56 protein-coding genes and 1 pseudogene (1 of these 57 only partly in view) are annotated in these 54,871 nt (G+C 68.3%); 37 read left to right on the forward strand and 20 right to left on the reverse strand.

The genetic code is table 11. The annotated features are described in order from the left end of the window. Positions 1-98: 98 nt before the first annotated feature. The 3 genes from ACFQEV_RS19385 to ACFQEV_RS19395 all read right to left on the reverse strand — a co-directional run bounded on the left by ACFQEV_RS19385 (position 99) and on the right by ACFQEV_RS19395 (position 4,914). Complete coding sequence (locus tag ACFQEV_RS19385; RefSeq protein WP_379699627.1) at positions 99-266, reverse strand: hypothetical protein; 168 nt, start codon at positions 264-266, stop codon at positions 99-101. Positions 267-327: 61 nt separating this feature from the next. Next, positions 328-2,433, reverse strand: a complete 2,106-nt coding sequence (gene ligA / locus ACFQEV_RS19390) for an NAD-dependent DNA ligase LigA (protein ID WP_379699630.1) — start codon at positions 2,431-2,433, stop codon at positions 328-330. A gap of 66 nt (positions 2,434-2,499) precedes the next feature. Beyond that, positions 2,500-4,914, reverse strand: a complete 2,415-nt coding sequence (locus tag ACFQEV_RS19395) for a HEAT repeat domain-containing protein (protein ID WP_379699632.1) — start codon at positions 4,912-4,914, stop codon at positions 2,500-2,502. Between the two features lie 102 nt (positions 4,915-5,016). Between ACFQEV_RS19395 and ACFQEV_RS19400 the strand changes: the two genes are divergently transcribed. The 11 genes from ACFQEV_RS19400 (at position 5,017) to ACFQEV_RS19450 (ending at position 15,102) form a co-directional block, all read left to right on the forward strand. Next, positions 5,017-6,306 (forward strand): O-acetylhomoserine aminocarboxypropyltransferase/cysteine synthase family protein, encoded by a 1,290-nt coding sequence (locus ACFQEV_RS19400; protein ID WP_379699634.1) that lies wholly within the window; start codon positions 5,017-5,019, stop codon positions 6,304-6,306. A gap of 7 nt (positions 6,307-6,313) precedes the next feature. After that, the gene (metX, locus tag ACFQEV_RS19405; RefSeq protein ID WP_379699637.1) at positions 6,314-7,549 is read left to right on the forward strand and encodes a homoserine O-acetyltransferase MetX; all 1,236 of its coding nucleotides are present in this window, start codon (positions 6,314-6,316) and stop codon (positions 7,547-7,549) included. A gap of 153 nt (positions 7,550-7,702) precedes the next feature. Then, positions 7,703-8,053, forward strand: a complete 351-nt coding sequence (locus ACFQEV_RS19410) for a hypothetical protein (RefSeq protein WP_379699640.1) — start codon at positions 7,703-7,705, stop codon at positions 8,051-8,053. Between the two features lie 86 nt (positions 8,054-8,139). Next, the gene (locus ACFQEV_RS19415; RefSeq protein WP_379699643.1) at positions 8,140-9,447 is read left to right on the forward strand and encodes an O-acetylhomoserine aminocarboxypropyltransferase/cysteine synthase family protein; all 1,308 of its coding nucleotides are present in this window, start codon (positions 8,140-8,142) and stop codon (positions 9,445-9,447) included. 101 nt (positions 9,448-9,548) lie between these two features. Continuing rightward, positions 9,549-10,706, forward strand: coding sequence for an inorganic phosphate transporter (locus ACFQEV_RS19420; protein WP_379699646.1), 1,158 nt, complete (start codon positions 9,549-9,551; stop codon positions 10,704-10,706). 113 nt (positions 10,707-10,819) lie between these two features. Beyond that, entirely contained in the window at positions 10,820-11,209 is a 390-nt protein-coding gene (fer, locus tag ACFQEV_RS19425; RefSeq protein WP_379699648.1) for a ferredoxin Fer, read from the forward strand. 171 nt (positions 11,210-11,380) lie between these two features. Continuing rightward, positions 11,381-12,427, forward strand: a complete 1,047-nt coding sequence (locus ACFQEV_RS19430; protein ID WP_379699650.1) for an A24 family peptidase — start codon at positions 11,381-11,383, stop codon at positions 12,425-12,427. Positions 12,428-12,547: 120 nt separating this feature from the next. Continuing rightward, the gene (hisI, locus tag ACFQEV_RS19435) at positions 12,548-12,919 is read left to right on the forward strand and encodes a phosphoribosyl-AMP cyclohydrolase (protein ID WP_379699652.1); all 372 of its coding nucleotides are present in this window, start codon (positions 12,548-12,550) and stop codon (positions 12,917-12,919) included. Positions 12,920-12,929: 10 nt separating this feature from the next. Next, positions 12,930-14,096 carry a DUF7118 family protein gene (locus tag ACFQEV_RS19440; protein WP_379699654.1) on the forward strand — a complete coding sequence of 389 codons (1,167 nt, stop codon included), beginning with the start codon at positions 12,930-12,932 and terminating at the stop codon, positions 14,094-14,096. Between the two features lie 3 nt (positions 14,097-14,099). Next, a complete protein-coding gene (locus ACFQEV_RS19445) occupies positions 14,100-14,348 on the forward strand; it encodes a hypothetical protein (RefSeq protein ID WP_379699656.1) in 249 nt (82 codons plus the stop codon). A gap of 181 nt (positions 14,349-14,529) precedes the next feature. Continuing rightward, on the forward strand, positions 14,530-15,102 hold the full coding sequence (locus ACFQEV_RS19450) for a putative glycolipid-binding domain-containing protein (protein ID WP_379699659.1): 573 nt from the start codon (positions 14,530-14,532) through the stop codon (positions 15,100-15,102). A 182-nt stretch (positions 15,103-15,284) separates the two neighbouring features. Here ACFQEV_RS19450 and glmM read toward each other — a convergent pair whose 3' ends face one another. Beyond that, complete coding sequence (gene glmM / locus ACFQEV_RS19455) at positions 15,285-16,652, reverse strand: phosphoglucosamine mutase (RefSeq protein WP_379699662.1); 1,368 nt, start codon at positions 16,650-16,652, stop codon at positions 15,285-15,287. A 213-nt stretch (positions 16,653-16,865) separates the two neighbouring features. Here glmM and hisA point away from each other — a divergent pair, with 213 nt between their 5' ends. Next, the gene (gene hisA / locus ACFQEV_RS19460) at positions 16,866-17,606 is read left to right on the forward strand and encodes a 1-(5-phosphoribosyl)-5-[(5-phosphoribosylamino)methylideneamino]imidazole-4-carboxamide isomerase (protein WP_379699665.1); all 741 of its coding nucleotides are present in this window, start codon (positions 16,866-16,868) and stop codon (positions 17,604-17,606) included. On the opposite strand, the gene ACFQEV_RS19465 is transcribed toward hisA, so the two are convergent. Beyond that, positions 17,549-17,818: a hypothetical protein gene (locus tag ACFQEV_RS19465; RefSeq protein WP_379699668.1), complete on the reverse strand. Its 270-nt coding sequence runs from the start codon at positions 17,816-17,818 to the stop codon at positions 17,549-17,551. The two genes, hisA and ACFQEV_RS19465, sit on opposite strands and share 58 nt — an antisense overlap. Before the next feature lie 109 nt (positions 17,819-17,927). Beyond that, positions 17,928-18,134 (reverse strand): hypothetical protein, encoded by a 207-nt coding sequence (locus ACFQEV_RS19470; RefSeq protein WP_379699671.1) that lies wholly within the window; start codon positions 18,132-18,134, stop codon positions 17,928-17,930. A 190-nt stretch (positions 18,135-18,324) separates the two neighbouring features. Between ACFQEV_RS19470 and hisB the strand changes: the two genes are divergently transcribed. Continuing rightward, a complete protein-coding gene (gene hisB / locus ACFQEV_RS19475; protein ID WP_379699673.1) occupies positions 18,325-18,924 on the forward strand; it encodes an imidazoleglycerol-phosphate dehydratase HisB in 600 nt (199 codons plus the stop codon). Positions 18,925-18,945: 21 nt separating this feature from the next. Here hisB and ACFQEV_RS19480 read toward each other — a convergent pair whose 3' ends face one another. Beyond that, positions 18,946-19,650 (reverse strand): hypothetical protein, encoded by a 705-nt coding sequence (locus tag ACFQEV_RS19480; RefSeq protein WP_379699963.1) that lies wholly within the window; start codon positions 19,648-19,650, stop codon positions 18,946-18,948. 110 nt (positions 19,651-19,760) lie between these two features. Here ACFQEV_RS19480 and ACFQEV_RS19485 point away from each other — a divergent pair, with 110 nt between their 5' ends. Further along, a complete protein-coding gene (locus ACFQEV_RS19485) occupies positions 19,761-20,264 on the forward strand; it encodes an amino acid-binding protein (protein WP_379699675.1) in 504 nt (167 codons plus the stop codon). 53 nt (positions 20,265-20,317) lie between these two features. Here the strand turns inward: ACFQEV_RS19485 and ACFQEV_RS19490 are convergent, their stop codons facing one another. Further along, positions 20,318-20,623, reverse strand: coding sequence for a hypothetical protein (locus ACFQEV_RS19490; protein ID WP_379699678.1), 306 nt, complete (start codon positions 20,621-20,623; stop codon positions 20,318-20,320). A 104-nt stretch (positions 20,624-20,727) separates the two neighbouring features. On the opposite strand from ACFQEV_RS19490, the pseudogene ACFQEV_RS19495 reads away from it, so the two are divergent. Both ACFQEV_RS19495 and ACFQEV_RS19500 read left to right on the forward strand, forming a co-directional pair. Then, positions 20,728-21,340: pseudogene (locus tag ACFQEV_RS19495) on the forward strand (IMPACT family protein). 64 nt (positions 21,341-21,404) lie between these two features. After that, positions 21,405-22,541: an NAD(P)/FAD-dependent oxidoreductase gene (locus tag ACFQEV_RS19500; RefSeq protein ID WP_379699680.1), complete on the forward strand. Its 1,137-nt coding sequence runs from the start codon at positions 21,405-21,407 to the stop codon at positions 22,539-22,541. Positions 22,542-22,545: 4 nt separating this feature from the next. On the opposite strand, the gene ACFQEV_RS19505 is transcribed toward ACFQEV_RS19500, so the two are convergent. Genes ACFQEV_RS19505 through ACFQEV_RS19515 form a run of 3 tightly spaced genes read right to left on the reverse strand, consistent with a single transcriptional unit; the run spans position 22,546 to position 27,046 of the window. Then, the gene (locus ACFQEV_RS19505) at positions 22,546-25,476 is read right to left on the reverse strand and encodes a TRAP transporter permease (RefSeq protein WP_379699682.1); all 2,931 of its coding nucleotides are present in this window, start codon (positions 25,474-25,476) and stop codon (positions 22,546-22,548) included. Next, positions 25,473-25,973, reverse strand: a complete 501-nt coding sequence (locus ACFQEV_RS19510; RefSeq protein WP_379699684.1) for a DUF1850 domain-containing protein — start codon at positions 25,971-25,973, stop codon at positions 25,473-25,475. The genes ACFQEV_RS19505 and ACFQEV_RS19510 overlap by 4 nt, the downstream gene beginning before the upstream one ends. A 32-nt stretch (positions 25,974-26,005) precedes the next feature. Then, positions 26,006-27,046, reverse strand: coding sequence for a TAXI family TRAP transporter solute-binding subunit (locus tag ACFQEV_RS19515; RefSeq protein ID WP_379699686.1), 1,041 nt, complete (start codon positions 27,044-27,046; stop codon positions 26,006-26,008). A 164-nt stretch (positions 27,047-27,210) separates the two neighbouring features. On the opposite strand from ACFQEV_RS19515, the gene ACFQEV_RS19520 reads away from it, so the two are divergent. Then, positions 27,211-29,319, forward strand: a complete 2,109-nt coding sequence (locus ACFQEV_RS19520) for a S9 family peptidase (protein ID WP_379699688.1) — start codon at positions 27,211-27,213, stop codon at positions 29,317-29,319. Between the two features lie 159 nt (positions 29,320-29,478). Here ACFQEV_RS19520 and thiD read toward each other — a convergent pair whose 3' ends face one another. Next, a complete protein-coding gene (gene thiD, locus ACFQEV_RS19525; RefSeq protein WP_379699691.1) occupies positions 29,479-30,846 on the reverse strand; it encodes a bifunctional hydroxymethylpyrimidine kinase/phosphomethylpyrimidine kinase in 1,368 nt (455 codons plus the stop codon). A gap of 137 nt (positions 30,847-30,983) precedes the next feature. Here thiD and tenA point away from each other — a divergent pair, with 137 nt between their 5' ends. The 3 genes from tenA to ACFQEV_RS19540 all read left to right on the forward strand — a co-directional run bounded on the left by tenA (position 30,984) and on the right by ACFQEV_RS19540 (position 34,741). Further along, a complete protein-coding gene (gene tenA / locus ACFQEV_RS19530) occupies positions 30,984-31,649 on the forward strand; it encodes a thiaminase II (protein ID WP_379699694.1) in 666 nt (221 codons plus the stop codon). A 107-nt stretch (positions 31,650-31,756) separates the two neighbouring features. Further along, complete coding sequence (locus ACFQEV_RS19535; RefSeq protein ID WP_379699696.1) at positions 31,757-33,292, forward strand: sodium:solute symporter family transporter; 1,536 nt, start codon at positions 31,757-31,759, stop codon at positions 33,290-33,292. A 72-nt stretch (positions 33,293-33,364) separates the two neighbouring features. After that, positions 33,365-34,741: a divalent metal cation transporter gene (locus ACFQEV_RS19540; RefSeq protein ID WP_379699698.1), complete on the forward strand. Its 1,377-nt coding sequence runs from the start codon at positions 33,365-33,367 to the stop codon at positions 34,739-34,741. Between the two features lie 287 nt (positions 34,742-35,028). On the opposite strand, the gene ACFQEV_RS19545 is transcribed toward ACFQEV_RS19540, so the two are convergent. From ACFQEV_RS19545 to ACFQEV_RS19555, 3 genes are all read right to left on the reverse strand, one after another. Beyond that, entirely contained in the window at positions 35,029-35,247 is a 219-nt protein-coding gene (locus ACFQEV_RS19545; protein ID WP_379699701.1) for a DUF7569 family protein, read from the reverse strand. A 91-nt stretch (positions 35,248-35,338) separates the two neighbouring features. After that, a complete protein-coding gene (gene upp, locus ACFQEV_RS19550) occupies positions 35,339-36,019 on the reverse strand; it encodes a uracil phosphoribosyltransferase (protein WP_379699703.1) in 681 nt (226 codons plus the stop codon). Between the two features lie 116 nt (positions 36,020-36,135). Continuing rightward, a complete protein-coding gene (locus ACFQEV_RS19555; protein WP_379699706.1) occupies positions 36,136-36,318 on the reverse strand; it encodes a hypothetical protein in 183 nt (60 codons plus the stop codon). A gap of 60 nt (positions 36,319-36,378) precedes the next feature. Here ACFQEV_RS19555 and ACFQEV_RS19560 point away from each other — a divergent pair, with 60 nt between their 5' ends. Next, on the forward strand, positions 36,379-36,693 hold the full coding sequence (locus tag ACFQEV_RS19560) for a hypothetical protein (protein ID WP_379699708.1): 315 nt from the start codon (positions 36,379-36,381) through the stop codon (positions 36,691-36,693). Between the two features lie 20 nt (positions 36,694-36,713). Further along, a complete protein-coding gene (locus ACFQEV_RS19565) occupies positions 36,714-37,121 on the forward strand; it encodes an SRPBCC family protein (RefSeq protein ID WP_379699711.1) in 408 nt (135 codons plus the stop codon). Positions 37,122-37,150: 29 nt separating this feature from the next. On the opposite strand, the gene ACFQEV_RS19570 is transcribed toward ACFQEV_RS19565, so the two are convergent. Continuing rightward, positions 37,151-38,464 carry a CobW family GTP-binding protein gene (locus tag ACFQEV_RS19570; protein ID WP_379699965.1) on the reverse strand — a complete coding sequence of 438 codons (1,314 nt, stop codon included), beginning with the start codon at positions 38,462-38,464 and terminating at the stop codon, positions 37,151-37,153. A 104-nt stretch (positions 38,465-38,568) separates the two neighbouring features. On the opposite strand from ACFQEV_RS19570, the gene ACFQEV_RS19575 reads away from it, so the two are divergent. The 3 genes from ACFQEV_RS19575 (at position 38,569) to ACFQEV_RS19585 (ending at position 41,809) form a co-directional block, all read left to right on the forward strand. After that, positions 38,569-38,865 carry a DUF7990 family protein gene (locus tag ACFQEV_RS19575; protein WP_379699713.1) on the forward strand — a complete coding sequence of 99 codons (297 nt, stop codon included), beginning with the start codon at positions 38,569-38,571 and terminating at the stop codon, positions 38,863-38,865. A 1-nt stretch (position 38,866) separates the two neighbouring features. Next, positions 38,867-39,835: an ArsA family ATPase gene (locus ACFQEV_RS19580; RefSeq protein WP_379699715.1), complete on the forward strand. Its 969-nt coding sequence runs from the start codon at positions 38,867-38,869 to the stop codon at positions 39,833-39,835. Positions 39,836-39,970: 135 nt separating this feature from the next. Then, complete coding sequence (locus tag ACFQEV_RS19585) at positions 39,971-41,809, forward strand: carbon starvation CstA family protein (RefSeq protein WP_379699717.1); 1,839 nt, start codon at positions 39,971-39,973, stop codon at positions 41,807-41,809. A gap of 119 nt (positions 41,810-41,928) precedes the next feature. On the opposite strand, the gene ACFQEV_RS19590 is transcribed toward ACFQEV_RS19585, so the two are convergent. Together ACFQEV_RS19590 and ACFQEV_RS19595 are read right to left on the reverse strand one after the other, a co-directional pair. Then, positions 41,929-42,639: a DUF8052 family protein gene (locus ACFQEV_RS19590; RefSeq protein ID WP_379699720.1), complete on the reverse strand. Its 711-nt coding sequence runs from the start codon at positions 42,637-42,639 to the stop codon at positions 41,929-41,931. After that, a complete protein-coding gene (locus tag ACFQEV_RS19595; protein WP_379699723.1) occupies positions 42,636-43,013 on the reverse strand; it encodes a cupin domain-containing protein in 378 nt (125 codons plus the stop codon). The genes ACFQEV_RS19590 and ACFQEV_RS19595 overlap by 4 nt, the downstream gene beginning before the upstream one ends. A 97-nt stretch (positions 43,014-43,110) precedes the next feature. Between ACFQEV_RS19595 and ACFQEV_RS19600 the strand changes: the two genes are divergently transcribed. The 6 genes from ACFQEV_RS19600 (at position 43,111) to ACFQEV_RS19625 (ending at position 46,639) form a co-directional block, all read left to right on the forward strand. Next, positions 43,111-43,350 carry a DUF8007 family protein gene (locus ACFQEV_RS19600; protein ID WP_465261220.1) on the forward strand — a complete coding sequence of 80 codons (240 nt, stop codon included), beginning with the start codon at positions 43,111-43,113 and terminating at the stop codon, positions 43,348-43,350. A gap of 92 nt (positions 43,351-43,442) precedes the next feature. Continuing rightward, the gene (locus ACFQEV_RS19605; protein ID WP_379699727.1) at positions 43,443-44,132 is read left to right on the forward strand and encodes a DUF5828 family protein; all 690 of its coding nucleotides are present in this window, start codon (positions 43,443-43,445) and stop codon (positions 44,130-44,132) included. A gap of 200 nt (positions 44,133-44,332) precedes the next feature. Next, complete coding sequence (locus tag ACFQEV_RS19610; RefSeq protein WP_379699729.1) at positions 44,333-44,572, forward strand: hypothetical protein; 240 nt, start codon at positions 44,333-44,335, stop codon at positions 44,570-44,572. A gap of 125 nt (positions 44,573-44,697) precedes the next feature. Continuing rightward, positions 44,698-45,000 (forward strand): DUF7344 domain-containing protein, encoded by a 303-nt coding sequence (locus ACFQEV_RS19615; protein ID WP_379699732.1) that lies wholly within the window; start codon positions 44,698-44,700, stop codon positions 44,998-45,000. Between the two features lie 281 nt (positions 45,001-45,281). Further along, positions 45,282-46,115, forward strand: a complete 834-nt coding sequence (locus tag ACFQEV_RS19620; protein WP_379699735.1) for a TrmB family transcriptional regulator — start codon at positions 45,282-45,284, stop codon at positions 46,113-46,115. A 149-nt stretch (positions 46,116-46,264) separates the two neighbouring features. Next, positions 46,265-46,639, forward strand: a complete 375-nt coding sequence (locus ACFQEV_RS19625; RefSeq protein ID WP_092538540.1) for a helix-turn-helix domain-containing protein — start codon at positions 46,265-46,267, stop codon at positions 46,637-46,639. A 70-nt stretch (positions 46,640-46,709) separates the two neighbouring features. Here ACFQEV_RS19625 and ACFQEV_RS19630 read toward each other — a convergent pair whose 3' ends face one another. After that, on the reverse strand, positions 46,710-47,315 hold the full coding sequence (locus tag ACFQEV_RS19630) for a methyltransferase family protein (protein WP_379699738.1): 606 nt from the start codon (positions 47,313-47,315) through the stop codon (positions 46,710-46,712). 90 nt (positions 47,316-47,405) lie between these two features. Here ACFQEV_RS19630 and ACFQEV_RS19635 point away from each other — a divergent pair, with 90 nt between their 5' ends. The 3 genes from ACFQEV_RS19635 to ACFQEV_RS19645 all read left to right on the forward strand — a co-directional run bounded on the left by ACFQEV_RS19635 (position 47,406) and on the right by ACFQEV_RS19645 (position 50,059). Next, positions 47,406-48,092: a helix-turn-helix domain-containing protein gene (locus ACFQEV_RS19635; protein ID WP_379699740.1), complete on the forward strand. Its 687-nt coding sequence runs from the start codon at positions 47,406-47,408 to the stop codon at positions 48,090-48,092. Positions 48,093-48,193: 101 nt separating this feature from the next. After that, positions 48,194-49,450, forward strand: coding sequence for a threonine synthase (thrC, locus tag ACFQEV_RS19640; RefSeq protein WP_379699742.1), 1,257 nt, complete (start codon positions 48,194-48,196; stop codon positions 49,448-49,450). A gap of 123 nt (positions 49,451-49,573) precedes the next feature. Then, positions 49,574-50,059 (forward strand): hypothetical protein, encoded by a 486-nt coding sequence (locus ACFQEV_RS19645; RefSeq protein WP_379699744.1) that lies wholly within the window; start codon positions 49,574-49,576, stop codon positions 50,057-50,059. Positions 50,060-50,378: 319 nt separating this feature from the next. Here the strand turns inward: ACFQEV_RS19645 and serA are convergent, their stop codons facing one another. After that, complete coding sequence (serA, locus tag ACFQEV_RS19650; protein WP_379699746.1) at positions 50,379-51,971, reverse strand: phosphoglycerate dehydrogenase; 1,593 nt, start codon at positions 51,969-51,971, stop codon at positions 50,379-50,381. Positions 51,972-52,158: 187 nt separating this feature from the next. Here serA and serB point away from each other — a divergent pair, with 187 nt between their 5' ends. From serB to ACFQEV_RS19665, 3 genes are all read left to right on the forward strand, one after another. Next, on the forward strand, positions 52,159-52,806 hold the full coding sequence (gene serB / locus ACFQEV_RS19655) for a phosphoserine phosphatase SerB (RefSeq protein ID WP_379699748.1): 648 nt from the start codon (positions 52,159-52,161) through the stop codon (positions 52,804-52,806). Positions 52,807-53,054: 248 nt separating this feature from the next. Continuing rightward, positions 53,055-53,339 (forward strand): hypothetical protein, encoded by a 285-nt coding sequence (locus ACFQEV_RS19660; RefSeq protein WP_379699750.1) that lies wholly within the window; start codon positions 53,055-53,057, stop codon positions 53,337-53,339. A 2-nt stretch (positions 53,340-53,341) separates the two neighbouring features. Next, positions 53,342-54,871 carry the 5' portion of a methyl-accepting chemotaxis protein gene (locus ACFQEV_RS19665; RefSeq protein WP_379699752.1) on the forward strand. It continues 3 nt past the right edge of the window, so 1,530 of the gene's 1,533 nt are visible here — the first part of the coding sequence; its start codon is at positions 53,342-53,344; its stop codon lies off the right edge, out of view.

Consider the following 54,871-nt stretch of genomic DNA (forward strand, 5'->3'; position numbering starts at 1 on the left):
CCGCTCGCTTCGTCTTCGGACGACCCCCGAGTTGTCCGAACGGCGGGCGAGACGGCCTTGCCGTCTCGCTTCGCTCGCGGATGCTCGGTACGGGACGATTATCTCTCAGACGTCCATCCGATGTAGGTGATTCCGACGCCCAACAGCACCACCAGAAACCCGATCTCGTAGTGTATGAATTGGGCGGCTCCGAGGCCGAGAACGCTTACGTGAGTACCCGCGACCATGCGCTTCAGGTCCATCGACTCCGCTTCGTAGGAGGGCACGTCATCTGTCCGGTCAATCTCCACATCTATCTACCGCAGACACGCTCCGCGGCGAGTCGCCTCACTCCGGCGGATAGTCGATACCGCGTTCGTCCAAGAACGCCGCGAACCCATCCTCGTCGAGTTCGGGCACGCCGTTCTCCTCGGCGTCGTCTCGCTTCGTCCGTCCCGCGCCCTCGCCGACGACGAGGTAGTCCGTGTTGCCCGACACCGTCGTCGTCGCCGTCGCGCCGTGGCGTTCGACCAGTTCCTGCGCCTCGTCCCTCGTCACCGACAGCGACCCGGTGAAGACGAAGGTGAGTCCGTCGAGTTCGTCGCCGCCGGAGTCGGCCGCCCGCGCCTCCGGTTCGACGCCCTCCTCGCGGAGTGCCTCGACGGCCCGCCGGTTCCGGTCGTTCCCGAAGAACTCTCGAATTCGCTCGGCGACGGCCGGCCCCACGTCGTCCACCGCCCGGAGTTCCTCCTCGCTCGCGTCCATCACGGCGTCTAACCGTCCGAACTCGCGGGCGAGGTTCCGCGCCGTCGCCTCGCCCACCTCGGGGACGCCGAGGGCGGTGAGGAAGTTCGAGAGCGTCGGGTTTCGGGTGTCGTCTATCTCCGAGACGAGGTTCTCCGCGCTCTTCTGCCCCCAGCCGTCGAGTTCCGCGAGCTCGTCCGGTTCGAGGCGGTAGAGGTCGGCCAGTTCCGAGACGAGGCCCGTCTCCACGAGCTGTTCGACGCGTTCCTCGCCGAGTCCGTCGATGTCCAACGCGCCTCTGCTCCCGTAGTGGCCGACGGCGCGGACGAGTTGTGCGCCGCATTCGAGTCCGCCGGTGCAGTAGGCTATCGGGCCGTCGCGTTCGACCGGACTGCCGCAGACGGGGCACTCCTCGGGGAACTCGTAGGTGCCGTCGGCGCGTTTCTCCACGACTTCGGCCACGTCCGGAATCACGTCGCCCGCGCGCTTGATGCGCACCTCGTCGCCGACGTTCACGCCGAGGCGGGCTATCTCCTCGGGGTTGTGAAGCGACGCGCGCGAGACGGTGACGCCGCCGACGTCCACCGGGTCCAACAGGGCGACGGGCGTGAGACGACCCGTCCGGCCCACCTGCACCACCACGTCGGTGATCGTCGTCACCTCCGACCGGGCGGGGAACTTGTAGGCGAACGCCCACCGGACGGCGCGGTTCGTCTCGCCCAGTCGCTTCCGTTTCCCGCGGGCGTCCACCTTGATGACCGTCCCGTCTATCTCGTAGTTCAGGTCCTCGCGTTCCGCCAGCAACGCGTCCCGGTACTCGATCGCGCCCTCGATGTCGTCGGCGCGTTCGACGCGTTCGTTCGTCGGGAGGCCCCACGCGTTGAGGCGATCCAGCGTCTCCCACTGCGTGTCGGGCGCGTCCGTCGCGTCGAGAACGTCGTAGAAGAACACCGCGAGCGGTCGTTCGGCGGCGACGGACGGGTCGAGTTGGCGAAGCGTCCCCGCGGCGGCGTTCCGCGGGTTGGCGAACGGTTCCTTCCCCCTCTCGACGCGTTCGCGGTTGTGCTCGCGGAAGGCGTCCCGCGGCATGTACACCTCGCCGCGGACGGCGAGGAACTCCGGGTGGTCGCCGCGGAGTTTCAGCGGCACCGACCGGATGGTCCGGACCTGTCGGGACACGTCGTCGCCGCGGACGCCGTCGCCGCGGGTGGCCGCGCGTTCGAACTCGCCGTCGCGGTAGACGACTTCCAGGGATAGACCGTCGAACTTCGGTTCGCAGACGTAGTTCGCCTCGCCCACCTCGTCGCGGACCCGGCGGTCGAACTCGCGGACGTCCTCGGCTTCGACCGACTGGTCGATGGAGAGCATCGGCGCGACGTGTTCGACCGTCTCCAGTTCGTCCAGCGGTTCCCCGCCGACGCGCCCGGTCGGACTCGCCTCGTCGTCGAAGCCGAACGCCGCTTCGAGGTCCTGCAGGCGGGCGAACAGTTTATCGTACGTCCGGTCCGCGACGAGGGGGTCCGCCTCGACGTAGTAGCGGTAGTCGTGTTCGCGCACGGCGTCGCGCAGGAGAGACACCTCTCTCTCGGCCTCCTCGCAGGAGAGTTCCTCGACCGGTTCGAAGTCGGTGTCGGGTTCGACGAGGTACGGGTTGCCCGCGTCGGCGTACGCCGTCTCGAACTCCGCGTCGCCGGGCGACTGCTCGCTCATCGTTCGCCGGTGTGCGCGCCGGGGGGTAAAATCCACCGCCGGGCGGCGAGAGCGGCGGCGAACCCCTCACTCCAGCTTCGCCCGCGCGTGTTCGCGGACGGCCTCGTGCGGGTCGTTCGCCGCCGTCTCGCGGAGGAGTCGGCGCGCCTCCGGGCCGCCGACGCGTCCGAGCGCCGTCACCGCCGCCCGTCGGAGCGCCGTGTCGTCGTCCGCCAGCACCGACGCCATCGCCTCGGCGACGCGCGCCGGTTCCTCGCCGAGGCGGCCGAGGGCGTCGATGGCCTCGCGGCGGACGTCCGCGTTCGGGTCCGACGTCGCCCGGTCGGAGAGGGGCGACACCGCGGCGGCCGTCCCCAGTTGCGCGCTGGCGAGGCACGCCCGCCGCCGGACGCTCGGGTCGTCGTCGTCGAGTGCGGTCACCACCGTCGGAATCGCCCGCGGGTCGCGGATTCGGCCGAGGGCCGCGACGACGTTCCACCGGAGTTCGGACTCGTCGTCGTATGCGTCGCAGAGGGGGCCGACGGCCCGCGGGTGCGCCTGCGCGCCGAGTGCCTCTATCACCCACGACCGGACGGCGGAGACGGGGTCGTCCAGTCGCTCGATGAGCGCTCCGACCACGCGTTCGCGCGTCGCATCGGACAACTCCTCGCCGTCGCGGAACTCGTCCGCGCGCGCGCCGAGTTCGGCGAACGCCCCCGCGGCCTCCTGCCTGACGAGGGGGGAGTCGTCGCTCAACCGGCGGAGAAGCGCGGGGACGGCCCGTTCGTCGTCGGCCCAGCGAACGACGGAGATCGCCTCGCGGGCCACCGACGGGTCGGGGTCGTCCACCGCTTCGAGGACGAGTTCGTGGGCGCGTTCCCCGTTCGTGACGCGGAGGACGCGCACCACGGTCTCTCTGACTGCGGGGTCGTCGCCGGTCCTGAGCAGGTGCGCGAAGCGATCCATCGCCGCCGTCGGGTCCACGTCCCGCGCCGCCCGGACCATGGCGTACCGCGTCGTCTCGTCGCTTTCGTCCGTCGCGGCCCCGAGGAGGGGATCCAACGCCTCCGGGTCGCCGACGGTGGCGAGGGCCGTCGCGGCGGCCCGCCGAACCGCGTCGTCGTCGTCCGCGAGTTCTCCGACGAGGGCATCCACCGCCCGCGGGTCGGCGAGAACGTCCAACGCCCGGACGACGGCCCGGCGGTCCCGGGCGGAGAGGTCGCCGTCCAGCGTCTCGACCAGGATCGGAACGGCGGTCCGGACGCCGCGGCGCGCCAGTTCGGTCGCCGCCTCGGCGCGGCGGTCGGCGTCGGCCAACGCCTCGCGGAGTCGCTCCTCGGACCAGTCGCAGACCGAGGGGCCGACCACCGCGTCGAGGCCGCGAAGCTCCGTCCGCCCGGTGCGGACGGCGAGTCTGTCGCCGACGGCGACCCGTCCGGCCGGCGTCCGGCGGGCGGACGGCGTCTCCCCGCGGGCGTCGAGTTCGCTCGGGTCGAACGCCACGGTTCCCTCGCCCACGTCGAGGAGGGCGCGCCCGTCGGAGACGGCGACCACCTCGCCGCGGAAGCGCGTTCCGCGCCCGTCGAACGCCTCCGAACCGGGGTCGATTCCGACGGCGTCGCCCTCGCCGACCGATTCGACCGAGGGGTCGGAGAGCCAGATCCGGGCGACGGCGCGCGATTCGCGTTCCGCCGCCTCGGCCCGGCCGTCCGGGTCGGAGACGCCGACGCGCGCGCCGCCGGCCGTGACGACGGTTCGCCGTCGCTCCGCCTCCCGACCGGCGGCGGCCGAAACGCCGCCGGACTCCGCCCCCCGCGCGACCGACCGTCGCTCGGCGGCGTCGTCGGACTCCGTTCCGGAGGCCGACGGGTCCCGGTCGCCAACCGCGTCGAGGAGGCGGACCGGGAGGCCCCACTCGTCGAACTCCGCGGCCGCGAGTTGGAGCGACCGCATCTCGGCGCGGAGGCCGGCGACGCTCTCGGTGAGTTCCGGGTTCGTCTCGACCACCGCGGTACAGAACGTCTCGACGGTCGAGAGCACCTCCTCGACGAGTGCGCGCCGGTCGGCGACGACGCGTTCGGAGCGGTTCGGTTCGGTGCCGTCCGATTCGGCGTCGCCCGATTCGGCGTCGTCGTCTCCGTCGTCCGCGCCCTCCGAGTCGGGCGTCGTCCCGTCGGGGAAGGTCAACTCCGGGCCCTCCGACTCCGGGGCGGACGCGAACCACGTCGCAACGCCGTCGCCCGCGGGTTCGAAGTGGAACTCGAACCGTTCCTCGAAGAACTCCACGACCGCCGCCTCGCCGTCGAGGACGCTCGACACCGCCGCGAGCAGTTGGTCGAGGTGCCACCGGAGGTGGTCCCTCCCCTGACCGACCTCTCGTCCCCCGACGACGAGGCGGACGTCAGCCGGCGGGTCCGCGTCTCCGCCGCGGATGCGGTCGTACACCGTGGCATCGTACGCGACGCTGACGCGCACGTCCGTCTCACCCAACCCCTTCGACATGCATCTGAGACGACGGTAGTCCGGAAAAAGCACTTCGGTGCGGCCGCCCCGGAATGCCGTAACCGCCGGTTATAAGATGCCGCGGGAATATGCGTGAGATACATGAACGACGGTTTCCACACCCGGAGCCTGCACGCCGGGCAGGAACCGGACTCGGCGACCGGCGCCCGCGCCCCGCCCCTCTATCAGACCACGTCGTACGCCTTCGAGGACGCGGACCGCGCCGCGGACCTGTACGCCCTCGACGCCGAGGGCGACGTCTACTCCCGCATCTCGAACCCGACGACGCGAGTTCTCGAAGACAGGTTGGCGGCGTTGGAGGCGGGCGTCGGCGCAGTCGCCACCGCGTCCGGGATGGCAGCGCTCGACGCCGCGACGAGCATCCTCGCCCGCGCGGGCGACAACATCGTCGCCAGCGCCGATATGTACGGCGGCACCTCCACGTACTTCACGAAGATGGCGACCCGACGCGGCGTGGACGTCCGCGTCGTGGACACCCTCGATTACGACGCCTACGCGGACGCCGTGGACGACGACACCGCGTTCGTCCACGTCGAGACCATCGCCAATCCCTCGCTGAAGACGCCCGACTTCGAGCGTCTGGCCGACATCGCACACGAGGCGAAAGCGCCCTTGGTCGTGGACAACACGTTCGCGACGCCGTACCTCTGCCGCCCCATCGAACACGGCGCGGACATCGTCTGGGAGTCCACGACGAAGTGGATTCACGGGTCCGGCACCACCGTCGGCGGTATCCTCGTGGACGGCGGCGCGTTCCCGTGGGAACACGCCGACTACGACGAACTCTCCGGCGAGAACCCCGCGTTCGGCATCGACTTCGTCGAACGGTTCGGCGACCGGGCGTTCGCCGTCGCCGCCCGCCAACGGTCGCTCCGAACGCTCGGAAACCAGCAGTCGCCGTTCGACGCGTGGCAGACGATTCAGGGGTTGGAGACCCTCCCGCTTCGGATGCAGCGACACTGCGAGAACGCCCGCGAGGTGGCGACGTTCCTCCGCGACTACGACGACGTGGCGTGGGTGTCGTACCCCGGCTTCGAGGACCACGAGACGCACGAGAACGCCTCGAAGTACTTCGGACAAGGGTACGGCGGCATGGTGACGTTCGGCCTCGAAGCCGGCTTCGAGGCGGCGAAGGGCACCTGCGAGAACGTCGAACTCGCCTCCTTCCTCGCCAACATCGGCGACGCGAAGACGCTCATCATCCACCCCGCCTCCACCACCCACGCGCAGTTGAGCGCCGAGGAACAACGCGCCGCGGGCGTCGGCCCCGACATGCTCCGCCTCTCGGTCGGCATCGAGGACGCGAGCGACGTCGTCGCGGACTTAGACGGGGCGATTCGCCGCGCGACGGAGGACGCCGCATCCGCATGAGGACACCATGAAGACCGACAGCGGAACCGTCGACGTGGGCCGGTTCGACTTCGAGTGCGGCGAGGAGATACCGAATCTCCGCGTCGCCTACGAGTCCTACGGCGAGTTCGACGGAGATAACGCGGTCCTCGTCTGTCACGCCCTCACCGGCAGTCAGAACGTCGCGGGCTACGGGTCCGAGACGACCGGACAGGCCCGCGCGTGGTGGAACGACATCGTCGGCCCGGGGAAGGCCGTCGACACGAACGACTACTTCGTCGTCTGCGCGAACGTCCCCGGGTCGTGTTACGGCACCTCCGGCCCGCCGAGCGAAGGACCGGACGGCGACCCGTACGGCACCGACTTCCCGCCCGTGACCGTCGGCGACTGGACGCGTTCCCAACGCCTCCTGTTGGACGAACTCGGCGTCGGTCGCCTGCACGCCGTCGTCGGCGGGAGCGTCGGCGGGATGAACGCCCTCGACTGGGCGAAGCGCTACCCGGACGACGTGCGCCGCGTCGCCGCCGTCGCCACCGCGCCGCGCTTGGACCCGCAGTGTCTCGCCCTCGACGCCATCGCCCGCCGCGCCATCACCACCGACCCCGACTGGAACGGCGGCGACTACTACGAGTCGGGCGAGGCGGACGGCGACGCCGACGGCGCGCCGGGGCCGAAGAACGGCCTCGCCCTCGCGCGGCAACTCGGGCACGTGATGTACCTCTCGAAGTCGTCGATGGAGCAGAAGTTCGGCCGCCGGGCGGCGGGACGGGACGCCACGCGCGACGCGTTCCCCGCCGACCCCGCGGCTTCCTTCTTCCCCTATCGCGACGTGGAGTCGTACCTCGACTATCAGGCCGAGAAGTTCGTCGGCCGCTTCGACGCCAACTCCTACCTGTATCTCACCCGCGCGATGGACGACTACGACCTCTCGGAGGGGTACGAGGACGACACGCGCGCCGTCGCCGCATACGAGGGCGAGACCCTCCTGATGTCGTTCACCGGCGACTGGCACTTCACCACCGAGCAGTCTGAGGCCCTCGCGGAGTCGTTCCGCGACGCCGACGTGCCCGTCGCCCACCACGTCGTCGAGTCCGACCACGGCCACGACGCCTTCCTCGTGGAACCCGAGAAGGTCGGCCCGCCACTCCGCGACTTCCTCGATACGGGCGTCGAGGGCCGAGCGATTCACGACACCGACGACGACGAGGAGATAGACGACGGGTCGCAGTTCGCGCCCGTCCACAACAGCCTGTTTTCGGGATGACGCCCTCCCTTCCGCGCCTCGTCGGCCTCCTCGGATTCGCGTTCGTCGCCGTCGTCGTCCTCCTCGCGGCGGCGTTGGCGCCCCCGAAGACCGACTGACGCCGCTTCCCCGCCGACCCGAAGGAATTTGTCCGTCTCGGACGACGACTCGGGTATGCCTCTGCTCCGATTCGCCGGCCGAATCGCGGCGCTTCTAGCCGCGATTCCGGCGTACTACGTCGCGTACCTCCTGCTCACGGAAACCGTCGCCGTCGGCGCCGTCACCGCCGTCGGTGCCGCGTCCCTCGTCGTCGCCCTCGGCGCGACGTACGTCGCCCTCATCCCGGACGGACTGGGCGCGCGAACCATCGGCGTCTCGTTCGGCGGCCTCCTCGCCGTCGTCGCCATCGTCGTCCTCTCGACGCCGCTTCTGGCCCTGACGCCGCTCGCCGGACTCGCCGTCGGCGCCGTCGCCCTCGTTCTCCTCTTCGCGGGCGCGTCCGTCGCCGACGCGCACGCGGTCTGAACTTTCTTCTCCGTCCGCCTCCGAGCCACCGGCGTATTTTGTGAGAACGTGGGTGTTTACCACACGCCCGGACGAACCGGGCGGGTATGTCCGACGAGAACGACGAGGAGAGACCGCTCGGATTCGACACGCGAAGCCTGCACGCCGGGCAGGAACCCGACCCGGCGACGGGCGCGCGCGCACCGCCCATCTACCAGACCACCTCGTACGTCTTCGAGGACGCCGACGACGCGGCCAGCCAGTTCGCCCTGGAGAAGGAGGGGTACATCTACTCGCGGTTGATGAACCCGACGCTCGCCACGTTGCAGGAGCGTCTGGCCTCCCTCGAAGGCGGCGTCGGCGCGGCGGCGACGGCGTCCGGGATGGCGGCGTTCGACTTAGCGAACTTCCTTCTGGCGTCGGCGGGCGACAACGTCGTCTCCGCCTCGTCGCTGTACGGCGGGACGTACACGTACCTGACCCACACCGTCGAACGCCGCGGCGTGACGACGAAGTTCGTCGATACGCTCGACTACGACGCCTACGAGGAGGCCATCGACGACGACACCGCGTACGTCCACCTCGAAACCATCGGCAACCCCGCCCTCGTGACGCCGGACATCGAGCGAATCGCCGACATCGCCCACGACAACGGCGTCCCCCTGTTCGTGGACAACACGTTCGCGACGCCGTACCTCTGCCGCCCCATCGAACATGGCGCAGACCTCGTGTGGAACTCCACGACGAAGTGGATTCACGGCGCGGGGACGACCGTCGGCGGCGTCCTCGTGGACGGCGGGTCGTTCCCGTGGGCCGACCACGCCGAGAAGTACCCCGAGATAGCGCAGGACAACCCCGCCTACCACGGCGTCAACTTCGCGGAGACGTTCGGCGACGCGGCGTTCACGTACGCCGCCATCGCCCGCGGCCTGCGCGACCTGGGCAACTCCCAATCGCCGTTCGACGCGTGGAACACCATCGAGAAACTGGAGTCGCTTCCGATGCGGATGGACCGCCACTGCGAGAACGCGATGGCCGTCGCGGAGTTCCTGGAGGACCACGACGCCGTCTCCTGGGTGAACTACCCCGGACTGGAGAGCCACGAGACCCACGAGGAGGCGTCGGAGTACTTAGACGGCGGCTACGGCGGCATGATAACGTTCGGGTTAGAGGCGGGGTACGAGGCGGCCAAGGAGACGGTGAACGACGTGGAACTCGCCTCCCTGTTGGCGAACGTCGGCGACGCGAAGACGCTCGTCATCCACCCCGCCTCGACGACGCACCAGCAACTCACCGAGGAGGAGCAAGCGGCCGCGGGCGTGACGCCCGACATGGTCCGCCTCTCGGTCGGCATCGAGGACGCAGACGACATCATCGCGGACTTAGCGCAGGCCATCGACTCCGCGACGAACTGAGTCGCGTCGGCGTCGAACCGAGCGGGGACCGACGCCCCGTCCGCGGGTTCGGTCCTCCGCAAACCGTCGGAATTTAACCGTCCGCTTTCGAGTAGGCGTACGTGGTCGAAGTACTCCTCGTTATCGGACTCGTAGTCGCCGCGTTCGTCGGATTCAACATCGGCGGTTCTTCGACCGGCGTCGCGTTCGGTCCGGCGGTCGGGAGCGACATCGTCTCGAAACTCGCCGCCGCGGCGTTGATGACCGGATTCGCTTTCCTCGGCGCGTGGACCGCCGGGCGAAACGTCATCCAGACCATGGGCGGTCAGATCGTCCCGGAGAGCCAGTTCACGCTGGCGGCGAGCGTCGCCGTCCTCTTCTTCGTCGGCCTCGCCCTCCTCATCTCGAACACCTTCGGCGTCCCCGCCTCCACGTCGATGACCGCCGTCGGCGCCATCGCCGGCCTCGGCGTCGCCACCGGCACGCTCAACGCGGAGGTCATGCTCGAGATCATCTCGTGGTGGATCGTCTCGCCGGTCATCGCCTTCTGGATCTGCGCCGTCGTCGGGCGGTACGTCTACCCGTACCTCGACGCGAGACTGAAACTCGACCGCTCGCCCGGACCGCTTCTGACGCTTGACCGCTCCGGGGCGGTCCCCCGCCCGACGTTCGGGCCGAACACCACGTCTAGAGAACTCGGGAGCATCGTCCTCGTCGTCGTCATCGCCTGCTACATGGCGTTCTCCGCGGGCGCGTCGAACGCCGCCAACGCCGTCGCGCCGTTGGTCGGTAACGGCGCCGTCGGCATCGACGCCGCCATCCTCCTCGCGTCGGGCGCTATCGGCCTCGGCGCGTTCACCATCGCCCGCCGGACGCTGGACACGGTCGGAAACGACCTGACCGAACTGCCGATTCTGGCGGCACTCGTCGTCGAGACGGTGTCGGCATCGCTCATCGCGTTCCTGTCGTGGCTGGGCATCCCCGCCAGCCTGGCCGTCTCCGCGACGATGTGTATCGTCGGCCTCGGGTGGGGGCGGGCGACTCGCTCCGTCACCATCGGCGAGGCCCTCGGCGGCAAGTCGCCGGGGATGTCCGTCAACGCACTCACCGCCGAGACGGACGAGAACGTCCCGGCCGTCGGCGAGGAGTCCGAGACCGACCTCGCGGGACGGAATCTATTCGATCCGGGGACGACCGGCCGGGTCATCTTCTTTTGGCTCCTCACCCCGTCGCTGTCGGCCGCGGCGTCGTACGCGCTGTTCGCGCTGACCTCGGTCTAATCATATTCGGTTGGACACGCTGGACGTGCGTCCGGTGACGGCGGCGGGGTTGTACCGTCGTTGGGCGGGAGGAACAGCAAAGTCTAATGGTGTGGGTTTCCAACCGTGGCGTGATGCCCACGGTAGAATACCTCAACTACGACGTACTCGATGACAACGGCTGGGACATGGACGACGACGACCTCTTCGAGAAGGCCTCCGACGCCGACCTCGGCGACGAGGACTACGGTACGCTCGACGTCAATCAGGGCGAGTACATCCTCGAAGCGGCCGAGGCGCAGGGCTACGACTGGCCCTTCTCGTGCCGCGCCGGCGCCTGCGCGAACTGCGCGGCCATCCTCTTCGAGGGAGAAATCGAGATGGACATGCAGCAGATTCTCTCGGACGAGGAGGTCTCCGAGAAGAACGTCCGCCTGACCTGCATCGGCTCCCCGGAGGCCGAAGAGGTCAAAATCGTCTACAACGCGAAGCATCTCGACTACCTCCAGAACCGCGTCATCTGAGGCGTTCACCCCGACACTTTCTTTCGGTCGTCGCGCGCGACGTGTCGCCGCAGAGGAGGTCCTCACCGCCGCCGTGGGTGTGACAATACCTATCATATACCCGTCTACCAGTCGTGTTTCTCGACTTTCAGGATACCAAAGCAATAACTCCCCCCGGTGCAGTTCGCCTGTATGTTCGCCACCGTACCCGACCTGCTCCGACTCCTCGTCATCCCGGCGTTGGGGTGGGCGGCTTGGCGCGACGTGGAGACGCGTCGAGTCCCGAGCGTCACGTGGTATCCGCTCGTCGCACTCGGCGTCGTCCTCCTCGCGTGGGACGCCCTCGGACACCTGTCGTTCGCGACGTTAGCCGACCGCCTGTTCTTCGTCCGCGTGGGCGTGAGCCTGCTGTTCGTCGCACCGCTCTCGTACGCATTCTGGTATCTCGGCGGGTTCGGCGGCGCAGACGCGAAGGCGCTCATCACCTTCTCGATACTGCTGCCGACGTTCCCGACGTACTACCTGCCCGGAATCGCGCTCCCCGCGGAGGCGACGACGCTCGGCGTGTTCTCGATGACCGTCCTCACGAACACGGTCATCTTCGCCCTCGGCTACCCGCTGGCGATGGCCGTCCGGAACGTCCTCGACGGCGACACGGAGGTTCCGCTCCTGTTCTTCGGGCGGCGTATCCCCACCGTCGACCTCTCGACGGCCCACGGCCGCCTGTTCGAGACGCCCGACGGCTACACCCGGAACGGACTCGACATCGACGCCCTCCGGATGTACCTTCGGTGGCGCGGGACGACGCTCGCGGCGCTCAGAGGCGACCCCGAGGGTCACCGCGACCCCGCCGGTATCTCCCGGACGCACGACCCCACCGACGGCGCAGTCGGCGCGGGCGTCGCCGCAGACGGGGGTACCGTCGCCGCCGCGGATACCGACTCAGACACTGACGCTGACGCCGACTCCGACACCGACGCTGACGCTGACGCCGCGACGACTATCCTCGACGCCGAGGACGAGTGGGGCGCGGAGGCGTTCCTCGACTCCATCGAGGGGTCGGCGTACGGCACGACGCCCGAGAAACTCCGCGAGGGCCTCGACGTCGTGACGACGGCCGACGAGGTGTGGATTTCGCCCGGCATCCCGTTCCTCGTCCCGATGTTCTTCGGCACCGTCGTCGCGTTCGCCTACGGCGACGTGCTGTTCGGCGCCGTCGGTGCGCTCGGACTCGTCTGAGGCGTCGTTTTCTCTCTTCGGGGTACAACGCCGGCGTCCGCTTCGGCCGGCGGACGGCGGCCGACTGACGCCTCGGTCGGTACAAAAGACATATCGGCCGGCACCGCATGGTTCGACGCGATGACCGAGGACGTGGAGGTGGAGTTCGGCGAGGACGGACTCGTCCCCGCAGTCGCACAGGACGCCGACTCCGGGGAGGTGCTGATGCTCGCGTACGTCTCGCCCGAAGCCCTCGAACGGACGCGCGAGACGGGGCGGGCGCACTACTACTCCCGGAGTCGGGACGAACTGTGGGAGAAGGGCGCGACGAGCGGACACACCCAGACCGTCGCGGAGGTGCGCGTCGACTGCGACGCCGACACGCTCCTGTACGTCGTCGAACAGACCGGCGGCGCGTGCCACACCGGCCACCGCTCGTGTTTCTACCGCACTATCGACGGCGAGACGGTCGGCGAACGCGTCTTCGACCCCGACGAGGTGTACGACGACTGACCGACAGACGATGACAGACGCCACAACGGCGGACGCCGGCGAGGACGGGGCGACCGACCCCGACGTCTCGGACCTCGTTCGGCGACTCCGCGAGGCGAGAGCGGCCGTGGACGACGTCGAGTCCGACATCGCGGACCACGGCGAGGACGCCGTGGACCGCGCGGTCGGCGCGTACCGACGAGCGACGACGCTCCTCGACGACTACGAGGACTCCGCGACCGGCACGGGCGACTTTCAGGCGTACGTGCGGTTCCAAGACGAGTTCCTCGGCCTCGTCGAGGACCTCCCCGAGGACGTGCCCGTCCGCGACGCGTTCGAGGCCGCCGCCGAACGCATGGACCGCAGGCGACTCCGCGCACGCGACTTCGACGGCGCGCGCGGTGACCTCGAACCGGCGGCCCGACTCGAAGGACTCCTCGAACGGCGCGCGGAGGCCCGCGAGGAACTGCAGGCGGCGCGCCGCGACGCCGCCCTCCGACTGAAGGAGTTAGACGAACGAGTCGACGAACTGGCCGATCTGGTCGCTCTCGGCGAGGCGGACTTGGACGCCCCCGTCGAACGCCTCGGAGAGCCCATCGAGGCGTACGCCGAGTCGGTCCGCGAGGAGTTTCAGACGTGGAAAGAGGAGGCCCCCGCCCGCGAAGTGCTCGACCTGCCGGCGACGGCGGAGTCGTACCCGTTGGTCGATTTCCAGTCGCCGCCGCGGGACGTCCTCGCGTACGTGCGCGAGAACCCCGGCGGCGACCACCCGATACCGAAACTGCTGGAGTACACCGGCTACTCCGGGTCGAAACTCGACCACTACGTCGACGACGCGGCGGCGCTTCAGACGTCCGTCGCCGTCCACCGGACGTACCTCGAACGACTCGGCGCGGACCCCCTCGTCGTCTCGTGGCCGCCGCCGCGGGCGGAGGTTCTCCGCCGCCGCGCCGACGAGATAATCTCGCTCCTCGATCGGTTCGCCTCCGAGGACACCGTCGTCACCCTGCGCCGCGTGCGGGACCTGACGTACCGCGAGGACTACGCCCGCCTCCGAACCGCCGCGCGCGCCCGCAGCGAAGTGACCGACGAGCAACTCTCCCGCCTCCGGTCGGGGGCCGTCGAGACGGAACTGGAAGCCGTCCGGGAGGCGCGCGCCCGCCTCGCGGCGGCCCTCGACGAGACGGACGAGGACTGACGCGTGGTCGTCGTCGCCGCCACCGCGTTCGTCGCGGGCGCAGTGTGTCTGTTCTACGCGACGAGAGCGCTGCGGACCCGCCGGGCGGCCGCGCGCCTCGACGTCGAAGAGGACCCCACGGCGTGGCTCTTACCCCCGGACGAACGCGAGGAGGCATCCGACGATCCGGTCGAGGACGTGTCGATAGAGCGCGGGGCCGTCCTCCTGTTTCTCGGCCTGCTCTGCTTTCTGTTCGGCATCATCAGCCTTTGAGGTCGCTTCCGGAGGTTCGACGAACCCCTCGATCGGGTGGTCGGTATCAGCGGTCGTGCTGGATAGAACGCGCGCGTGCAGCACGGTGGGTGGTTCGGATGGAACGGCACCACGCCGGTAGGTACAGAGAGCGTAGTGTCCAAAAAGATACGACTATTTGCGCCCGCAGCAGTATCCGGTTATGAACCGAGACGTATTCTGGTCACCGGCCGCAGGGGTCGGGATAGAATCTCTCCATCTCATCGAGGACTCAGCAGGTGTCGCTGCTGAGGGCGTCGTCGTCGGTTCGGTCGATGGTACGTCGTTTCGCGCCCGCTACGAAGTCGAGTGCGACCGCCGGTATCACACTCGGAGAGTGGACGTTACCACCCTCGGCCAGGAACCGGAATCGATGACACTTCGGGCCGATGGGGAAGGCCGATGGACCGATGGTCGAGGAGCGGAGGTATCGGCGCTACGTGGGTGCATCGACGTAGATATTTCGGCAACGCCGTTCAGCAACACACTCCCGATTCGACGTTTGGAACTCGGCCAGAACGAGTCAGCCGAGGTGCAGGTCGCATATATCTCGGTGCCCGAACTACGCGTCGAAGCCGCCTCTCAGAGGTACACCTGCCTCGATCCGATCGACGAGGACGGCGGACGGTATCGCTACGAAAGCGTATCCAGCGGCTTCACGGCCGAGTTACCGGTCGACTCGGACGGACTCGTCGTCGATTATCCGGGACTGTTCGACCGGGTCTCGCCGTCGTAACCGCCGATAATCTGCTCTGCGCTCGCAGGTACCGGCCTGCGGGACGCGGAGACCCGAATCGAACGCGTTCACCGTGCTGAGTGTCCCCCTCTCTCCGGTGCGCAGTTCCAATCCGTCTCTCACGGTTTCGACGGAGTCGAGAAAGAGAGAAAGAGACCGTATCGAGCGGGTTCGCAGTCTGTTCAGCGAACTGAGTTGAGAGCGATGCGAAGCGCGGCCTCCGCCCCGTCAGCGAGTTCTTGGGCGCGTCCGAGGTCACTGGACTCGGCGTAGACGCGCACTTTCGGTTCGGTTCCGGAGGGGCGGACCAATACCCACGCGTCGCCGTAGTCGAGGCGGTAGCCGTCGGTGGTGTTCGGCGTTGCCTCGGAGTTCTCGGCGTACTCGCGGGCGGCGTCGAGCATCGCCTCCAGTTCCGCCTCCGTCTCGTACTCCAGGTTCACGCGGACGTTGTGGTAGTCTTCGTACGGCGCGGCGAGTTCGCTGGCGGGGGTGTCGGCGACGAGTTCGAGGAACTTCGCGCCGACGAACGCGCCGTCGCGGACGAGGCGGAAGTTCGGGAAGAATATCCCCCCGTTGCCCTCGCCCGCGATGGGGACCGACTCCCCGCGCGCCCACAGTTCGCGGATGCGCGTGATGATGTTCGTCGCGCCGATGGGCGTCAGTTCGAGGTCCGCGCCCACCTCGTCGCAGACGTCCACGAGTCGTTGCGAGACGTTGACGGCGGCCACCGTCGTGTCGCCCTCCGATAAGTTCTCGGCGGCGAGGGCCGCCAGCGACGACTCGCCGGGGATGAACTCGCCGTTCTCGTCCACGAAGACGGCCCTGTCGGCGTCGCCGTCGTGGGCGATACCCACGTCGGCGTCGGCGGCATTCACGAGGCGACAGAGGTCCTCCAGTTCGCTCCCGACTGGTTCGGAGTTGCGGCCCGGGAAGGTGCCGTCCGGCGTGGCGTTGACCGTCACGACCTCGCAGCCGAGTTCGCGGAAGAACTCCGGGCTGGTGAGCGCGCCCGCGCCGTGGCCCGGGTCGAGGGCGACGGTCAGGTCCGCCTCGGCTATCTTCTCTCGGTCCACCGACGAGAGGAGGTCCTCGACGTACTCGCGGTTGGCCGACTCGACGGTTCGGACGTGGCCGACTTCGTCCCACGTCGCCGTCGAGAACTGCTCCGAGAGGATGTGGTTCTCGATGCGTTCGAGTTCGGCGACGGAGAGTTCGACGCCGTCGGACCCGACCAGCTTGATGCCGTTGTACTCCGGCGGATTGTGCGAGGCGGTGATGACGACGGCCGGCACCTCCTCGACTTCGCAGTAGCGGACGACGCCCGGCGTCGGGACGACGCCGAGCTGGTCGACGTCCACCCCGACGCTGGCCAGTCCGCTCTCGGCGGCGTTCGACAGCATCTCCCCCGTCGTCCGGGTGTCGCGCGACACCACGACGCGGTCGGTGTCCCAGACGGTCCCTGCCGCCTTCGCCACCCGGAGGACGAACTCCGGGGAGAGGCCGTCGCCGACCACCCCTCGCGTCCCACTCGAACCGAACAGTTTCATCGTGGGGTACTGGTTCGCCCGGCGACAAAGCCGTTCCGAACCACAGTGACCTTTTTCGGTGTCGAGTTATCGGTTCGTCCGACCGGTCGGCGTTCTGACGGACGGGAGCGAACCGTCGGCGCGGAAAAGTGGACGTGAGTCAATCCCGTGGTACCACCGCTTCGTTCCGCCGCCTCCGGAGCCTTTAGGCGCGGCGCACGAGGAGGGTTCCCCATGACAGAGGCGTTTCCCTCGTTCGAAGTCGTCCCCGCGGTGGACATGCAGGACGGCGAAGTCGTGCAGTTGGTGCAGGGCGAACGCGGCACCGAGAGGCGCTACGGCGACCCGGTCGAGGCCGCAGAGCGCTGGGTCGGCGAGGGGGCGGAGACGCTCCACCTCGTCGATCTGGACGGCGCGTTCGAGGGCGAACGGAAGAACGCCGGCGCGGTGGAAGCCGTCGTAGACGCCGTGGACGTGCCGGTGCAACTCGGCGGCGGCATCCGAACCGCCGACGACGCGGCGAACCTCCTCGAACGGGGCGTCGAACGCGTCATCCTCGGCACCGCGGCGGTGGAGAACCCCGAGTTGGTCGAGGAGATAAGCGACGACTACCCCGGCCGCGCGATGGTGAGTCTCGACGCGAAGGACGGCGAAGTGCTCGTCTCCGGGTGGACCGAGAGCACCGGACTCGACCCCGCGGAGGCCGCGAGTCGGTACGAGGAACTCGGCGCGGGCGCGATTCTGTTCACCGACGTGGACGTCGAAGGGCGGATGGAGGGCGTCCAGACGGACGTGACGAGGCGCGTCGTCGAGGCGGTGGACATCCCGGTGGTCGCCTCGGGCGGCGTCGCCTCACTCGACGACGTGCGCGCCCTGCGGGACGCCGGTGCCGCCGCCGTCGTCGTCGGAACCGCGCTCTACGAAGGCACGTTCACGCTCCGCGAGGCGGCGGCCGCCGCCGGGGAGTCCGAGTAAGAAGTCAGAGTACGGGGCCGAAGTCGTTCGAGGAACGGGCGGTCAGAACGAGAGTCGCTCGGCGATGCGACGGCGACGAACTCCGCCGTCGCGTAGACGCCCGCGCCCGCGACGACGAGGCCGACGCCGACGTCCGAGAGCGTCGCCGAGGTGATGTACGGGACGCTCACGAGCAACGTCACTCCCGTCAGCACCGCCCGCTTCGGACCCATATCCGAGCGCTCGCTCCGCCCCGTATCGATCTACGTCAGACGCTCTCTGCGGGGATGCGACGCTGTCGGACGCTCTCGCGGGCGGACGCTCGACCGGAAACGGAGGGGTTCACTCCCGCCGCGTCCCGCGTCCGCGCCCGTCGCGTCGCACTCCGTCCGCGGACCGGTTCGTCACCGCCGTCACCACGGCGGCGGACGCGAGGACGATGAGCGCGACACCTAACGCCGTCTCCGTGCCCGACCGGGAGAACAGCAGCAGGCTCCCGAGACACAGGGTGTACAACGCCACCGCCGCCCCCTTCCAGCGCATGGCCATACCGCCCCTCTGTGCGCGTCCCCAATTAATATCCGGCAGACGGCCGTCTGACGAGGTTCGGTATCTACCGGGAGTACGACGCCCAGAATCGGACGTCTCTCGTCCCCTCCGGGCGTTCGAGCGTCGAACCCGTCGAAAAACCGAGTGCCGCGAGCGCAATCGTCATACGGGAGGGCGAGAACTGGGAGGCATGAGCGACGACGCCGCGGAACGCACGGTGGCCGTCTCGCGGGAGACGGCGGAGACGACGATAGACCTGACGCTCGCCGTGGACGGCGACGGCGACGCCGTCGTAGACACCGGACTCGGCTTCTTCGACCACATGCTCGAAGCGTTCGCCAAACACGGCCTGTTCGACCTGACGGTCCAGTGCGACGGCGACCTGCACGTGGACGACCACCACACCGTCGAGGACGTGGCCATCGTCCTCGGGGAGGCGTTCGCGGAGGCCCTCGGTGAGAAGCGCGGCATCGTCCGCTACGCCGACCGGAAGGTGCCCTTAGACGAGGCAGTCGCGGGCGTCGTCGTGGACGTGAGCGGTCGGCCGTACTTCGGCTTCGAAGGGGAGTTCTCGCAGGACCGAATCGGCGAATTCACGAGCGACATGGCCCGGCACTTCGCGTACTCGCTCGCGATGAACGCCAGGTTGACGCTCCACGCGGAGGTGTCGGGCGTCAACGCCCACCACGAGGTGGAAGCGCTGTTCAAAGCGCTCGCGCGTTCGCTCGACGACGCGACGCGCGTGGACCCCCGGCGGAGCGACACGCCGAGCACCAAGGGCGAACTGTAGTCGTGGGCCGAAACGAAGCGGTCAGGATTTTCTGAGCGTCCCGCCGTCGTCCGCGAGGACGCCGCGTTCGACGGCGTAGTCGATGATGTCGCGGACGTGGTCGTCGTCTAAGTCGTACGCGCCGGCGGCGAGTTCCTCCACCTCGGCCCGTTCGACGGGGAACTCGCGGTTGTTCAGGAGGCGCATCACCTTCCGGAACTGCGGCGGTTCCTCGTCCGCCGAGGAGGTGTCTTCCCCCTCGTCCGTCCCCGTCGCCCCGCGTTCGCCGGCGTCGTCGCCCCCCGCCGCTTGGAGGGATTCGCCCGCCTCCTCGTCCGTCGCGTCGGCGATGCCGGCCGTCTCGGCGTCCGCCGTCGCGTCGTCGGACGCCGCGTCCGCCGTCGCCGCGGGTTCGCTCGGCGAGTCGTCGGACGCCTCCGCGGAGAGTTGGTCGTCCGTGTCTCTGCCCGCCACCATCGGGGAGTTCGACCCGAGCGAGTCGGTTGTTTCGTCGCGCCCGTCGCCGTCGCCGCTTCCGACGGTTCCGTCCTCGCCGCCACCTCCGCCGCTCTCGACGCCGAGACGGTCGAGGAGCGGTTCGAGGACGGCTTCGAGCGTCGAAGAGCAGTCGCCGCAGAGGACGACGCGACGCTGTTCGCCCTCCGCGGGGGACAGTTCCGGTGGCAGCACTTCGTAGACGCCGTCGGCGTCGGCGCCGCAGAAGTCGCAGGAGCGAAGTTGGCGCATGGGCACGTCCACCTCTCGCCGTCGGACGGATTAAAGCCCCGGCAGACGGGCCGTCGCCCGTTCTCGGTGGTACAGAATTAAAGCCGCCCGCCGCGAACGTCCGCCGACGGATGTTCGACGAAATCATGCAGAAGTTCGAGGGGAGTCCCAGCCAACAGGCTGTCATCCGACTCCTCCTCGAACGGGGGTTCTCGGTCAACGACGAGGGGCGCGTCGTCTCCGGCGGCATCGAGATTCCGAACACCGGCATCGCGCGCGAGATCGACGTGGACCGCCGCGTCGTGGACTCGACGACGAGCGCGATTCTCGAAGACGAGGAACTCCGCCGCATCTTCCAGAACATCTCCTCCATCCCGAGCCTGATGGACCTCGCGCCCGTGTTGGACCTCTCGGTGCTCACCGTCGAAGTCGGCGACGCCGACGAACCCGGCATCGTCGCCGACGTCACGTCCCGACTCGCGGCGCGCGACATCTCCATCCGCCAGACGATAAGCGAGGACCCCGAGTTCACCAACGAACCGAAGCTGTACATCGTCACCGACGAACCCCTGCCGGGCGACCTGTTGAACGAACTCTCCGCTCTGGAGTTCGTCCGGAAGATATCCATCGCCTGAGTCGCGTCGGCCCGCAACGTCGCGTCCCCCGTCTCGGAACCGGGACCCTCAGCTTACGGTGCCCGGTAGTAGCTTCTTCTTCCCCGCCCCGCGTCCACGATGCGCCGCTCCAGTCGCCCGTTATCGACGAGTTTGTCGAGGATCGAGTTGACCGTCGCGAGGTCGAGAGCGCACCCGACGAACTCCTCGATGTCCGCGTCCCCGACGTTCGACTCCGACCGCCCCAAATCGACGACTCGCTCGGCGATCTCCCGCACGTTGTACGCCTCCTCCGGGTTGCCGTGCAGGAAGCGGAGTATCTCGTTCTCGATGGAGGGCCGTTCGTCGCCGCTCTCGAACGTTTCGCCGTCAATGGGCATAGCCTCGAATAGCACCCTCCGCCCCGTAAGTCCGCGTTTCCGGCCGACCGATAGCCGCCGACGCGTACGAACCCTTTTGACCGATGGCGGGCCTACCGCCACGCATGAGCGACGACGACGCCTACCGCACCGTCGCCGGGCGCGGCGAGGCCGCCTTCGAGATACGAGGCTCGGAGTTCATCGGCTACGTCGCGCCCGCGAGCACCGTCGAGGAGGCGGAGGCGTTCGTCGCCGAGATAACCGAGCGACACCCCGACGCGACGCACAACGTGCCCGCCTACCGCGTCCCCGCGGGGGGAGCGTCCGCCGGTGCGGGAACGATGCTCCGCGAGTACGCCTCGGACGACGGCGAACCGTCCGGGTCCTCGGGCGACCCGGCCCTGAACGTCCTCGTCCAGCAGGAGATTCGGAACGTCGCCGCCGTCGTCACGCGCTACTACGGCGGGACGAACCTCGGCGTCGGCGGACTCCCGCGGCGTCAAGGAGGCACTCGAAGACGCGGGCGTCGTCGAGGAACTGCCCCACGAAACGTTCTCCGTCGCCGTCGAGTACGACGACTCCGGGACCGTCCGCGGCATCTTAGAGAGCGCAGACGCCGAGTTCGACGCCGCGTACGAGGAGGACGTCTCCTTCGACGTTCAAGTGCCCGTCGCGGACGGCGCGGAACTGAGAGACCGCATCAGAAGCGCCACCAGCGGTCGAGCCGACATCTCGTAACTCCTCCCCCGTCCGAACCGCCGGGAGCGGTACACTCACGTCGCCGGATTCCCTCGCCCCGTTCGTGACAGACAGATACGACGCGGTAGTGGTCGGCGGCGGCATCGTCGGGTCGTCCGTCGCCTACCACCTCGCCCGCGAGGGGACCGACGCCCTCCTCGTCGACCGCCGCGACGAGGGCCGCGCGACGGACGCCGGCGCGGGCATCCTCTCGCCGGCGACGACGAGCAGAGACGACGAGACGTGGGTTCGATTCGCAGTCGAGGCCGTCGCGTACTACGACGAGTTGGTGCCCGCACTCGAAGCCGAACAGGACGGTCCCCACGGGTACGCGGAGCGCGGACTCCTCGCAGTCGCCGTGAACGGCGCGGAAGCCGACGCGTACGACGAGACGCTCGAACTCGTCCGCGAGCGGCGAGCGGAGTACGGGACGCCCGCGCCCGGGACGATACGCGAGCTCGATTCCGAGGAGGCGAAAGCCCGGTTTCCGCCCCTCGCGGAGACGAAACGCGCGTTCCACTACGACGACGCCGCCCGCGTGGACGGGCGGACGTTCGAGGCGGCCCTCCGGCGCGCCGGACGGGCGCACGGCCTGACCGAACGCGAGGGGGGCGTCGCGGAGATTCTCGTCGAAGGCGGCGACGTTCGGGGCGTCACGCTCGCCGACGGGGAGACGGTCGAAGCCGAGAACGTCATCGTCGCCGGCGGCGCGTGGTCGGCGGCGTTCGAGTCGCAGTTGGGCGTCGAGGTGCCCGTCGAACCGCAACGGGGGCAGATAGTCCACCTCGACGTGGACGAAGACACCGAGGGGTGGCCCATCGTCAGCCCGTTCCGGAGCCATTACATGGTGTCGTGGGACGACGGCCGCGTCGCCGCGGGCGCGACCAGGGAGACGGGCGCGGGGTTCGCTCCGCACACCACCGTCGCGGGCCTGCGCGAGGTGTTCGACGAGGTGCTCCGCGTCGCGCCGGGCCTGTCGGACGCGTCGCTCCGAACGTCGCGCGTCGGACTCAGACCGCTGAGCGAGGACGGCCACCCCGTCTTGGGCGAGGTCCCCGGCGTCGCCGGCGCGTACCTCGCCACCGGACACGGACCGACGGGTCTCCAACTCGGGCCGTACAGCGGAAAACTGGTCGCGCAGGCGGTCCGGGGCGAGACGCCCGAAACGGACGTCTCGCAGTTCGGCGTCGGGCGGTTCTGAGCCGTCAGTCGCCGGCCGAGACGGCCGTCGGTTCGGCCTCCTCGTCGGCGCTCCGACGGTTCTGGAGGACGAGTGCGCCGAAGATAGCGCCGCCGACGGCGCGCATCGCCACGTCCACGACCACCGGGTCGCCGAAGTTCTCCAAGAGGCCCACCGCGCCGGTGAGGTCGGTGAAGGCGTTGAGAACCAGCATCGGAGCCATCAGCAACAGCGCCGACGCCGCGAACAGGGCGCGGTCCGAGCGGTCGGCCGGTCCGTACATGTGGCCGATGACGGTGACGCCGAGGGCGACGACGCCGACGAACACGCCCGCGACGGGTACGACCACCTGAGGGACGAACCAGCCGACGTCGGCCACGTCGGCGAACGTGATGACTCGCGCGTCCGCGCCGCGCCCGCGGAGCAGGAGGATGCCGGGGGTGAGCGCGAAGGCGAACGGCACGATGGCCTTGTTGAGCGACAGCGAGAACGCCTCGATACCCGTCTTGAACGGGTCAGAGCGGGCGATGCCGGACGCCGCGTACGCCGCCACGGCCACCGGCGGCGTGATGTCGGCGATGACGCCGAAGTAGAGGATGAACAGGTGCGCCGCGAGGAGCGGAATGTCGCTCGACTGGGCGATGGCCGGGCCGAGGAGCGACACGAGGATGATGTACGTCACCGTCGTCGGCATCCCCATCCCGAGGATGATGGAGGCGATGGCGGTGAACAGCAGTAGCAGGACGATGGAGCCCGCGGCGACGGCTTTGATGAGGGCCGTCAGGTTCGGGCCGAGGCCCGTCGCGCTGACGACGCCGGGGATGATGCCCGCGGCGGCGACGGCGATGACGACTTCCGTCGCCGTCCGCGCGCCCGAGTCGAGCGACTTGCCGAGGAACGCCACGTACCGGGTGGCGCTCAGGTTCGCCAGTCGGGGGCGGCGCACGGCGGCAGAGAGTCGCTCGCTCGTCTCGTCCACCGCCGGGTCGAGGTCCATCAGCGGCGAGTAGGTCTGCCGGCGGACGACGAGGAACGCGAGACTCACGAGAACGACGACGGTTCCGAGGTCACCCGCGGCGGCCGAGGCGGCGGCGACGGGCGACATGCCGCCGTCCCCGCCGCCCGTCGCGGCGTCCACGACGCCGACGCCCGTCAGCAGGAACGAGACGAACTGCGCGAGCAAAAGCGCGGCGATGCTCCCGACGAGGGGGACGCGCGTCCGCCGGTTGTACGCGGCGACGGCGGCGATGAGCGCCATGATGGCGACCAGCGTGTACCACGCCGAGCGAGCGACCGTCAGGCGTTCGACGAGGAGGAAGTACAGCAGAAGCAGGATGGGGACGAGGTAGAACCACCCTTTCCGGAGGTGTTTCGGCACGGCGACGACTTCGCTCGCGTCGAGTCCGCCGATATCGGCGCGCACCGCTTCGAGGTGGACCATCACCCAGACGCCGAAGAAGAACACGACGGCCGGGATGGTGGCGGCGACGATGATGTCGGAGAACGGCACGCCGATGAACTCTATCATCAGGAACGCCGCCGCGCCCATCACGGGCGGGAGAATCTGCCCGCCCGACGACGCCGAGGCTTCGACGCCGCCCGCGAACTCGGGGCGGTAGCCCGACTTCTTCATCAGGGGGATGGTGAACGCGCCGGTGGTGACGGTGTTGGCGATGGACGAGCCCGAAATCGTCCCCATGAACCCCGACGCGAGGATGGACGCCTTCGCGGGGCCGCCCCGGCGCGTCCCCGTCGCCGCGTACGCGAGGTCGATGAACCACTGCCCCGCGCCGGACATCTCGAGGAACGCGCCGAAGAGGATGAAGATGTAGATGAACTGCACGGACACCGTCACCGGGATGCCGAACACCCCGTTTTCGGTGTTGTACCAGAGGTTCTGGACGATGTTCGCCCACGACCCCTCGGGGATGGAGAGGACGCCGACGAGGGGCGCGCTCCCCGGAATGAGGTAGCCGTACCGCGCGTAGACGATGAACGACGCGACGATGAGCATCAGGTAGACGCCCAGCGACCGCCGCGTCGCTTCGAGGACGAGGAGGACGCCCACGACGCCGAGGACGTAGGCGTAGGCGACGTCCGAGAACGGCAGGACGCCCACTATCTCGCCGAGCGGAATCACGTTCGCCACCGCCGCGAACGGGCCGTCGGGGCCGAGGTACTCCGCGACGGTTCGGCCCGACTGGAGGCCGAGGACGCGCAGTTGCTGAATCTCCTTGAACTCGAGCACCATGTACGCGGCCGTCGCCGCGGCGCAGACGACGAACACCGCGTCTATCGGCGTGATGCGCTCTCGCTCCGGGTCCACCGCCAGCCACCGGACGACGCCGCGCGCGCCGACGGCCGCGCGGGTGACGGGGTTGTCGCCGCCCAACCGGTCGCGGAGTGCGGGGACGACGGCGGCGAGTCTGCGCGCTATCGCGCCGTCGCCGGTGGTCGGGGGGAAGAGGAGAAACGCCAGCATGAGGCCGAAGGCGACGTGGACGGCGTTGACCTGCAGGAGTTGGAGCGCGCCGAGGTCGATTTCGCCGACGAACGGCAGTTCGGCTCGGAACTCGAACCCGCGGGCGGCCAGCCACACCTGAAACAGCGAGAAAGTGATGGCGATGGCGGAGACGAGAACCGCCGCCGGCCCGGCGAAGGAGCGCTTCCGCTCTATCTCCTCGATGAGTTCTTGGGCCTCCTCCTCGGACATCTCCTCGTCGACCGCGTCGGTGGCCGCGCCCTCCGGCGCAGCGTCCACGCCGTCCGCGTTCGCGTCGGCGTCCGCGTCTTCGGCGTCGTCGGTGTCTCGTCCGCCGTCGGTCAGATACGACCGCTCCGCGCCCGCATCCGGTGTCGAGGCGTCGGAACGCTCGTCCGAACGGCAGTCGCTCGCGCGTTCTCCGTCGTCGATGCGTCGGTCGGCCGACCGACCGTCGTCGTGTGTGTCAGTCATTGTCGTGTGAAGGCGGGGAGGGCCCGGTCCAGAAGCGACCGTTGTTCGATGCTGAGGCGGACGCTCCGCGCGTCGGAGAGGCTCACGAGGTCGTACGTCTCGTCGCCGACGCGGAGTTCGTGGCCGGCGACGCGGCCGGGCTTGACGTAGAACTCCTCGTAGGACCCCGGCGGGTCGAAGACGAACGACCCGTTCACCTGTCGAACGTCCGCGCGGGCGGGGAGGCCGGCGCCGAACGAGTGAAACACCATCCGCGTCATCTCCAACTCGTCGCCGCGGACGGTGTACTCGTCTATCACCTGCGTCTTCTCGACGCTGTGAGTGTACGCTATCGCGACGGTCGTCCCGTCGGAGACGGGGACGGTCAGCAGTTCTTCGCCGGTTTCGGCGTCGCTGACGACGAGTACGTTACCTCCCGGTACCGCCGCACTCGCCCCTACCGTCAGGACGAGTACGAGAAAGAGAGCAGCGAACCGGCCGAGCGTTCGTCCGTTCATTGTCGAGACGATAGGCGGTGGGGCGCGGGGAATTACTTACCGAAGTACGCCTGCGCTCCGGGGTGAAGGTCGATGGACATGCCCTCTTGGGCGGAGTCCTTGCTGATGAAGTCCGTCTTGATGGAGAGTTGGTCCACGTTGTCGAAGATGGCCGCGGTGACCTCTTTGACGGTCTTTTCGGGCTGTTCGGCGTTCGTCGCGATCATCGCCTGCACGGACACCGTCGGGGCGGCCTGTTTGAGGCCGTACGTCCCGGACGGAATCTCGTCGTCGGCGTAGAACGGCGCGGCGTTCTTGACGGCCTTGCGGTTCTCGCCCTCAATGGGGACGATGCGCACGTCGTTCGTCGCGGCGAGTTCCTCGATAGCGCCGACGGGCCATCCGCCGACGACGAACGCGGCGTCGATGTCGCCGTTCTTCAGTTGGTCCGACGCCTGTGAGAAGCCGGTGTTCTGCTCGGAGTAGTCGCTGATGCCGAGGGCTTCCAGAATCTGGACCGCGTTCACCTGCGTCCCCGACCCGAGGTCGCCGGTGTTGATGGTCTTCCCCGAGAGATCCGAGGGCTTCTTGATGCCCGTGTTCGCCAGCGTGACGATGTGGATGGTCTCCGGGTAGAGCGTCGCGACGCCGCGGAGATTCTTCACCGGGTTACCCTTGAACGCGTCGATGCCCTCGCCGTTGGCGGCGAAGTAGGCGACGTCGTTCTGTATGAGGGCGAAGTCGGCGTCGCCGCGGGCCAGACTGCCGACGTTCTCGACGGACGCGCCGGTGGACTGGACCTGCAGTTTGTAGTCGGTGTTCTCCTCGACGACCGACTTGAACTCGTTCGAGAGGGGGAAGTACGTCCCGCCCGTGCCGCCCGCGTGCCACGAGAGGCGCGACTCGGTGCTGCCACCGCTCTCGGTGGTCTCTCCGCCGGAGGTTCCCTCGCCGGTGGTCGCCTCCCCGCCGGCGGTCGTCCCTTCGCCTTCGGTCCCTTCGCCGCCACCGCCACCGGAACATCCGGCGAGGCCGGCGATACCAGTGAGACCCGCAGCCGCAACGAATTCGCGTCGATTCAGTTTTCGAGACATAGCCGTGAGATGAATATCCGCACATAATACTATTACTAATTATGTTCAGGATCTCTCCGCCGAGATGACGTTCCGCCAACTTCTTCGTGGGATTTGCTGACGTACGTCCCGGCGTTCTCCGCCGGGTAACGTAACTCTATCAATCGCGGCGGTCAAGGCAGCCTATGACTCGCATCTCCGCGGCTGACTATCACGACGTCGCGCAGGTCGAAGACCCGCAGGTGTCGCCCGACGGCGACCGCGTCGCGTTCGTCCGAAAGGTGCCGAAGGACGACGAATCGTACGAGCAGACCGTCTACCTCGTGCCGACGGACGGGACGGGGGAGGCCCGGCGCTTCACCGTCGCCGAGGGCGTCGATTCGAAACCGCGGTGGAGTCCCTCCGGCGACCGACTGGCGTTCGTCTCCACGCGCGGCGCGGACGACGACCGGCCGCAACTGTGGGTGCTCCCCGTCTCCGGCGGCGAGGCGGAACGGGTGACGGACGTTCCCGGCGGCGTCGGCAACGTCGCGTGGAGTCCCGACGGGTCGAAGATAGCCTTCCAGCAGTCCACGACGGCCGAGGAACGCGAGGAGAGACTCGATACGAACCTCGGCGGCGAGGAGTACGAACGCGAGACGCCCGACCCCCGCGTCGTGGACCGACTCGTCTACCGACAGCACGGGCGGTACAAGGACGGTGCGGAACCGCACGTCTACGTCGTCCACCTCGACGAGGCGGGGGACGGGGAGGACGCGGAGGCGGACGCCGACGCCCCCCGCGTCGAACGACTCACCGAGGGGGAGTACGGCCACGTCTCGCCCGCGTGGGGCGACAACGAGACGCTCTACTTCGGCGTGAAGCGTCACCAGGGCGACACGGAACCCGACGACAGCGTCGTCATCGACATCGTGGCCCACGACCTCTCGACGGGCGAGACGGAGGACGTGACGCGGACGACGGCGTGGGGACTCGCCCTCGACGCGACGGCGGACGGTCGCCTCGCGTTCGGTCGGACGCCCGAGGAACGCCTCTCGATGCGGCAGTCCGACGTGGTGGTGTACGACCGGAAGGCCGACGAGGAGTTCGTCCCCACGGAGAACTTAGACCGCGATATCGCCCTCCAAGGCGGCCTCTCGTGGGGGCCGAGCGAGGAACGCGTCTACTTCCTCACGCCCGACGAGGGCGACTACGTGGCGCGACGCGTGCCCGGTGATGCGTCCGCCGACCCCGACGTTCTCGTCGGCGAGGGTCACGCCACCTCGGTGTCCGTCGGCGGCCCGGCCGACGACTCGGTGGTCGCCGTCGCCAAGAGCGAGTGGGACCACCGCGGCGACGTGTTCTGTCTCTCCGAGGGCGAGGAACGGCGACTGACGAGCGTCAACGCCGACTACCTCGAACGCGTCGAGGTGCGGGAACCCGAGGAGGTTCGCTTCGAGTCCGAGGAGGGAGTCGAGGTGCAGGGGTGGGTGCTGACCCCGCCGGAGTTCGACCCCGAGGGGACGTACCCCCTCGTCGTGGAGGTTCACGGCGGCCCGCACGCGATGTGGTCCGTCACGGGCACCATGTGGCACGAGTTCCAACTCATGGCGGCCCGCGGGTACGTCGTCTTCTGGTCGAACCCGCGCGGTTCGACCGGGTACGGCGAGGAGTTCGCCACCGCCATCGAACGGGACTGGGGCGAGGTGACGATGACGGACGTGATGGCCGGCGTCGAACTCGTTTGCGAACGCGACTACGTGGACGAGGAGAACGTCTTCCTTACCGGCGGTTCGTTCGGCGGGTTCATGACCGGGTGGATGGTCGGCGAGACGGACCGTTTCCGCGGCGCGGTGGCCCAACGCGGCGTCTACGACCTCTCGTCGTTCTACGGTTCGACGGACGCGTTCAAGCTAATTGAGGGCGACTTCGACACGACGCCGTGGGACGAACCGGAGTTCCTCTGGGAGCAGTCGCCCGTCGCCCACGCCGCCGACGTATCGACGCCGACGCTGGTGATGCACGCCGAGAACGACTTCCGCGTCCCCGTCAACAACGGCGAGATGTTCTACCTGTTCCTGCGGAAGAACGGCGTCGAGACGCGCCTCGTGCGCTACCCGCGCGAGGGGCACGAACTCTCCCGGTCGGGCGAACCGGCGCACGTGGTGGACCGACTCGAACGCACCGTCCGGTGGTTCGACGGCTACTCCGACCACCACGACGCGCCGAAGGCCCTCGAACGCGGCGATGACGGCCTCTCGGCGGCGAACGACGGCGAGGATGGGAGGGGCGACGGCGACGAGAGCGACGACTGAGGGAGAGTCGGAGGCATCGCGGGAACTCTTCGCCTCCCGAATCTATAGCGGCCTCGGTACCCCTCGGGGGGTGCGTTTCGTCCGCGCCGATCCGGCGGACAACTTCGCCCCCGTTTCCCGTTTTTCGACCGGAAGCGAAGGGGTTCGCGGCGGGTCGAACTACGCCGATTCGAGTTCGGCGGCCAGCGAAGTCAGTCGCTCTGCGAGCGTTCCCGCGTCGGCGGCGACGACGCGCGCCAACGGTTCTCTGCCCACCGCGCCGCCGTCGACGACCGCCGCGGGCGTCTCGCCCTCCGATTCGAGCGTTCGACGGACCGCCCCCCGCGAGACGCTCTCCGTCTCCGGACCCGACTCCTCCCCGTCGGCGGACTCGACGCGGGCGACCGACCACCCGAGCGAACCCATCGCGTCCGCCACGTCGTCGTCGAACCGGCAGTTCGCCGCGAACCGGGCGGTCGAATCGACTTCCCGAACCGCAAGCAGGAACGCGGCGAGGTGACTCGACGCGCCGACGCGGACGCCCCGGTTCGGCCGCACGCCCGATTTCGTACGCGCGATTCGGCCCTCGACCGCCGCGAGCTCGTCCGGGCGTTCCGCGTACGGCGTCGCGCCGACGACGTTCAAGCCGACTTCGGGGACGAGTGCGCGCGCGCCCGCGCCCGCACCGACGAGTTCGTCCACGACGCCCTCCACCGCCTCGACCGCCTCCGTCCGCGCCGCGCGGTGGCGAATCGTCGCGAGGTGGTGGACCGACCCCGGCCCCTCGCCGACGTCGAGGGGGTAGCGGATGGCCCGTTGGAGGGACGCCACGGCGGAATCGACCGCCGCGGTCGCGTCCATCCCCCGCGCGAGGTTCGCGGCTATCGCACTCGACAGCGTACACCCCGACCCGTGCGTCGCGTCGGTGTCCACGCGTTCGTGGGCGAACGAGACGTGCGACCCCTCTGTGACGAGAACGTCGAGTACCTCCTCGCCGGGGGCGTGGCCGCCTTTCACGAGTGCGGCCTCCGCGCCCATCTCGACCAACGCCGCGCCCGCCTCCCGCGCCGCGGACTCGTCGGTCGGTTCGGTGTCCGTGAGGACGGCTGCCTCGTCGGCGTTCGGCGTCACCACCGCCGACGCCGCGATTAGGTCCTCGTAGGCGCGTTCGGCGTCCCTGTCGAGCAGTCTGTCGCCCGAGGTGGCGACCATCACCGGGTCCACGACGACGGGGAACGGCGCGTCCGCGACGCAGTCGGTCACCGTCTCGACCATCTCCGCGGTGCCGAGCATCCCCGTCTTCGCCGCGCCGACGTCGAAGTCCTCGGTCACCGCCTCGTACTGCGCCCGCACCTCCTCGGTCGGCACGGGGTGTATCGAGGAGACGCCGCGGGTGTTCTGGGCGGTGACGCTCGTGATGACGCTCGTCCCGAAGACGCCGGCGGCCTCCATCGTCTTCAGGTCCGCCTGGATGCCCGCACCGCCCCCGGAGTCGCTTCCGGCGACGGTGAGTGCGACGGGCCGCGCGTCGGGCGCGGGCGTCCGCATCACGAACCACCTCGCCCGGACGGTCTGCGGTCTGTCGCGCGGTGCGCGGCGCGTGAGAAGAGGCGAGTGCGTTCGGCCATAGTTGAAAGTTGTACTACTCGGTAATAATTTTGTGTCTCGCCTGCGTCGCCGGGATAATGGCGTTCACCGACGAACTCGAACCCGAGGCCGACGACATCTGGACCGCCATCGTCGAACACCCGATGGTCGAACGGTTGGGCGAGGGGACGTTAGACGAGGACCCGTTCCGGGAGTGGGTCAGACAGGACTACTACTACCTGCGGGAGTACGGGCGGACGTTCGCCCTCGCGGCGTCGTCGGCGCGGCGTCTCGACCGGATGGGGACGTTCGCGGAACTCCTCCACTCGACGCTGAACACGGAGATGGACCTCCACCGGTCGTACGCCGCTGAGTTCGGCATCTCCGAGGACGAATTGGAGGCGACGGACCCCTCGCCGACGACGCGGGCGTACACGGACTTTCTCGTCCGGACGGCGGCGGTGGAGACGTTCGGCGACGCGGTGGCGGCCGTACTCCCCTGCATGTGGGGGTTCAACGAGACGGCGCGACGACTCGCGGCCGACGGTGTCCCGGACCACGACCAGTACGCGGCGTGGATAGAGATGTACGAGGGCGAGGAGTTCACGGAACTCACCGACTGGTGTCTCGACCTGATGGACGAGGTGGCCGAGGAGTCGACGGCGGCCGACAGAGAGCGATACCGGGAGCGATTCCTCACCTCCGCGCGGTACGAGTACCGCTTCTGGGACGCGGCGTGGCGGCGGGAGTCGTGGGAGGTGTAGGGCAGTAACCGGTTGTACTACCAAGTTTTATCACCGCCATCTCGCGTATCGTCTCACGTGAAACGACACGTTCGACGGTCGGCCGCGGAGAGAGCGGGGTGGGTTGCGTGGTGAGCACGACGGCGGCGCTCGGACTCACCGTCCTGACGCTCTCGGCGTTCACCGCGTTGGGCTTTTGGTACTCCCGGGGGCGAGTCCGGAGCGTCGAGGACTTCCTCACGGCGCGAAACAGCGTCGGGTCGGGGTCGATGACGGCGACGCTCGTCGCCTCGGTGATGGGCGTCTGGATCCTCCTGAGTCCGGCGGAGGCGGGCGCGGCGTTCGGCGGCGTCACCGCCGTCGCGGGCTACGCCGTCGGCGAGGCGATTCCGATGCTCGCGTACGCCCGCCTCGGCCCGCGCATCCGCGAACTCCTGCCCGAAGGGCACTCGCTGACCGAGTACGCCCTCGTCCGGTACGGCCCCGCCGTCTACCTCTTGGTGTTCGTCGTCAGCGTCACCTACATGTTCGTCTTCCTCGCCGCCGAACTCACCGGCATCACCAGCGCCCTCCAACTCGTCGCGGCGGTGCCGCGCTGGCAGACGGCGGTGCTCGTCGGCGCGTTCGTCCTGCTGTACACGGGCTACGGCGGCCTCCGCGCCAGCATCTTCACCGACACCGTGCAGGCCGTCCTCGTGATTCCGCTCCTGTTGGGGAGCGCCGTCGCCGCCCTCGTCGCCCTCGGCGGCCCCGCGGCGGTTCACCGGAACGTCGCCGCCGCAGACCCCTCCCTCTTGGACCCCGGCTTCCTCACCGGCCTCCAGTTCGGCTTCTGGGTGGCCATCGCCGTCCTCGGCGCGGAACTCGTCAACCAGACGTGGTGGCAGCGCATCTACGCCGCCGAGGACTCCGAGACGCTCCGGCGGGGGTTCCGCCGCGCGGCCCTCGTCAACTTCGTCCTCGTCTTCGTCGCGGGCCTGTTCGGCGTCGCCGCGCGCGGGTACGTGGACGTCGTGACCGACTCGGCGAGCGCCCAGTACAACGCCAGCGTCGCCTTCTTCGTCCTCGTCACGGAGGCGTTCTCCGAGACGTTCGCCCTCGCCGTCGTCCTCGTCGCCCTCCTCTTGGTGATGAGCACCGCCGACACCCTGTTCAACGCCCTCGCCAGCCTCGTCACGACGGACCTGCCACGGGTGCTCAACGATCCGGACGACCGGACGCTGACGCTGTCGGCGCGGGCGCTCACCGTCGTCGTCGCCGTCGCCGCCATCTACGTCAGCCTCCGCGCGCGGAGCGTCCTCGAACTGTTCCTCTTGGCGGACCTGTTCGGCGTCGCCGTCGCCGTCCCCCTCCTGTCGGGGCTCTACTCCGAGCGCGTCACCGGCGAGGGCGCACTCGCCGCCGGCCTGTCGAGCCTCGCCGTCGGACTCGTCTTCTTCCCGAACCCGCTGGTCCGCGGCCCCCTGTCTGCCGTCCCCGTCCTCGGCGAACTCCTCCCGACGCCCGCGTTCCTCCCCGCGTTCGTCGGCACCGCCGTCGTCTCGATACTCGTCACCGCCGTCTCCGTGCGGACTTCGTCCTCGCGGTTCGACCACCGGCGACTCGCCGACGCCGTCCACAGCCTCGACGACTCCTCCGCCGGCTACCGAGAGAGCGACGACTGACTCCCCGCCGGAGATATTCTTCGGTGTTACAACTTGGTAAACTTCTTACGTCGGTACCGCAACCCACCGGCCATGAGTCGCGCGGACGAAGCCGTGACGAACGTCACGGCCGTCGATACGGAACGAGTGGGAACGTACGTTCGGGAGATGGGGCCGTCGTGGGTCGCGGGCGCGGTGGCCGCCGGCCCGGCGACGATGGCCAGCGTCGTCACCGCGGGCGCGGCGTTCGGCTACCGACTCCTGTGGATAGTCGTCCTCTCGGCGGTCCTCGGCGCACTCGCGCAGTACCTCGCCATGCGGCTCGGCCTGTTCACCGAGGACGGCATCGTCTCCGTCGTCGAACGCCACCTCGGAGCGTCGTGGGCGTGGATACTCGTCGTGGACGCCGTCCTCGCGGCGGGTCTGGCGCAACTGGTCATCATGAAGGGCTTGGCCGACGTGTCCGCGGCGGCGACCGGAATCGACGCCCGGGTCTGGGGCGTCGCGTGGGCCGTCGTCCTCGCCGTCGGACTGGCGGGCCGGGGCTACCGGTTCGTCGAGACGGCCGCGAAACTCCTCGTCTCCGCCGTCGTCCTCGCGTTCCTCGCGTCGCTTCTGGTCGTCCCCGTCGACCCCGCCGCGGCCGCCTCGGGCCTCGTGCCGCGGATTCCCGCCGGCGTGGACGGCGCTCTCGTCGCCGCGGGCGTCCTCGGCGGCGCGGTGCACATCACCCTCGTCACGATGCACTCCTACACGATGCGCTCTCGGGGGTGGACGACCGAGGACTACGGCCTGGCCACGTTCGACGTGGGCCTCTCGATGCTCGGGGCGTTCGGCGCGTTCAGCGTCGCCATCTTCCTCGTCGCCGCGGGCGTCCTCCACGACCCGAGTATCGCCGCGAACGAACTCACCGCCGTCGCCGCCGCGCAGACGCTCGGCCCCCTCGTCGGCCCGAACGCGAAGTGGCTCTTTCTGCTCGGACTGTGGGGCGCGGCCGTCTCGACGCTCGGCGGTAACACCGTCGTCCCGCCGTTCCTCATCGCGGACAAACTCGGCTGGGAGACGGACATCGAAGACGGTCGGTACCGCGCGGCGTTGGTCGCGGTGGCCCTCCTCTCCGCTGTGGGCGCGTTCGTCGGCGGGTCGTTCTTCCCCCTCCTCGTTCTCGTCCTCGCGTTCGGCCTCGTCGGGACGCCGTTCGTCCTCGTCGTCGTCCTCTACCTCCTGAACTCCGATGCCGTCTCCGAGTCGAACTCGACGCTCGCGAACGTCGGCGGCGTCGCCCTCCTCGCCGTCGCGGCGACGACGGCGGGGTCGTTCGTCAGAGAGCAGGTGGCGGGCGGACTCGCCGACCCGACGACGCTGTTCGTCGCGGCGTTCTCGCTCTTCGTCGGCGTGGCGACGCTGGCACTCGTCGCTCGGTACCTCCGGGAACGTTTCGCGGGTACGGGTGGGGTAGTCGAGGCGTAGTCACCGGAAACGCCCGCTTCGGTACCCGTGACTATGGTCCTCACGCGGCAACCATGTGGTACGTTTCCACTCGGTTCCATTCGAAGGAAAACCGCACGACGGCGGACGAACTCTACCCGAAGCGAAGGGGTTCGGTCCCGGCGGCGAACCGCGGTTTCGCGGTCGCTCCGCGCGCCGTCACCTCCGCGGCCGACGCGAACCGCGTCTGGTCCGGAGACCGGGAATCAGCCTGCGACGACCGGAATCCGGTCTACGGCGACCGGAACACGGTCAGAGGCGATTCGGGTTCAGTCCACGATGATGTCGGCGTCGCCGTCCTTCGGAACGGGCGTCCGCTCCGATTCGGGTTGCATCTCCTCGCGGTACCGGGCTATCCACTCGGCGAAGCAGTTCGGACAGAGTCGCTGGCTGTCTATCTCCGAGCGGTCCACGCTGAGACGGACCGTCCGCGAGAGGGCGTCCTCCACGGCCGTACCGCAGGCGTCGCATGGGTCGGCGTCGCTCATACGGCCTCACGTGTGTAACGCTCCGGTATAGTCGTTGTTCTGCGCCGCGCCGCCGAAGAAAGCGAGACGGTCGAAAGAGAGGAGAGTCGGCCTACTGCGTCCGGAAGGCGCGGTCGCCGGCGTCGCCCAGACCGGGGATGATGTAGCCGTCCTCGTCGAGGTGGTCGTCGATGGAGACGGTCAAGAGGTCGGCCTCGGGGAACTGGTCGCCGACGCGGAGGAGTCCGTCGGGCGCGGAGACGGCCGAGAGGACGAACAGGTCCGTCGGTTCCGCCTCGGCGTTCGAGAGGACGTGGTCGAGGACGGCGCACATCGTGGACCCGGTGGCGAGCATCGGGTCCGCCACGATGACGGTGTCCTTCTCCGTTATCTCGGGCAGTTTCACGTAGTCGATGGTGATGGGGAACTCGCCCTCCTCGTCCATGCCGGCCTCCTCGTCGCGGCCGGCGCTGATGACGCCCTGCTTCGCCCGCGGGAACGCCTTCAGCAGTCCCTCCACGAACGGCGTCGCCGCCCGGAGGACGTTGATTATCACCACGTCGTCGAGTCCTTTGACGCGTTCGCCCGTCGTCTCGGTCAACGGCGTCTGGACGGTGACGTACTCCGTCTCCATCGCGCCGTCGATTATCTCGTAGCCGCAGATGCGGCCGAGTTTCACGAGGCCTTTCCGGAAGGCGACCTGCGTCGTCTCCACGTCTCGCAGGCGCAACAGGGTGTCCTTGGCGAGAGCGTGGGTGATGAGGTACGCGTCGTCTCGGTCTTCGATGGGCATCTTGTTCGAAACGCAGAACGCCGAGGGCATAAAGTCCGACGAATCGCCGCTCACACGTCGCCTGCCGTGGGTTCACGCCGCACGGTCTGTCTGCGAACGCGACTCGACCGCCCCCGTCACCGCGTCACGACGTACGTCACCGCCATCAACACGAGGGCGAACGACGCGACGTTCACCACCGTGAACGGGACGACGTCGATGTAGCTCAGGCCCCAAACGACGACCGACGCGAAGGCGGTCGAGAGGACGAGGTTCATGGCGAACAGCACGCGCGGGTCGCCCTGCGATGCGGGTTCCATACCTCCCCGTCCGACCTCCGTCACTTAGATTCTTTGCGATACACTCCCAAGCGAACCCGAATGCGACTCCGAAACCGCCGAGGCGAGGCCGTAGACGCCGTTCCGTTCCTCGTCGTCTCGGGGTTGGGGCTGCTTCTCTGCGTCTCGTTCGGCCCCCTCTACGTCGCGGCACTCGGTCTCCCGTGGACCGTCGCCGTCTGCGCCTCGGGCGCGGCGTCCGTCGTCGTGACCGCGGGCGCGTACTACCGTCTGGTCTGGACCGGGACGCCCCTCCGCACCGCGGAGATTCCGCCGGGGTCCCGACTCCGGCGCATACTGTACGCCGGGGTCGCTCTCGGACTCCTCCTCTGTCTCCTCTCCCTGCCTCTTTTGTGACCCGACGCGAAACGGCGGGCATGCGTGAAGTGACGGTCTCTCGGTTCGTCCCCCGGTCGCCGCCCACTCTCTCTCGGATGCTGACGCCCGAGGCGATGGTCGAGTACGAGGGGAGTTTCGAGGTGCGGGACGTGCGGGAGGGGGAGGCCGACGCCCTCGTCACCGTCGGGGGCGGCGGCGTCGAGTTCGTCCTGCGCTTCGAGGAGACCGACGATGGCCTGCGGTACGAACAGGCGGGCGAGGCCGGCCCGTTCGACGCGATGGAGACCACCGTCGCCGTCGAACCCGCCGAGGGCGGTTCGACCGTCACCGCCCGGTCGTCGGTGAGTCTCGGCCTCCCCGCGCCCGCTTTGACCGACCGCGTCGCCGCGTGGAAGCGACGCAGCGAACTCGAACGCGCCCTCGACGCACTCGTCGAGGACTGCTGAGGTTCGCCCGGTTCGACCGGGTGCGCCCGTTAGCCCTCGGGCGTCGGTTCCGCGAGCGTCGTCCGGTCGCCGGGGGAATCGGGGAACGGGTTCTCGGACTCGAAGGCGTCCCAGTCGGCGGCCATCTCCTCGTCGGTGAGGAGACAGTCGTCTAGCGCCGCGACGAGTCCCTCCTCGTCCATCTCGCGGCCGATGAACACGAGTCCGGTCCGCCTGTCGCCCCACTCGTCGTCCCACTCGAACCCGAGGTCCGAGCGATTGCGCCGGTAGGCGTCCTGTTCGAAGTCGGGGAGGCTGGCTATCCAACGACCGCTTCCCTCGACGTAGGCCGAGGGACCGGCCTGACTGTACGTGAGGTGCGTCTCCTCCCGGCCGGCGACCCACATCGACCCCTTCGACCGAATCACGCTCTCGGGGAGGTCAGAGAGGAGTTCGGCGACTCGGCCGGGGTGGAACGGCCGCCTGCGCCGGTAGGTGAAGGAATCGACGCCGTAGGCGGCCTGCGGGTGGCTGTGGCCGTCGTGGTCGTGTCCGCTGTGGTCGCCGTGGTCGTGGCCGTCGTGGCCTCCTTCCGCGCCCTCCGCGTCTGCCTCCGCCGCGTCCTCTCTCTCGGCGGCGTCCAACATCCGTCGCCACCCCGCCGCCTCCGCCGCGGACTGGGGGTCGAACCGCTGGACGCCGAGCAGTTCGTCCGCGTCCACCTCGGCGTACGTCGCCGGGATGATGTCCGCACCCGGACGAAGTGCTTTGACGACGCTCTCGACGCGTTCGCGTTCGGCGTCGCTCACCAAGTCGCACTTGTTCAGGACCACCGCGTCGGCGAACTCCACCTGTTCGACCAGCAAGTCCGAGATGGGGCGCGTCCCCTCCTCGCCGCCCTCGGCGACTGTCTTCGAAGGCGTTCCGTCCGCGTCGAACGTGTCCGCGAACAGGCGGGCGTCCACGACGGCGACGACGGATTCGACGCGGTACCGCGCGGCGGCGGGCGACCCGCCGGTGAACAGGCGGGCGACGGGGGCGGGGTCGCTGATTCCGGAGGGTTCGACCACGAGGTGGTCGAAGTCGCGTTCGCGCGCGAGGCGGACGACGGCCGTCTCCAAGTCGTCGCGGAGTTCGCAGCAGATGCACCCGTTCGACAGTTCCGCGACGGTGCCGTCGGCGACGGACAGGTCCGACTGTTCGCTGACGAGTTCCGCGTCCACGTTCAACTCGCCCATGTCGTTGACGAGGACGGCGATGGTTCGCTCCCCGGCGTTCCGCAATAAGTGGTTCAGGAGCGTCGTCTTGCCCGCGCCGAGGCTTCCGCTCAGCACCGTCACCGGCGTCTCGTCCGTCGAACGCAGACCCATGCCCGCAGATGGCGCGCGACGGTATATCAACGCACGGAATCCGGGCAGTCGTTCGTGAGCGACACACTTTTTGGCGGCGGAGGGTGAGACGTGAACGAATGACACTCGCGGAGCGAATCGACCGGTACCGGAAGGTCCTCGCGGAGTGGCTCCGCGGACTGTACCACGGGATGATTTCGCACCCGGCGTACGAGAAGATAGAGAAGGAGGCCGAGGACGTGGAGGACACCTTCATGCTGGCGTGTTTCCCCGAGGCGTTCGGCATCCCGAGTCCGGTGTCGTACTACACCGCGGAGTTGCTCCCCTACCTCGAAGACGAGTTCGAGGCGTGGGAACGGCGGATGTGGGACCGGGGGTCGCTCCTCGAACGGAAGGGGCAGCAGTACCACTTCTAACATGCGCAAGTTCGTCTTCTTCGGCGGCAAGGGGGGCGTCGGCAAGACGACGCTCTCCTCGGCGTACGCGCTGAAGTGCGCCCGCGAGGGGTTGGAGACGCTCGTCGTCTCCACCGACCCCGCCCACAGCACCTCGGACGTGTTCGACCAACAGTTCGGCGACGACCCGAAGGCCGTCTCCGGCGAGGAGAACCTCCACGCGATGGAGGTGGACCCCGACACCGAGGTGGAACGCCACCTGATGGAGACGAAACGGGCGATGGGCGACCAGGTGAGTTCCGCGATGGTCAACGAGATAGACCGGCAGATAGAGATGGCCCACCAGACGCCCGGCGCGTACGAGTCGGCTCTGATGGACCGCTTCATCGAGGTGATGCGCGAGTCCGACGACTTCGATAGGGTTGTCTTCGACACCTCGCCCACCGGCGGCACCCTGCGTCTCCTCTCGCTTCCGGACCTCTTGGAGGGGTGGATAGACCGACTCACGCACAAGCGCGAACGCTCCATCGACCTCTACGAGAAGGCGGCCATCGGGAACAACGAACCGCGGCGCGTGATGGACGGCGACCCCATCCTCGCGCGCCTCCGGACCCGAAAGGAGCGATTCGAGTTCGCGGGCGAGGCGTTGCGCGAACGCGCGGCGTTCTTTCTCGTCGTCAACCCGGACGAACTCTCCATCCGCGAGACGCGTCGCTCCGTCGAGCAGTTGGACTCCTACGGCCTCGACGTGCGCGGACTCGCCGTCAACCGCCTCACGCCGGAACCCGAACCGCACGAGGAGGGACGCGGCGCGCGCTTCCTCCGCGACAGGGTGGAGACGGAACGCGAACGCCTGCGGGAACTGCGCGAGGACTTCGAGGAACCCGTCGTCGCGGAGATTGCCACCCGCGTCGCGGAGGTGAAGGGCGACTTCCTCGGCGAGGTGGCCGCGGAACTGGACATCGACGTCGCCCCCGAAACGGAAGCGTAGCGCTCTCCCCGCCCCGTCGGGGGATTTCGACCGAAAATTCACCCGCCGAGGAGTTACTATTTGTTCTCCCTGGCGTGGTAGTAATCAACAGGGTTAATAGGCGGTTTTTCATGAAATGCAATGAGGCACGCCACCATGGTTCAAGTAATTTGGCTCGTCGCGGCGGTGTTCGCGCTGTTCAGCGTGGGGTATCTCGGTTACTCGAAGTACCTTGCGCAGTTCGTCGAACTCGACGACAGTCGCGAGACACCGGCCCACAAGTACAAGGACGGACAGGAGTACGTACCGGCGAAGAAGCCGGTACTGCTCGGGCATCACTATTCGAGCATCGCGGGCGGAGCACCCATCGTCGGCCCGATAACCGCCGGCGTCGTCTGGGGGTGGGTGCCCGCTCTCGCCTGGATCGCCATCGGGAACCCCCTGATGGGGAGCGTCCACGACTTCGTGTCGCTGTCGGCCAGCCTCCGACACGAGGGGAAGTCTATCGGTTACATCATCGGCGAGTACGTCGGCGAACGGGGCAAGGATATGCTCCTGTGGTTCGCCTTCATCACCATCATCCTCGTCGTGGCTGTGTTCGCACTCGTCGTCGCCATCGTGTTCGACGCCTACCCGCAGGCGGCGACGGCGAGCCTGATATACATCGGACTGGCCGTGCTGTTCGGCGCCTACCTGTACCAGTTGAACCTCCCGTTCATCCCCGGTACCGTCGCGTTCGTCGTGGCGATGTTCGTCGGGGTCTGGGTCGGCATCCAGTACCCCCTCGCTCTGCTCCCGGCGGCGGAGGGGTCGTCTTACCCCGCGGGCACTATTGTCCTGTTCGCGATGGAGGGGTCGTGGCTCCCGGCCGCGGGTTCGTTCGGCACGAACGCCGCCGCGTGGATTCCGGTCATCCTCCTGTACGGTGCGCTGGCTAGCGCCCTGCCGGTCTGGGTGCTTCTCCAACCGCGCGACTACCTCTCGTCGTTCCTGCTGTACACGGGCGTCGGAGGCGCGCTGCTGGCCGTCATCGTCGGAACCGTCGGCGGAGCGCTCGGCATCTCGGCGATAACGTCGAGCCAACCGCTCGTCACCAACCTCGAACCGTACTACGGCTTCATCGGGCGAGGCGGACTTCCGCTGTTCCCGCTTCTGTTCATCACCATCGCGTGCGGGACCATCAGCGGCTTCCACTCACTCGTCTCCTCGGGGACGACGTCGAAGCAGCTGAACAAGGAGTCCGACGCGCGGACCATCGGCTACGGCGGCATGCTCGGCGAGGGTCTGCTCGCCACCGTCGCGCTCATCACCGTCGCCCTCGTCTCGCCCGACGTCGGCGGCGGCATCGGACTCGCCCTGCCGACGTTCGCTACGGGCGGCGGCATCCTGCTGACGAGTTTCGGCATCCCGACGTCGTTCGGTGGCCCGTTCATGGCGCTGGTGCTCGTCAGCTTCCTTCTGACCTCCACCGACACGGCCGTCCGCCTCGGACGGTACATGATGGAGGAGATAATCGGGACGCCCGAGTCCGCGACCGAGTCGTTCGCGGCCGACCGGTACGGGAACGCCGCCGTGCAGTGTCTCGCGGCGTACGTCCTCATCGCGAGCGGTTCGTGGACGACGCTGTGGGCGCTCTTCGGCGGTGCGAACCAACTGCTGGCCGCGCTGGCGCTGCTGACGGCCACGGTGTGGCTCGCCAACTGGAGCGACGCGAAGCAGCTTCTCAGCACCGGCGGCCCGATGGTCGTCATGGTGACCATCACGGTGCTGGGACTGCTCTGGATCGCGCTCCACGACAACATCTACGCGAAGTTCCTCAACTCCCAGTGGATGGCGAGCGCGGACGTGGTCGCGATGCTGTCTGCGGCGGCGCAGATCGCCATCGCGTTCACGCTCATCTACCTGGCGCTGTCGCTGGTGAAGATGGGGTACGAGAACATCCAGAAGGTCCGCGAACAGCCCGGTTCCGGCGAGTTCACGCCCGGCGACGACTGAACCGACGACCGACCGTCCCCGCGCGAGCCCTCCGCGTTCTTCCGTTTTTCACCCGGCGAGCGACGTCGCCGAGAGTCGTCTCGGCGTCGACGTACCGGCGACGAATCGTCGCGGCGGTTTCAGCCGCGGAGTCGGTCCACGATGCGGCCGAGAAGTCCCCTGTCGTCCGACGGTTGCACGTCGTCCCAGAGGGCGAACGCCTGCGCTACGTCCGCGTTCTGACTCGCGACCACCTCGTGCGTCTCGGGGACGGCGACGACGAGGTTCACCTCGTAGTGGCCGTAGTAGCCGAACTTCAGGAGCGTCCGATCGGAGAACGACTCGACGAACTCCCGAACGTCGTCGCTCGTCTCGGAGACGACGGCGACGAAGGTGAAGTCCGTCCCGTAGTGTTCCTCGTCCGGGACCAACCACTCGGCGTCGTCGGCCAGTTCGTGCCCGAGTTCGACGAGTCGTTCGAGTTCGGCGACGGTCACGCGCGGAGTGCGCCGCGCGAAGATGTACTCTCGGCTCTCGTGGTTCGCGTAGTTGAGGGCGGGGTGGAGGAACTGCTTTCGGTTCTCGACGCGCATCGTCCCGACCATCTCGAACCGTTCCCCGCGGACGCGCCGGTCCCTCTCTAAGTCGTAGTTGAACATCAACCGGTCGCTCACCCGGTTGAGGTACTCGTCGTCCCACTCGGGCACGTCCGGGAGTTCGACGCCCGCCTCGGCGGCGACGGCCTCCGGGTCGAAGTCGCCAGATTGCGTCTGGCCGCCCGACGAGCGCTGCTCGTCGAAGTCGTCCTCGCCCCCCTCTTCGCCTCCGTTCGCGCCCTCGGCGTCGCTCATTCGTCGGGTTCGTACGGCGCGACGTCGCCGTCCACGTTCGGCGCGCCGACGGCGAGGACCACCACGTCCGAGTCGGCGTCGGCGGGGTTGTGCGCCCGTTGGGGGTTGTTCGGTTCGACGGCGAACAGGCCGCCCTCCTCGATTTCGTACGTCCCCTCCGGTGTCTCGACGAACAGGGTCCCCGAGAGGACGTAGAACGCCTCCTCCTGTTCCTCGTGGTAGTGGTACGCCAGCGGAATATCCTCGCCCGGCGCGGCGCGGAAGCGGTTGACCGCTACCTTCGAGAGGCCCGCCGCCTCGCTCAGACGGCGCATCTCGCAGGGCCGGTCCGCCTCCGTCTCCACCTCGTCGGCGTCGACTACGGTGTATCCCATGATTGTCTCCACCTCGCAAGGGTACAAAAGCCCCTCGGGGCGTCCCCGGACGCAAGAATTTAATCGTTAGGGTTCCTAGCTCACGCGAGTCGTTCTCATGCCCGAGAAGAAAACCGAGAGTTGTGGCCGGTGCGCGATGTCAACCGTCGTGGACGCGGCGTCGGCGCGCGACGCCGACGGAGGCGACGAGGAGTCGAACGCCCGGAACCCGATGGACGGCGGGCGCATCGAACTCTCCGAGTCGGAGGTGCGCGCCGCCTCGCCCGCGGCGTGGTTCGCCGGCGTCGTCTCCCGCCTCGACGACGCCGCCACGGCCTTCATCTACGGGCGTCGGTGAGTCGCGCGGAAAACACTGTCGCGGAACCGATCAGGTAGTATGGCCCGCGAATAGACTTTTATAGCCGGCCCCTCCTACCCTCGCCTAAGCCGATGGAAGAGAGCGTTTCGGGCTTCAAAGTCCGTGGTTCGTGGGGCGACGTCGTAGAGCACGGCGAACGCATCACGCGGGCCCTGCGAGACGCCGACGTGAATAGTGAGGCGATAGAACGATGGGACGAGTGGCGGCCGAAGTCCCACGAACGTCTCGGCGAGGACGTGAGTCAGAAGACCGCCGAACAGGCCAGCGTCGGCGAAGGCGAGGGCGAGAGGGCCGGCAAGGAGCCGAACGAGGACCTCCAGACCGCCGGCGAGAAGCTGTCGGAGTCGTACCAGAAGGTCGAGGAGGGCGACAACGACGGCGCGGTCGAACGCTGGAGCGAGTCCATCGGATACGTCGCGCGCGCGGCGGACTCGGCCAGTCGGAAGGCCCTCCGGAAGGTCGAAGACACCGTCTACCAGAAGGTGATGACGCAGTTGGCGCCGTACTACTTCGACAGCGAACTCGTCAGCGCCAACATCCAGAAGACGACGCGGGGCGAGAGCGACGAACCGCGCTTCATCTTCGAGGTGAACATCAACGACGACGAACTGAAGTCGGAGGTGAGTCGTCGCCTCGGGCAGTACGACGACGAGGTGGACCGCTGGCACGTCGACACCGAGAAGGAGACGGCGACGGCGGAAGCGGCGGAGGGCGTCGAACCGCCCGAGTCCGAAGAGGAGTCGAAGTTCACGACGAACTGAGCCGGTTTCATCCGGCGAACGCTCGTCGAGGGCTTCGCGTTCACGACGAATTGAGTCAGCGTCGGCTGACGTACTCGTCGTGGACTTCGGTGAAACGACGAACTGAGCCGGTTCGTCCGGCGAACGCTCTTTTCTTCGAGACTCGCGGGCGCATCCGGCGGACAGACAACAGTCATGTCCGCGGCGTCCGAAGGTTCGATATGACCGACCCACTCCGCGTCGAGGCCGGCGAACTGTCCGCCGAGGAGATTCTCGACGCCCTCTGCGGCGGACGCCGCGTCCTCGTCGAGACGGAGATGATGGGCGAGACGCGCCAACTGTCGCTCCGGCACGACGGCACGACGTTCTACTGCGACACGCCCACGACGCTCCACAAGCACAGCGAGGCCGAGGAGATGCGGACCTGCATCGAGAAGATGGGGTACGCGAAGGAGGCATGAGGGCGGCGGGAGCGGAATTCGAGAGCTCTTTGAAGTAGTGTCACCCGCTTACTCACACGCGGAGCGATCTCGAAAAGAGAGGGACGTTATCCGTGCAGAAGTGTAATTAATCGTATATGGGAGCGATGACTGATAGTCACTTCGAAGCGCTGGCGAACGGTCACCGACGGCAGATTTTGGCGTCGCTGATGCGAGAGAACGGACGCTCCGTCGTTCCGGACGCGGCGGACGATCTCTCCGGAGAGAGACAGCTACAGGCGGAAATCGCCTTCAGGCACGTCCACCTCCCGAAGTTAGACGCCGTGGATTTCATCGACTGGGACCCGGAGTCGGGTATCGTCGCGAAGGGCCCTCGCTTCGGGGACATCGAACCGCTACTGAGGTTTCTCACGAACGAGTACACCGAATGCTTCGAAATCAGGTATTAATCTCTCGAAAAACTGCCACGAAGGTGGCAGCTAGGCGTAGAATAGCGGTTGGTTGGGACCCTACGTACCCTACGCCCAGTGACGATTCGAACTACCACTGTATAACCCTACTGTGATTATCTGAGTGAATGAACTGTTTCGCGTCCCGCGCTCGTCTCGGTGTTCCTCGTCGGGAGTCTCTCCGATGGCGTCGCCGGCGGACGGACGAGAGGCGGTGACTTATCAAGGCTCGCATACTATTACAGACGGTACCGGAGGCGCCGGTCAAATGGTTGGGACCCATGTCAGAGTTATCTAGCTATCAAGAGGCGGTCGAACTGCTTCAGAAACTGGGATTGAAAGAGTACGAGGCGAAGTGCTTCGTGGCGCTGTCGCGTCTGCCGAAAGCGACGGCCAAGGAGATAAGCGAGACGTCGGACGTGCCGCGGACTCGCGTCTACGACGCGATTCGCGTACTGGAGACGAAGGGACTCGTCGAGATTCAACACAGCAACCCACAGCAGTTCCGGTCCGTCCCCATCGGGGAGGCGGCGAAGACGCTCCGGGCAGAGTACGAGTCTCGGACGGAGTCGCTGGTCGACGCCCTCGAATCGATGGGATCGGCGTCGCTCAACGCCGACGAGGAGGTCACCCACGAGGTGTGGGCGCTCTCGGGCGAATCAGCCATCGGGAACCGATTACTGCAACTCGTCGGCGACGCCGACGAGGAGGTTGTGCTCATCCTCGGGCGCGAAGGAACGGTCACCGACGAGTTGCTCGAACGCCTGCAGAGCGCTCGGGAGTCAGGCGTCGACGTCCTCGTCGGGACGACCACGGGGGCGTTCCACGACCGAATAGAGGGCGCGCTTCCCGACGCCGAGGTGTTCGTCTCCGAACTGTCGTGGTTGCACAGCTCTCCGTCCGACCCCGACGACGACACGGCCATCAGCCGACTCCTGTTGGTCGACCGGGACACGATTCTGGTCAGTTCCGTTGAGGAGGACGAGTCGGGGTCCGTCGAGTACGAGCGAGCGGTGTTCGGAAAGGGGTTCACCAACGGTATCGTGGTCATCGCCCGCCGACTGATGGCGATGGGGCTGAACCCCATCGACGACCCCAAACCGCGCGACGAGTAGCGACCGGCGTCTCTCCGCGGCGGTCCTCCGTCGATTCCCCCGGCGTCCGGTCTCGCCTCCGGTTCGGAGCGAACTGAATCTGACTCCGCGGCGTGCGCGCCCTGCCGGCGACGCGGGACTTTAATCGGGGGCGCGGCGTTGTACCGTACATGAGCGACGCGCCAGATATGGGGGACCTCGTCGAAACGGAGAACCCGAGTTTTCAGCACGTTCTCGCGTGCGTCTTCGGCATCCAAGCCCACGAGAGCAGGACGTACTTGACGCTTCTCGACAGTCCGGGCAGTACGGTCGCGGAACTCGCGGACGAACTCGACAGGGACCGGAGCAACGTGAACCGGTCGCTCACGACGCTGATGGAGAAGGGACTGGCCGACCGCGAACGGCGACTTCTCGACCCCGGCGGCTACGTCTACCAGTACACCGCGACCGACCTCCCCGAGGCAAAGCGGATGCTCCACGAGGCCTTAGACGAGTGGGTCGAACAGGTCCACGCGAGCATCGACGCGTACGGAACCGAGGAGTGAGCCGACGGCTTCGGCCGTCTCGATTCAGTCCCCCGGCGACGCCGGCGCGGACGCCCGACGCCCCCGCCCGTCACTTCGCTCCGAGGCCCGAACGCGTCCCGGCGAGTGCGCGGAGGGAACGGCGTCCGACGAACCGCGGGACGCGTTCGGCGTAGCGTTCGTACGCCTCGCCGTACTCCTCGCGAAGCCACGGTTCCTCCGCGAACGGCAGGACGACCCACCACGCGAGGTAGACGGCGCACAGCGCGGCCGCCCACGCCGACGCGGCCATCGCGGCGAATCCGACCGTCGCGACGATGTAACAGACGTACTGCGGGTTCCGCGAGTACCGGTACCACCCGTCGGTGCGGAGTTCCCCGCGCAACCCCTTCGTCTCCTCGACGCCCAAGTCGAGTCCGGCGGCGACGGCCGCCGCGTACCAGGCGACGAACAGGACGCCGCCGCCGGCGACCACCGGCCGCGGCAGGCCGAGGCCGTTCCAATCGAGGTACGCGACGCCGACCAATGAGACGTTGACGACCTGCGAGAGCGTCCAGTGGGCGTAGTACGTCCGGTTTCTGTCCCCCGGCGGCCAGTAGTCGGCCCGCCCGAGAGCGCTCGCGGTAATACCGACCAGATTCCCCAGTCCGGCGACTGCTCCGACTGCGGACAGAACCGCGGTCATCGTCTGCTCCATACGCGTCGGTTCGGAGCGGTACCGCGTGGGATTTGCCGCGGTTCTACTAGTCGATTTAAGTGCCGAGCGGTCGCTACCGGGCGGTGAGGCGTGAAGTACCTCGACGCGAAACTCTCACAACCCCGCTGGATGCTCCACCCGATGCAGGAGTTCATCCGCGACGGGGACGCGGTTCGGTACGAGGAACTGCAGGCGTGGAGCGGCGTCACCGGCGACGGGGGCGTCGAACACGAGTTGTTCTACGTCGAGGCGGACCGAGAACCGTACGAGGAGGCGCTGTCGGCGGTCGAATCCGTCCGTTGGTACGACCTCACGCCGATAGACGACGAGTCGTTCTACGTCTACATCAGCCAAGAGACGCGCCCTGAGGACGTGGCGTGGCGGGAGGCGTTCGCGGACCTGAATCTGGTGCTCGTCCCGCCCGTCGTCTACGACGCCGACGCCGCGTTCCACGTGACGCTGGTCGGCCCCGGCGAGGACCTGCGGACGGTGCTCTCGGACCTGCCCGAGGCGGTGGACGCGACGGTGAAGGCCGTCGGCGAGTACGACCGGCGGCACGCGCCCGTCGCCGACGGACTCACCGCGCGCCAACTGACGGCCGTCGAAACCGCCGTCGAACTCGGCTTCTACGAGGTTCCGCGCCGGGCGGGCGTCGCGGACGTGGCCGACGAACTCGACTGCGCGCCGAGCACGGCTTCGGACCTCCTGCAACGGGCGGAGTCGGGCGTGATGCGGCGACTGGTCGAACGCCACGGCCGCGGACACCCCGACGGTTGACGCCCGAGTCGCGCCGAGAACCGACGGCCGAGACGGCGCGGGGCGGCGAGACGCGCCCGAACCGCCCCCCTTTTTGCCCGCCGACCCCGACGCTGGGCACGATGAGCCTCGAACTCACCGCGCCCGCGCAGGAGGCCCCCGACGTCGCCGACGACGGCGTGTGGCTGGAGTGCATCGAGACGGGCGAGCAGTACGCCCCCTTCGACGAGATTCGCTACACGAGCGACGCCGGCGCCCTTCTGGAAGTCCGTTACGCCGACCCCCCGACGTTCGACGACTTCGAGGGGCGCGGCGTCTGGCGCTATCGGGCGGCGCTCCCCTTCGAGGAGGGCGTCAGTCTCCCCGAGGGCGACACGCCCCTCCACGAGGCCCCGCGCCTCGAAGACGACGTGGGCGTCGAGACGCTCAGGATCAAACACGAGGGGATGAATCCCACCGGGAGCTTCAAGGACCGCGGCATGACCGTCGGCGTCCGCGTGGCGAAGGAACTCGGCGTGAACCGCCTCGCGTGCGCCTCGACCGGTAACACCTCCGCGGCACTCGCGGCGTACGGCGCGCGCGGCGGCATGGAGACGCTCGTTTTGCTCCCCTCCGGCAAGGTCGCCGCCGGCAAGATAGCGCAGGCCGCCCTCCACGACGCGCGCATCCTCGAAGTGGACGGCAACTTCGACTCCTGTCTCGACATCGTGCAGGACCTCGCGGAACGCGGCGAGGTGTACCTGCTGAACTCGCTGAATCCCTTCCGACTGGAGGGCCAGAAGACCATCGGGCTGGAGATTTTAGAGCAGTTCCGCGGCGACTACGGCGACTTCCCCGACCGAATCGTCCTGCCGGTCGGCAACGCGGGCAACACCGCGGCGCTGTACAAGGCGTTCCGCGAACTCGTCCAGTCCGGGTCGCTGGACCCGAGCGAGGTGCCCAAACTCACCGGCGTTCAAGCCGAGGGGGCCGCGCCGATGGTCGAAGCGGTGGAGAACGGGTGGGATGACACCGAACGCTGGGACGAGGTGGAGACGCGCGCGACGGCCATCCGCATCGGCAACCCCGTCAACGCCCCGAAGGCACTTCCGGGCATCCGCGAGACGGACGGCACCGCCGTCGCCGTCTCGGACGAGGAGATCACGACCGCCCAGCGCGACTTGGCGCGCGAGGGCATCGGCGTTGAACCCGCCTCCGCGGCGTCCGTCGCCGGACTCCGGAAACTCCGGAACGCCGGCACCGTCGGCGGCGACGAAGAGGTGGTCTGCCTGACGACTGGACACCTCCTGAAGGACCCCGACGCCGCCTTCGAGGCGGGCGCGGAACCTGAACCCGTGGCCAACTCCACCGACGCGGTGTTGGACCTCCTCGCAGAGTAACCGGGTGTCCGACCGCGAACGTTTCGTCTCGCCCGAACGAGTGTGACGCGGGTCTGACGCAGTTTCATGTCTCCGTGGGTCGTCTTCACAAACATGCCCTTGCCCAGTTTCCCGACTGGAACGGTGAGTGGCGAATCACGCCGCGACCGAACGTTCCCGCCCGCCGACGCCGATCCCGAGGAGACGGCCGCCTCGTCGTCTTCGCGTCCCCGGCGACGGAGCGACGAGGCGGCGGTTCCGGGTGCCGCCCCCTCCGACGCCGCGCGCGGCGACGCGTCGCCGGCGCGTCCGTCGGCCGACGGGGAGTCCCTCCGCGAACGCGTCGCCCGCCTCGAACGCGAGAACGAGGCGCTTCGACGGAAGGTCGAGGAGGCCCAACGCGCCCGACAGGACGTCATCGACCACTACGAACGCGTCATCGACGACATCGACGGCGCGTCCTCCGCCTCCGCTTCCTCCGCCGAGGGAACCTCGGCGACGTCGCGAGACGGTGTCTCGCGGCCCACCGAGCAAAGCTCGGCGACGCCGACGGTTCGCCCGCCCGCCCCGGACACCGGACTCGCCGACAAAGTCGCTCGGCGACTCGACGTGAGAGAGCGCTTGCGGTAGCTCGGGTCACTCCAAGACTCCCTCTTCGTACCGTCTCGACGCCCCCTTCTCGCCGTCCTTGTCTCCGCCGCCACAGCCTTGGAGCCGGCGCGATTCCCGTCGGCGACTGACCGCGAACGCCCCGGCGACGGAGTGAACCGCGCCTTCCGGTGGACGGACGACGAGGGGATAGAAGAGTGAGAAACGCTGCTTGACGACGACGGCGGAGTGAACGCGGTGTCGAACGTTGAACGCGCGCGGCGACGTCGTCGTCGCGAGCGACACTCCCGAGGGAGAACGGCACGCGGTTCGCTGGGAGCGCTGACTGCCTCTCGTCGGCTTACTCGTCGGTGCCGTTCAGCGTGAGGTACTTCACGTCGATGATGCGTTCGTCGGCGAGCAGTTCCTCTCGAACCTCGTCGGGGACGTGGTTGTCGAGGTTGTAGACGGTCAACGCCTCGCCGCCCTCGTCGGCGCGGCGGGCGTTGAACATCCCGGCGATGTTCACGTCGTTGTCGCCGAGGACGCTGCCGATGAAGCCGATGACGCCCGGCGTGTCGTAGTTGCGCGCGACGAGCATCCGCCCGTGCGGGATGGCGTCCACGCGGTAGCCGTCGATGCGGACGATGCGCGGGTCATCGCCCGCGAACTGCGTCCCGCAGACGCTGAGCGACTCCTCGTCGTTGCCGACGGTGACGGTGACGAGGCTCTGGAAGTCCTCGGACTGCATCGTCTTCGACTCGGTCACGTCGATGCCGCGTTCCTCGGCTATCTTCGGCGCGTTGACGGCGTTGACCTGCCACTCCAGCGGTTCGAAGACGCCCTTGAGGGCCGAGGCGGTGACCAGATCGACGTCCTCGTCGGCGATGTCGCCCTCGTAGGTGACTTCGACCGAGGAGATGCGGCCGTCGAGCAACTGCGCGCCGATCTTCCCGGCCGTTTCCGCGAGGTCGAGGTACGGGCGGATGCGCGGGAAGGCGCTCTCGTCCACCGAGGGGGCGTTGAGGGCGTTCATCACGGGCTCCTCGTTGAACGCGGCGTCTATCTGGTCGGCGATGGAGGTGGCGACATTCTCCTGGGCCGCCGACGTGGACGCGCCGAGGTGCGGCGTGACCACGACGTCCTCGACGGCGAGAAGCGGGTTGTCCGGCGAGACGGGTTCGTCGGCGAACACGTCCACCGCCGCGCCGTCGAGCGTTCCGTTTTCGACCGCGGCGGCGAGGGCATCCTCGTCGACGACGCCGCCGCGGGCGCAGTTGACGAGGTAGCCGCCGCCCATCAGTTCGAGTTCGTCCGTCGAGATGAGGTCCTCCGTCTCCGGCGTGAGCGGCGTGTGGACCGTTAGGAAGTCGGCGCGTTCGAGGCAGTCCTTGAACTCGACGAGTTCGGCGCCGAGGCGTTCGGCGCGCTCTTGGCCGATGTAGGGGTCGTACGCCACGATGTCCATGCCGAGGCCGTCGAGGCGCTTTGCCACCTCTTGGCCGACGCGGCCGAGGCCGACGATGCCGAGCGTCTTCCCGTTGAGTTCCGTCCCGAGGTAGTCGCCCTTCGCCCACTCGCCGTCCTTCAGGCGGGCGTGCGCCTGCGGGATGGATCGCGCGGCGGCGAACGCCATCGCAACCGTGTGCTCCGAGGCGGCCCGGACGTTGCCCTCCGGGGCGTTGGCGACGATGACGCCGTGGTCCGTCGCGGCGTCGATGTCGATGTTGTCCACGCCGATGCCGGCGCGCCCGACGATGACGAGGTTCGGCGCGGCCTCGAACACCGTCTCGTCCACCTCCGTCCCGGAGCGAACGACGAGCGCGTTCGCGTCCGAGACTGCTTCGAGAAGTGCGTCGCCCTCTGCGTCGTAGTCGGTCACGACCTCGTGGCCCGATTCGCGGAGTCGTTCCAACCCCGCGTCGGCTATCGGGTCCGTGACGAGAACCTTCATGCGCGTATGTTCCTTGGACCCCGGATAAGGGTTTCTTCGACGGCTGATATGGCTAATAGTGGTTCGTTAGCGCTTAACACGGGATTCGCGCGTCGCCCGGTGCCCCGTCGGCGGCCGTCTCGCCCCCGGCGGACCGTACTTCGGCGCGGATGGATGGTTTCAAACCGTCCGGGAGTGACGGTCGGATATGCGACTCATCGCCTTCGACTTCGACGGAACGCTCTCGGACTCGGAGATGACCGTGCTCCTCGGCAAGCGCAAGGCCGTCGCCGAGGAGATGGCCGACATCACCGAACGCGCCATGAACGACGAGATATCCTACGCGCAGAGTCTCCGCAAGCGCGCCTCTCTGCTGGAGGGCCTCGAAATCGAGGACGCGGAGGCGGCGTACGGCGAAGTCGAACTCCGCCCCGGCGCGGCGGACCTCATCGCCCGACTCCGCGACGCCGGCCACCACGTCGCCATCCTCACCGGCGGCTTCGAACGCGGCGTCGAACGCGCCCTGGAGAAGGAGGGCGTCGAGGTGGACTCCATCGTCGCCAACCGACTCCCCGTCGAACGCGACCGCCTCACCGGCGACGTGGAGGGTCCCCTCGTCGAGGGGACGAAGGACGAAGCGCTGGAATCGCTGGCGGACGAACTCGACGCGAGGCTCTCCCACTCGGTCGCCGTCGGCGACGGCGCGAACGACCTCCCGATGCTCGAAGTCGCCGGCCTCGCCGTCGGCTTCGAACCGAAGGCCGCCGTTCGACCGTCCTGCGACGAAGTCGTCACCTCGATGTACGAACTCGGCGACCTCCTCGCGGAACGCGCCATCGTGCGGAAGTCGAAGTAACCGGGCCGCCGCCTCGCCCGTCGGTATCCCGTCACCCACCGCGTCGCTTCTCTCCGCTCTCGTTCTCTCCGTCGATTTCCCCGGTTCGACGACCGGAGCCCTCGCGCTCTCGATTCCGGGGCTACCGAACTCCATTCGAACGGAAAACGAGTTTATCGGTTCCGGATTCGACCCTTTCCGTGCTTCTCAACCGCGATATTCGGAGAGATACTGCTAAGTCTCTAACCGAGAATGTGGCACCGACTAACATGGCTTCGGAACTAGCTGCGCTCGACCCGAAAGAGCTGATACTGGTAGTGATAGCGTTCGTCGGACTCGTCCCCGTGTTGCTGTTGAGTTCGTCGCGCTCGAAACTGTTCACCGGCGGGTACGTCCTGCTCTGCGTCGGCGCGGTGGTGACGAACCTCGAAGCGGTGGTTCTCGGCGACGTGCTGAACGTCGTCGAACACGCCGTCGGCATCGCCGCCGCGGGCGTCGTCTTCTTCGTCGCGGCGTACACCCGTCGCCGCCGCGTCCTCGCGGAGGGGGAGTGACCGTGGTCGAATTCGTCGCGCTCTTCGACATCGTCGGGACGCTTGCGTTCCTCGGCGCCGTCGTCGTCAGTCTGCAGGCGTACCGCGAGACGGACGCGGAGGCCGGGTTCTGGCTCAACTTCGCGCTGGCGTCGCTCTTGGGGTTCCTCTGGACGGGCGTCGTCGCCGCCGAGCATCTCGGCGTCGTCCTCGGCGGCGACGTCCTCGACGTGGCCAGCGTCTCGCTTCTGACGGCGACGACGGCCGTCTTCTCCGTCGGCGCGACGGGCACCTACGCCGTCGTCGAGGACATGAAGGAGTCGCGGGCGCGGGAGGCCGTCTCGCGGGAGGAGGCCGAACTGCTCACCCGGTCGCTCGAATCGAAGGCCGCCGAGTTCGGCCGCGTCATGGATGACGCCGCCGCCGGTAACCTGACCGCGCGGATGGGCGCGGGCGGCGACAGCGAGGCGATGACGCGAATCGCCGACGGGTTCAACGCGATGATGGTCGAACTCGAAGGGACCGTCGTCGAGATTCAGTCGTTCGGGTCGGACGTGGCGAGTTCGACCGCCGAAATCGACGCCAGCACGGAGGAGGTCAAGACGGCCAGCGAGGAGGTGAGCACCGCGATGACGAACGTCTCGACGGAGAGCGACCGCCAGCACGACAACCTGACGGAGGCGGCCGGCGAGATGAGCACCCTCTCGGCGACGGTGGAGGAGGTGGCGGCCTCCGCGACGGACGTCGCCCGGACGTCCGGCGAAGCGGCCTCACTCGGCGCGTCCGGGCGGGCGTCGGCGGAGGCGGCCCTCGACGAGATGGGCCACATCCAACGCGAGACCGAACGGACGGTCGGCGAGGTGGAGGGACTGCACGCCGAACTGACCGAGATCGTCTCCATCGTGGACCTCATCACCGAGATCGCCGAACGGACGAACCTGCTGGCGCTGAACGCCTCCATCGAGGCGGCGCGCGCCGGCGAGGCGGGGAAGGGCTTCGCCGTCGTCGCGGGCGAGATAAAGACGCTCGCGGGCGAGGCGGGCGACGCCACCGGCCGCATCGAGTCGCTCATCGGCGAGATTCAGTCCTCGGCCGCCGACACGGTGGACGACATGCACGCGGTCGGCGAACGCGTCGATTCGGGGACGGAGACCGTCTCGGCGGCCCTGACCGACCTCGACGAGATAGCCGACCGGGTCGAGGACGTAAACGAGAGCATCCAGGAGGTAGACCGCGCGGCGACCGAACAGGCCGCCTCCGCCGAGGAGATTCTGCGGATGGTGGACGAGGCGAACCGGTCGGGCGAACGGACCAGCGAGGAAGTCGCCAGCGTCTCGGCCGCCTCCGAGGAACAGACCGCCTCGATGTCGGAAGTCTCGCACAACATCAACGGCCTCGCCACCGCGGCGACGGAACTGAGCGGTCTGCTCGGCCGGTTTCAGGTGTCCGCCGGCGGGCGAGCACCCGCCGCTGGTTCGACCGCGGGAGCGTCGGCGTCCCCCAACCCCTCCGTCCCCGCCCCCGCGACGGACGGCGGCGTTTCGCGGACGGAG

The sequence above is a fragment of the Halopelagius fulvigenes genome (genome assembly GCF_042662625.1).
In the GTDB taxonomy this organism is placed as follows: domain Archaea; phylum Halobacteriota; class Halobacteria; order Halobacteriales; family Haloferacaceae; genus Halopelagius; species Halopelagius fulvigenes.

Coding starts and splice junctions, on each gene's coding strand:
- ligA (WP_379699630.1), bottom strand. CDS start 2,433: ATGAGCGAGCAGTCGCCCGGCGACGCGGAGTTCGAGACGGCGTACGCC.
- ACFQEV_RS19395 (WP_379699632.1), bottom strand. CDS start 4,914: ATGTCGAAGGGGTTGGGTGAGACGGACGTGCGCGTCAGCGTCGCGTAC.
- ACFQEV_RS19400 (WP_379699634.1), top strand. CDS start 5,017: ATGAACGACGGTTTCCACACCCGGAGCCTGCACGCCGGGCAGGAACCG.
- metX (WP_379699637.1), top strand. CDS start 6,314: ATGAAGACCGACAGCGGAACCGTCGACGTGGGCCGGTTCGACTTCGAG.
- ACFQEV_RS19410 (WP_379699640.1), top strand. CDS start 7,703: ATGCCTCTGCTCCGATTCGCCGGCCGAATCGCGGCGCTTCTAGCCGCG.
- ACFQEV_RS19415 (WP_379699643.1), top strand. CDS start 8,140: ATGTCCGACGAGAACGACGAGGAGAGACCGCTCGGATTCGACACGCGA.
- fer (WP_379699648.1), top strand. CDS start 10,820: ATGCCCACGGTAGAATACCTCAACTACGACGTACTCGATGACAACGGC.
- ACFQEV_RS19430 (WP_379699650.1), top strand. CDS start 11,381: ATGTTCGCCACCGTACCCGACCTGCTCCGACTCCTCGTCATCCCGGCG.
- hisI (WP_379699652.1), top strand. CDS start 12,548: ATGACCGAGGACGTGGAGGTGGAGTTCGGCGAGGACGGACTCGTCCCC.
- ACFQEV_RS19440 (WP_379699654.1), top strand. CDS start 12,930: ATGACAGACGCCACAACGGCGGACGCCGGCGAGGACGGGGCGACCGAC.
- ACFQEV_RS19450 (WP_379699659.1), top strand. CDS start 14,530: ATGAACCGAGACGTATTCTGGTCACCGGCCGCAGGGGTCGGGATAGAA.
- glmM (WP_379699662.1), bottom strand. CDS start 16,652: ATGAAACTGTTCGGTTCGAGTGGGACGCGAGGGGTGGTCGGCGACGGC.
- hisA (WP_379699665.1), top strand. CDS start 16,866: ATGACAGAGGCGTTTCCCTCGTTCGAAGTCGTCCCCGCGGTGGACATG.
- ACFQEV_RS19465 (WP_379699668.1), bottom strand. CDS start 17,818: ATGGGTCCGAAGCGGGCGGTGCTGACGGGAGTGACGTTGCTCGTGAGC.
- ACFQEV_RS19470 (WP_379699671.1), bottom strand. CDS start 18,134: ATGGCCATGCGCTGGAAGGGGGCGGCGGTGGCGTTGTACACCCTGTGT.
- hisB (WP_379699673.1), top strand. CDS start 18,325: ATGAGCGACGACGCCGCGGAACGCACGGTGGCCGTCTCGCGGGAGACG.
- ACFQEV_RS19480 (WP_379699963.1), bottom strand. CDS start 19,650: ATGCGCCAACTTCGCTCCTGCGACTTCTGCGGCGCCGACGCCGACGGC.
- ACFQEV_RS19485 (WP_379699675.1), top strand. CDS start 19,761: ATGTTCGACGAAATCATGCAGAAGTTCGAGGGGAGTCCCAGCCAACAG.
- ACFQEV_RS19490 (WP_379699678.1), bottom strand. CDS start 20,623: ATGCCCATTGACGGCGAAACGTTCGAGAGCGGCGACGAACGGCCCTCC.
- ACFQEV_RS19505 (WP_379699682.1), bottom strand. CDS start 25,476: ATGACTGACACACACGACGACGGTCGGTCGGCCGACCGACGCATCGAC.
- ACFQEV_RS19510 (WP_379699684.1), bottom strand. CDS start 25,973: ATGAACGGACGAACGCTCGGCCGGTTCGCTGCTCTCTTTCTCGTACTC.
- ACFQEV_RS19515 (WP_379699686.1), bottom strand. CDS start 27,046: ATGTCTCGAAAACTGAATCGACGCGAATTCGTTGCGGCTGCGGGTCTC.
- ACFQEV_RS19520 (WP_379699688.1), top strand. CDS start 27,211: ATGACTCGCATCTCCGCGGCTGACTATCACGACGTCGCGCAGGTCGAA.
- thiD (WP_379699691.1), bottom strand. CDS start 30,846: ATGCGGACGCCCGCGCCCGACGCGCGGCCCGTCGCACTCACCGTCGCC.
- tenA (WP_379699694.1), top strand. CDS start 30,984: ATGGCGTTCACCGACGAACTCGAACCCGAGGCCGACGACATCTGGACC.
- ACFQEV_RS19540 (WP_379699698.1), top strand. CDS start 33,365: ATGAGTCGCGCGGACGAAGCCGTGACGAACGTCACGGCCGTCGATACG.
- ACFQEV_RS19545 (WP_379699701.1), bottom strand. CDS start 35,247: ATGAGCGACGCCGACCCATGCGACGCCTGCGGTACGGCCGTGGAGGAC.
- upp (WP_379699703.1), bottom strand. CDS start 36,019: ATGCCCATCGAAGACCGAGACGACGCGTACCTCATCACCCACGCTCTC.
- ACFQEV_RS19555 (WP_379699706.1), bottom strand. CDS start 36,318: ATGGAACCCGCATCGCAGGGCGACCCGCGCGTGCTGTTCGCCATGAAC.
- ACFQEV_RS19560 (WP_379699708.1), top strand. CDS start 36,379: ATGCGACTCCGAAACCGCCGAGGCGAGGCCGTAGACGCCGTTCCGTTC.
- ACFQEV_RS19565 (WP_379699711.1), top strand. CDS start 36,714: ATGCGTGAAGTGACGGTCTCTCGGTTCGTCCCCCGGTCGCCGCCCACT.
- ACFQEV_RS19575 (WP_379699713.1), top strand. CDS start 38,569: ATGACACTCGCGGAGCGAATCGACCGGTACCGGAAGGTCCTCGCGGAG.
- ACFQEV_RS19580 (WP_379699715.1), top strand. CDS start 38,867: ATGCGCAAGTTCGTCTTCTTCGGCGGCAAGGGGGGCGTCGGCAAGACG.
- ACFQEV_RS19585 (WP_379699717.1), top strand. CDS start 39,971: ATGGTTCAAGTAATTTGGCTCGTCGCGGCGGTGTTCGCGCTGTTCAGC.
- ACFQEV_RS19590 (WP_379699720.1), bottom strand. CDS start 42,639: ATGAGCGACGCCGAGGGCGCGAACGGAGGCGAAGAGGGGGGCGAGGAC.
- ACFQEV_RS19595 (WP_379699723.1), bottom strand. CDS start 43,013: ATGGGATACACCGTAGTCGACGCCGACGAGGTGGAGACGGAGGCGGAC.
- ACFQEV_RS19600 (WP_465261220.1), top strand. CDS start 43,111: ATGCCCGAGAAGAAAACCGAGAGTTGTGGCCGGTGCGCGATGTCAACC.
- ACFQEV_RS19605 (WP_379699727.1), top strand. CDS start 43,443: ATGGAAGAGAGCGTTTCGGGCTTCAAAGTCCGTGGTTCGTGGGGCGAC.
- ACFQEV_RS19610 (WP_379699729.1), top strand. CDS start 44,333: ATGACCGACCCACTCCGCGTCGAGGCCGGCGAACTGTCCGCCGAGGAG.
- ACFQEV_RS19615 (WP_379699732.1), top strand. CDS start 44,698: ATGACTGATAGTCACTTCGAAGCGCTGGCGAACGGTCACCGACGGCAG.
- ACFQEV_RS19620 (WP_379699735.1), top strand. CDS start 45,282: ATGTCAGAGTTATCTAGCTATCAAGAGGCGGTCGAACTGCTTCAGAAA.
- ACFQEV_RS19625 (WP_092538540.1), top strand. CDS start 46,265: ATGAGCGACGCGCCAGATATGGGGGACCTCGTCGAAACGGAGAACCCG.
- ACFQEV_RS19630 (WP_379699738.1), bottom strand. CDS start 47,315: ATGGAGCAGACGATGACCGCGGTTCTGTCCGCAGTCGGAGCAGTCGCC.
- thrC (WP_379699742.1), top strand. CDS start 48,194: ATGAGCCTCGAACTCACCGCGCCCGCGCAGGAGGCCCCCGACGTCGCC.
- serA (WP_379699746.1), bottom strand. CDS start 51,971: ATGAAGGTTCTCGTCACGGACCCGATAGCCGACGCGGGGTTGGAACGA.
- serB (WP_379699748.1), top strand. CDS start 52,159: ATGCGACTCATCGCCTTCGACTTCGACGGAACGCTCTCGGACTCGGAG.
- ACFQEV_RS19660 (WP_379699750.1), top strand. CDS start 53,055: ATGGCTTCGGAACTAGCTGCGCTCGACCCGAAAGAGCTGATACTGGTA.